The organism is Limnohabitans sp. (genome assembly GCF_044361985.1).
In the GTDB taxonomy this organism is placed as follows: Bacteria; Pseudomonadota; Gammaproteobacteria; order Burkholderiales; family Burkholderiaceae_C; genus Limnohabitans_A.
This window is the reverse complement of record NZ_JBIKHV010000013.1, coordinates 1-55,144: the sequence shown is the minus strand read 5'-3', so window position 1 is coordinate 55,144 and position 55,144 is coordinate 1. Positions and strand designations below refer to the sequence as shown.

The following is a 55,144-nucleotide window of genomic DNA, read 5'->3' as shown; positions in this document are numbered from 1 at the left end:
CGGCGGTGATCGACAAGCGCTGGACCATTGCCAGCTTTTCGCGTCTGGCGCGTGATCTGTCTGCACAGCCTGTGCTGCAAGCGGCCCTGCAAATGGCCCCGCCCCGCCCAGCGGATGACGAACCGCTCGATGAAGGTGTGGACTTGGCCATGTTTTCTGCTGCTGCTGCCGCTCCGCGTGCAACAGCGGCCGTGTCGCCTTGGCATGGTTTTGCCCGTGGCCCCAGCGCGGGCAACTTTTTACATGACCAGTTGGAGTGGCTGGCCGCTGATGGCTTTGCCTTGCAGCCAGGAACGCCCACGGCCGAACGCCTGCTCAAGCGCTGTGATCGTGCGGGCTACAAGAGCCAGTCCGATGTCGTCGTGAATTGGTTGTCTCGTGTGGTGGCGCAGCCGCTGCGCGGGCCGGATGTGCCGCTCAATGCGCTGCTCACGGTGTTGCCCGAGATGGAGTTCTGGCTACCTGCAGACCGCCTGCACGCCCAGGAAATCGATGCCTTGTGCCGGCAGCATTTGCTTTGTGGCGTGAGTCGCCCCAAATTGCCCGAGGCGCAACTGCACGGCATGTTGATGGGTTTTGCCGATCTGGTGTTCGAGCATGCTGGGCGTTATTGGGTGCTCGATTACAAGTCCAACCACTTGGGCGCAGACGATGCGGCCTACAGCGCTGAGGCTTTGGACCAGGCCATGGCCCACCACCGCTACGAGGTGCAGGCAGCCCTTTACATGTTGGCTTTGCACCGCTTGCTGCGGGCGCGTCTGGGCGGGGCTTACGATCCGGCGCAGCATCTGGGCGGTGCGGTGTATTTGTTCATGCGCGGCATCGACGGGCCTGCCGGGGGCTGCTGCACGTTGCCCGCGCCGCTGGCCTTGATGGACGGACTGGACGCGATGCTGGGGCGCCCAACGGATGCTGTGGCCCAGCCAGGGGAGGGGACATGAACGTTCGCAAAACCAAGCACGCAGCATGGTCGGCACAGGCGGCGCAAATGGACTGGCTTCGTGATTTTCCCGAGCAGGGCCTGAGTGCCGAAAACACTTTGCAATGGCTGCATGCCTGGGCCGAGCTGGGCTGGTTGCGCCGCCTGGACAGTGCCTTGGCCACGCAACTTCACCGGCTGGATGCAAAAGCGCCCCCAGCCCTGCTGGTGGCCGCTGCCGTGCTGGCCCAAATGGAGGGGCGTGGACACACCTGTTTGTCGGTGAACGCTTTGGCCACGCCCCCAGTGGAACTGCTGGGCTGGCCTGCCGATGCGGTGCAGGCCCCGCAGGGTTTGTTGGCGCTGTGGGCGCACTTGCCCGGCGATGTGACCGCCTGGACAGCGGCCTTGCAGATGGGTGATCCGGCTTGCCTGCGCCGCGCAGATTCGCCTGACTTGGGCCAGCCTTTGGTATTGGGCGGATCGGCGGATGCGCCTTTGCTGTACTTGCGCCGCTACCGCGCTTATGAAGAGCGTGTGGGTAAAAACCTGTTGCTGCGTGCACAAAGCGCGCTGCCAGTGCCCGAGGCCTTGGCGCGTGATTGGCTGGACCGGTTTTTTGGCCAGCAGCCTCATGCGGTTGCAACGAGCGAGGACCAAACCGACTGGCAAAAGCTCGCTTGCGCGGTGGCCTTGCGGGCGCATTTGTCGGTCATTACCGGTGGCCCCGGCACAGGCAAGACTTATACCGCTGCGCGTTTGCTGGCCTTGCTGCTGGCACTGCACGAGGGCGCTAGCCCCTTGCGCGTGGCCTTGGCCGCGCCCACTGGCAAGGCCGCGGCCAGGCTCAAGCAATCGATTGACGGTTCGCTGAGGGCACTGCAACAACAAGCCGGTGCATCGCTCGAGCTGGACACGCTGATACAGCGCATCGGTCCGGCCCGCACTTTGCACGCGCTGTTGGGCGCCAGGCCCGATACCCGCATGTTCAGGCACCACGCGGCCAACCCGCTGGATGTGGATGTGTTGATCGTGGACGAAGCCTCGATGGTGCACCTCGAAATGATGGACGCCTTGCTGCAGGCCTTGCCGCCTACAGCGCGTTTGGTGCTGCTGGGTGACAAAGACCAGTTGGCCTCGGTCGAGGCCGGCGCGGTGTTGGGCGATGTGTGCCGAGATGCGGCCAAAGGGGGCTATCAGGCAGAGACGTTGCGTTTTGTGCAGAACGTGGCGGGGCAGTCTTTGGCGCCTCGGTTTCAGGCTTCGGCTGCACAGCCGGTGTCGGCCCTGGCGCAGCAAACCGTGATGCTGCGTCAAAGTCGACGCTTTGACGGCCCGATTGGCCAACTGGCCTTGGCCGTGAATGCGGGCGCTGCCGGCCAGGTGGCCAAGGCCTTTGCCTTGCCGGAAGGCAAAAATGGCAAAGCCTTGCGCAGCTTGCAACCCCACTCGCCTCAAGCGGTGTGCGAACTGGCTCTGGGGCGTTTCGCAGACGGCGGCGCCGCACCGATGGCCTCTTACCTGGACTACCTGCAAAAAGTGCGCGATCTGCCGGTCACTGAAGACGCCGATGTGCATGCCGCCGCGGTGGTGCAGGCGCTGCAAAGCTTCGATCGTTTTCGCATCCTGTGCGCGGTGCACCAGGGCGACTGGGGAACCACCGCGCTCAATGCGGCGGTGCAAAAAGCACTGGCCGAAGAAGGCTGGCTCAAGCCCCAGGGGGCGTGGTTTGCCGGACGTCCGGTCATGGTCACGCGCAACGACACCCAATTGGGTGTGTTCAATGGCGATGTCGGCGTGGTCTTGCCCATGGCGGGCAAAGCGGGCGTGCTGAAAGCCTGGTTTCTGGACGGCGAACAACTGCGCTCGGTCAGCGTATCGCGACTGGCCCATGCCGAAACCGCTTTTGTGATGACGGTGCACAAAAGCCAGGGCTCGGAGTTTGCACACACCGCGCTGGTTTTGCCCCCCGGCGCAGCCGAAGTGCTTTCACGGGAATTGGTCTACACCGGCATCACCCGCGCCCGCGATCAGTTCACGCTGATCGAAGCCCAGGCCGGCTTGCTCGATGCGGCCATCGCCCGTCCTGGCGTGCGCGCCAGCGGTTTGCAGCAGTGGTGGGGCGCTTAACTGGCGTAACCCTCGCAAGCCCCCGCGTTGGCCTTGCCTTTGCATTCGCGCAAAAGGCGTTTGTCGCGCTCGGCCTTTTTTTCGCCCGTGCCTTGGTCAACGGGCGATTTAGGGGGTTTGGCTGACTTGGGTTTTTTGCCCTTGGCCCCTTGTTCTGCTCCTGTGGTGGCGACAAAGTTGTCTGCCGCTCGGCTTGCCGGTGCAATAGCTGCCAGGCAAAGCCCGCATGCCAAGCCGGCCAGCGCCGTTGAAAAATGCCGTGTGACCATGACCTTCTCCCTGAATGTTGTTGTGTCGACCATGATAGGCAAGCGCGGCGTGGCTGCAAGTGGGGGACATCCGCATACCGAAGCAGCCGTTACGATGACAGCATGAACACCATTCAACCCCCATTCATGCGCCAGGCCGTCATGGACCTGGACGAGTCGCGTATTCGTGAAGTGGCCAATGCGGGCATGGGTCGCCCCGATGTGCTGGCTTTCTGGTTTGGCGAGTCCGACGAAGTCACCCCCGCCGTGGTGCGCGAGGCGGCCATTGATTCCTTGCAAAAGGGCGAGACCTTTTATGCGCACAACCTGGGGCTGCCCGAGCTGCGTCAGGCGGTGTCGGATTACATGTCGGCCTTGCATGGCCCGATCGGGGTGGACCGTCTGGCCATCACTTCGGGGGGCGTGAACGCGCTGATGTTGGCTGCCCAGGCCTTGGTCGATGCCGGTGACGAAGTGGTGGCCGTGACACCCGTCTGGCCCAATCTGACGGCACAGGCGCTGGTCATGGGGGCCCATTTGAAGTGCGTGTCGCTGCGTCCGGTCGCGGGGCAATGGCAGCTCGACATGGCCGCACTCAAGGCCGCCATCACGCCGGCCACGCGCATGCTGATCGTCAATTCACCCAACAACCCGACCGGATGGACGCTCAGCCGAGCGGAGCAGGCCGAGATCCTGGCGCATTGCCGCCAGACGGGCACTTGGGTGCTGGCCGATGAGGTGTATGAGCGCCTTTATTACGAGACCGACACGCTCAACGGCTGTGCCCCGTCTTTCCTGGATGTGGCCGAGCCTGATGACCGTCTGGTGGTGGTGCACAGCTTTTCCAAGAGCTTTTTGATGACCGGATGGCGGCTGGGCTGGCTGGTGATGCCACCCGCCATGACGCCACACATGGGCAAATTGATCGAATTCAACACCTCGTGCGCACCGGTCTTCACCCAGCGGGCAGGCGTGGTGGCTTTGCAAAATACGGCGGACATCACGCCCCGCGTGGTCAAGCACCTCAAAGCCTGTCGAGACACCCTGGTGCCCCTGCTACAGGCCGTGCAAGGCGTGCAGCTCGCCCCAGCCAAAGGCGGCATGTATGCCTTTTTCAGGTTGGAGGGGCACCCCGATGCAGTGGCCACAGCCAAGCGCTTGGTGGCCGAAGCAGGCTTGGGGCTGGCCCCGGGCGAGGCTTTCGCCCGGGAAGCTGCGGGCTGGCTGCGCTGGTGTTTTGCGTCTGAAGACTTGTCCCGGCTGGAGCAGGGGGTTGCCCGCTTGGCATTGTGGTTGAGCCGAAATAAGTCGTCATCCGGCTGATCGGCCGTGGTCACAGGGTGAGCCGTTCACCGGGGTCAGCGCTCATTGGGGTCAGCGCCCGATTGATTTAATTGGGATCTGACCCCGATTAATGATGCCGATGAATGGCCCTGATAAAGACCCGTCATCGGGGGGCTGTTGGCTCATGGGCTGCCAATGCACCGTGGAAGGTCCGATTGCGGGCTATAATCCGCCTGTTTTGCAATTTGCCAAACGCACGCCCACCGCTTTTCCGGCAGTAGGCGCAAGTCATTAACACGCTGAAATTCATTTCTGAACCCCAGCGAAACAACAAGGAAATACCATGATTGCTTCTTCAATCAAGGCCGAGGTCGTCAAAGCCAACGCACGCGCAGCCAACGACACAGGGTCCCCAGAGGTCCAAGTGGCTTTGCTCACAGCCCGTATCAACGAGCTGACACCTCACTTCAAAACACACGCTAAAGACCATCACGGTCGCCGCGGTCTGCTGCGCATGGTGAGCCGTCGCCGCAAACTGCTGGACTACCTCAAGTCCCGTGATGCTGACCGTTACGTCGCGCTGATCGCCAAACTTGGCCTGCGCAAGTAATCGTCTGTCCAGATGAAAAGCGCCTGAGTTAGGACACTAGCTCAGGCGCTTTATTCTTTTTTCAGTCGGAATCTGTCAAGACGAACCCGCGCTGTGTCATTCCACAAGGCTTTAAGCCAGATGTTTTGTGGAATGGCATCGAGTTCAGAAAGTCATCTTCCGGGCCTTCGGTGCAGCCTCATGCGCTTTTGTTTTCAGGAGTACTGAACATGTCTATTTTTAACAAAGTTACCAAAACATTCCAGTGGGGCCAGCACACGGTCAAGATGGAAACTGGCGAAGTCGCTCGCCAAGCCGGCGGCGCCGTGCTGCTCGACATGGAAGGCACCGTGGTGCTCGCCACTGTGGTGGGTTCCAAGATCGCCAAAGCCGGGCAGGATTTTTTCCCGCTCACCGTGGATTACATTGAAAAAACGTATGCCGCGGGCAAGATCCCTGGCAGCTTTTTCAAGCGCGAAGCCAAGCCCAGCGAGCACGAGACCCTGACCAGCCGTCTGATCGACCGCCCAATCCGTCCTTTGTTCCCTGAAGGTTTTTACAACGACGTGCACGTGGTCATCCACACCGTTTCGCTCAATCCTGAAGTCGATGCTGACATCGCTGCGATGATCGCCGTGTCTGCTGCCTTGTCCATCTCGGGTATCCCGTTCAATGGTCCTATTGGCGCGGCTCGCGTGGGTTACATCAACGGCGAATACGTGCTCAACCCCGGCCAGACCCAGCGCAAAGACAGCGTGATGGACCTGGTGGTGGCCGGTACCGAAGCCGCCGTGCTGATGGTGGAGTCGGAAGCGCAGCAATTGTCCGAAGAAATCATGTTGGGTGGTGTGGTTTACGGCCACGAGCAATCGGCCATTGCCATCCAAGCGATCCATGAGTTGGTGCGTGAAGCCGGCAAGCCGGTCTGGGACTGGCAAGCGCCTGCCCGCGATTTGGCTTTCGAAGCCAAACTGGCTACTCTGGCCGAACAAAAGCTGCGCGCTGCTTACCAGATCCGCAACAAACAAGCCCGTACGCACGCTTGCCGTGAAGCTTATGCTTCGGTCAAAGTGGCGCTGGCTGAAGAGGGCGTTGTGTTTGACGGCGTCAAGCTGGATGGCCTGATGTTCGAAATCGAAGCCCGAATCGTGCGCAGCCAGATTTTGGCCGGTGAGCCCCGTATCGACGGCCGTGACACCCGCACTGTGCGCCCCATCGAGATTCGCAACAGTGTGTTGCCCCGCACCCACGGCTCGGCTTTGTTCACACGCGGTGAAACCCAGGCCTTGGTGATCACCACTTTGGGCACTGAGCGCGATGCTCAGCGCATTGACGCTTTGGCTGGCGAGTTCGAAGACCGCTTCATGTTCCACTACAACATGCCTCCCTTTGCCACTGGCGAAGTGGGCCGCATGGGCAGCACCAAGCGCCGCGAAATCGGCCACGGCCGTTTGGCCAAGCGTGCTTTGGCCGCTGTCTTGCCTACCAAAGAAGAATTTCCTTACACCATGCGTGTGGTGTCCGAAATCACCGAATCGAACGGTTCATCGTCCATGGCTTCGGTCTGCGGCGGTTGCTTGTCGATGATGGACGCCGGTGTGCCGATGAAAGCCCACGTGGCCGGTATTGCCATGGGCCTGATCAAGGAAGAGAACCGCTTTGCGGTGCTGACCGACATCCTGGGTGATGAAGACCACCTGGGTGACATGGACTTCAAAGTGGCCGGTACCACCAACGGCATCACCGCTTTGCAGATGGACATCAAGATCCAGGGCATCACCAAAGAGATCATGCAAGTGGCTTTGGCTCAGGCCAAAGAAGCCCGCATGCACATTCTGGGCAAGATGCAAGAAGCGATGAGCGAAGCCAACACAGAAGTGTCCGATTTCGCACCCAAGCTCTTCACCATGAAGATCAACCCCGAGAAAATCCGTGACGTGATCGGCAAGGGTGGTGCCACCATCCGTGCTTTGACCGAAGAAACCGGCTGCCAGATCAACATCTCCGAAGACGGCACGATCACGATCGCCGCCACCGACGGTGACAAGGCCGAGATCGCCAAGCGCCGCATCGAGCAGATCACCGCCGAAGTTGAAATCGGCAAGGTCTACGAAGGCCCAGTGACCAAGATCCTAGACTTCGGTGCTTTGATCAACTTGTTGCCAGGCAAGGACGGTCTGTTGCACATCAGCCAGATCGCTCATGAGCGCGTCGAAAAAGTGACCGACTACCTGAGCGAAGGCCAGATCGTCAAGGTCAAGGTCATGGAAACCGACGAAAAAGGCCGTATCAAACTGTCGATGAAGGCCTTGTTGGACCGTCCTGCACAGGGTCCTCAATAATCTTCTGAGGTGTTCCGGGTGGCCAAACGCCACTCGGCCTGACCTGTACTAGGCTGCCCCATGAACGTGATTGAAATTCAAAGCTACGGCGCCCCCGAGGTGCTGGTGCCTGGCACCCGTCCTGATCCTGTGGCTGGGGCAGGGGAGTTGCTCATTCGCGTATCGGCCAGCGGCATCAACCGCCCCGACGTGCTGCAACGCACCGGCAACTACCCCGTGCCACCGGGCGCCTCAGACATTCCTGGCCTTGAAGTGGCCGGTGTGGTGGTGTCGGGTGACGTGCAGGCGATGGCTCAAGCCGGCCTGGCTTTGGGTGACCGTGTGTGCGCTCTGGTGGCTGGCGGCGGCTATGCGCAACTGTGCGTGGCGCCCATAGAACAATGTTTGCCTGTGCCCCGCGGCCTGAGTGACCTCGAGGCCGCTTCGCTGCCCGAGACATTTTTCACCGTGTGGAGCAATGTGTTCGACCGTGGGCGTTTGCAAGCGGGCGAGACCTTGCTGATCCAGGGCGGTACCAGTGGCATTGGGGTCACGGCCATTCAGATGGCCAAGGCCGCAGGTGCGACCGTGATCGCCACGGCAGGCTCTGATGAGAAATGCCAGGCTTGCCTGGCCTTGGGTGCTGACCACGCCATCAACTACAAAACCACCGATTTCGTGGCCGAAGCCAAGCGCCTGACCCAGGGTGCGGGTGTGAATGTGATTCTGGACATGGTCGCTGGCGACTATGTGGCGCGCGAAGTCGAGGCTTTGGCCGAAGATGGCCGGCTGGTCATCATTGCGGTGCAAGGGGGTGTCAAGAGCGAGTTCAATGCGGGCATCGTTTTGCGTCGCCGCTTGACGATCACTGGCTCCACGCTGCGTCCGCGCCCAGTGGCTTTCAAAGCCGCGATTGCCAAGTCTTTGCGTGAGACTGTTTGGCCCTGGATTGAGTCGGGCCGCATCAAGCCGGTCATTCACAGTGTCTTTGCTGCTGCGCAGGCAGGGGGCGGCTTGCCATCGGGTGCGGCGCAAGCACATGCCCTGATGGAGACGAACCAGCATGTGGGCAAGTTGGTGGTCACTTGGGGATGACGATGCGCAGCAAGTTGATGCTCGGTAACTGGAAGATGAATGGCAGCCTGGCTGACAACGCATCTTTGGTGTCTGAGCTTTTGGCTGGCATGGCGGGTGTGCATTGCCACGCTGCGGTTTGTGTGCCGACGGCCTATCTGGCTCAGTTGCAGAACTTGCTGGCTGGCTCGGCCCTTGAATTGGGGGCGCAAGACGTGTCTGCCCATGAATCAGGCCCCTTTACCGGCGAGGTTTCGGCCAAAATGCTGCAGGATTTTGCGGTGCGCTACTGCATCGTGGGTCATTCTGAGCGCCGCCGTTACCATGCCGAATCGGATGCGCTGGTGGCGACCAAGGCACAACGCGCCCTGGCTGCCGGCATCACGCCTGTCGTGTGCGTGGGCGAAAGCCTGGCGGAGCGCGAAGCGGGTCAAACCGAGCGGGTGGTCAAGCGCCAGCTGGCCGCTGTGATTCATGCCAATGGCCATTGCATCAGTGAAATCGTGGTGGCCTATGAGCCTGTCTGGGCCATTGGCACCGGACTGACCGCTACGCCCGAGCAAGCGCAACAAGTGCACGCCGTGCTGCGAGCGCAGTTGCAAGCGGCCACGGCGCACGCGGACCGAGTGTCTATTTTGTACGGCGGAAGCATGAGTGCCGCCACCTCTGCTGATTTGCTGGCCCAGCCCGATGTGGATGGTGGCCTGATTGGTGCGGCAGCACTCAAGGCGTCTGACTTTTTAGCCCTGCTGGAAACAGCTTCACGCTGAGTCTTTTGACAAGCTTTTATTGATTTTTGGAGATACAGATGAGCATGGTGTTGACTTTGATTTTGGTGGTTCAGATGTTGTCGGCGCTGGTCATGATCGGTTTGATTTTGATTCAGCATGGCAAAGGCGCTGACATGGGCGCGGCTTTTGGCAGCGGTGGTTCGGGCAGCCTTTTTGGGGCCACCGGTGGCGCCAATTTCCTGTCGCGCACCACAGCCGTTCTGGCAGCGGTGTTTTTCGCGTGTACTTTGTTGTTGGCTTATTTCAGCAACGTCCGACCCGCAGCCCCGTCAGGCAGCGTGCTCGAGGGAACCACTTTGACAGCGCCTGCTGCACCCAACACGCCCGTTGACAGCAGCCCCGCTGCTCAAATTCCTGGCAATACGCCTGCGGCAAAGCCCGACAACAGCGTGCCACCTGCACCTGCCAAGTAAGCTGCTGTTCAGCTTTGCTGCCCTGCACAAATTTCCCGGTTTTTGCAAGGAAGAAGCAGGGTTTTCAGAGTAAACTACGGGATTGTCCGGAGAGCTAAACGCGCCATTTGGCCCACCTCATGCAACTCGGGCAAAAGTATCCTGCCGTCGTGGTGAAATTGGTAGACACGCTATCTTGAGGGGGTAGTGGCGAAAGCTGTGCGAGTTCGAGTCTCGCCGACGGCACCAGACAAACAGAAAAGCCCGGGCCTGCAGGCCTGGGCTATTCATTCGGTGATACCGTCAGTTTCAAAATGAACCTCGATCAATATCTTCCCATTCTCTTGTTCATTTTGGTCGGCATTGCAGTCGGCGTGATTCCCCAGGTTTTGGGCTACATTCTTGGCCCCAACAAACCTGACGCAGAGAAAAATTCCCCTTACGAGTGCGGTTTCGAAGCCTTCGAAGACGCCCGCATGAAGTTTGATGTGCGCTATTACCTGGTGGCCATCTTGTTCATTTTGTTCGATCTGGAAATCGCATTCCTGTTTCCCTGGGCGGTTGCCCTCAAGGAAGTGGGTATGGCCGGTTTTGTGGCCGTGGTGATATTTCTGACCATTCTGGTCGTGGGCTTTGTCTACGAGTGGAAAAAAGGCGCCCTGGACTGGGAATGATCGTTCGCACTGACAACAGCATGCAGTCTGCTTGAGGATTAAAAAATGATTGAAGGCGTGATGAAAGAAGGCTTCATCACCACGAGCTACGACTCGGTGGTGAATTGGGCCAAAACCGGTTCGCTGTGGCCCATGACTTTTGGTCTGGCCTGCTGCGCAGTCGAGATGATGCATTCGGCGGCTGCACGTTATGACCTGGGGCGTTTTGGTGCCGAGGTGTTTCGTGCCAGTCCCCGCCAGGCAGACCTGATGATCGTGGCAGGTACTTTGTGCAACAAGATGGCGCCGGCCCTGCGCAAGGTCTATGACCAGATGTCCGAGCCGCGCTGGGTGATCTCCATGGGCTCTTGTGCCAATGGTGGGGGTTATTACCACTACAGCTATTCCGTGGTGCGCGGTTGCGACCGCATTGTGCCGGTCGATGTGTATGTGCCAGGCTGCCCACCCACAGCAGAGGCGTTGATTTACGGAATCATCCAGTTGCAACAAAAGATTCGCCGTACCCACACGATTGCGCGTGCGTGAAGGGACAAAGATGACTGATTTCGCCATTCGTCCCGAAGACCTGCAAGACACTCTGGCTGCGGCTTTGGGTGATCGGGTCCAACGCATCAGCATCGCATTGGGGGAGGTCACAGTTCACGTGAACGCGGCCAACTACCTGGGCGTGATGCAAACTTTGCTGGCGGCGCCGGGTTGCCAATTCGAACAACTGATCGATCTGGCGGGTGTGGACTATTCCACTTACCGTGACATCGGTGCGGAGGGCCCCCGTTTTGGCGTCACTGTGCATTTGTTGTCGGTCAGTCTGAACCAGCGCGTGCGCGTCAAGGTGCTTTGCCCTGAGGACGACTTGCCTTTGGTGGATTCGGTCAATGACATCTGGAACGCAGCCAACTGGTACGAGCGCGAAGCCTTTGATTTGTACGGCATCGTGTTCGAAGGTCACAACGACCTGCGCCGCATTCTGACCGACTACGGTTTCATCGGTCACCCTTTCCGCAAGGACTTCCCGCTGTCGGGGCACGTCGAGATGCGGTATGACGCCGAGCGCAAGCGCGTGATTTACGAGCCTGTGAGCATTGAGCCGCGTGAAATCACACCGCGAATCATTCGCGAAGACAACTATGGAGGCCTGAACTGACATGGCCGAAATCAAGAACTACACGTTGAACTTCGGTCCCCAGCACCCCGCTGCGCACGGCGTGCTGCGTCTGGTGCTGGAGTTGGATGGCGAAGTCGTGCAACGCGCCGATCCACACATTGGGCTGCTGCACCGTGCCACCGAAAAACTGGCTGAGAGCAAAACCTATATCCAGTCATTGCCCTACATGGACCGGCTCGACTATGTGTCGATGATGTGCAATGAGCACGCGTACTGCCTGGCCATCGAAAAAATGCTGGGCCTTGAAGTGCCGATGCGCGCCCAGTTCATCCGCGTGATGTTTTCCGAAATCACCCGGGTGTTGAACCACCTCATGTGGCTGGGCTCACATGGCAACGATTGCGGCAGTTCCACCGTCCTGATCTATACCTTCCGTGAACGCGAAGACTTGTTTGACATGTACGAGGCCGTGTCTGGCGCGCGCATGCACGCGGCTTATTTCCGTCCAGGCGGCGTCTACCGCGACCTGCCTGACAGCATGCCGCAATACAAGGTCAGCAAGCTCAAGAATGCCAAGGCCATTGCGCAACTCAACAAGAACCGCAGCGGTTCCTTGCTGGACTTCATCGACGACTTCACCCAGCGCTTTCCCAAGTGCGTGGATGAATACGAAACCCTGCTGACCGACAACCGCATCTGGAAACAACGCACGGTCGGCATTGGCGTGGTGCCGCCCGAGCGCGCCCTGAATCTGGGCATGACCGGTCCCATGCTGCGCGGCTCTGGCTTTGCCTGGGACTTGCGCAAAAAGCAACCTTACGATGCGTACGCTCAGGTTGAGTTTGACGTTCCTGTGGGCAAAACCGGTGACAGCTATGACCGTTACCTTGTGCGTGTGCAAGAGATGCGCGAGTCGAACCGCATCATCCAGCAGTGCGTGAAATGGTTGCGTGCCAACCCTGGTCCGGTCATCACCGACAACCACAAGGTGGCGCCGCCTGCGCGTGAAGGCATGAAGTCCAACATGGAAGACTTGATCCACCACTTCAAGCTTTTCACGGAAGGTTTTCACGTGCCCGAAGGCGAGGCTTACGCCGCGGTCGAGCATCCCAAAGGGGAGTTTGGCATCTACATCGTCAGCGATGGGGCCAACAAGCCTTACCGCCTGAAAATTCGTGCCCCGGGCTTTGCCCACCTCGCCACCCTCGATGAAATGGCCCGTGGCCACATGCTGGCCGATGCGGTCGCGATCATCGGGACCATGGACATTGTTTTTGGAGAGATTGACAGATGATCTCTGAGTCAACAAAAGCACGCTTTGCGCGTGAAGTTGCCAAGTTTCCTGCAGACCAAAAGCAGTCGGCTGTGATGGCCTGCCTGTCGATCGTGCAGCAAGAACTGAGCTGGGTCAGCCCCGACAGCGAAAAGGTCGTCGCCGAGTTTTTGGGCATGCCCGTGATGGCTGTGCACGAAGTCACCACCTTCTACAACATGTACAACCAAAAGCCGGTGGGCAAGTTCAAGCTGAACGTTTGCACCAACCTGCCTTGTCAGTTGCGTGGTGGCGCCCAGGCTTTGGCGCATCTGGAGCACAAGCTCGGCGTGTCGGTCGGTGAAACCACGGCCGATGGCCTGTTCACCCTGCAGCCCAGCGAATGCCAGGGCGCCTGTGCAGATGCCCCCGTGTTGCTGGTCAACGACCGCCATATGTGCAGCTTCATGAGCCACGAAAAGCTCGACCAGCTCGTCGACAGCCTGAAGAAAGCCGAGGCCGCTTGATGAAAGTCGAACAAATCCTGAGCCAGTTCCAGGCCACCGGCGTGGAATCCTGCTTCCACGATCGCCACATCAATCCGCAGATTTATGCGGGCCTGAATGGCAGCAACTGGGGCATCAAAGACTACGAAGCGCGCGGCGGCTATGCGGCCTTGCGCAAGATGCTGGGCAAAGATGGCGGTGAAGGTCTGACGCAAGACCAGGTGATCGCCACCGTCAAGGAATCCGGGCTGCGCGGGCGTGGCGGTGCCGGCTTTCCTACGGGCCTGAAGTGGAGCTTCATGCCCCGCCAGTTCCCGGGCCAAAAGTATTTGGTGTGCAACTCGGACGAAGGCGAGCCGGGCACATGCAAAGACCGCGACATCATGGAGTACAACCCGCACACGGTGATCGAAGGCATGGTCATTGCCGCTTACGCCATGGGAATCAGCGTGGGTTACAACTACATCCACGGCGAAATTTTCCACACCTATGACCGCTTTGAAGCCGCTCTGGAAGAGGCACGCGCTGCCGGCTACCTGGGTGACAACATTCTGGGCAGCAGCTTCAGCTTCCAGCTGCACGCTTCGCATGGTTTTGGTGCTTACATCTGTGGCGAAGAAACGGCTTTGCTCGAATCACTCGAAGGCAAAAAAGGCCAGCCACGCTTCAAGCCACCTTTTCCGGCCAGCTTTGGTCTGTATGGCAAGCCCACCACCATCAACAACACCGAAACATTCGCGGCCGTGCCCTGGATCATCCGCAATGGCGGTCAGGCCTACCTCGAATGCGGCAAGCCCAACAACGGCGGCACCAAGATCTATTCGGTCAGCGGTGACGTGGAGCACCCTGGCAACTACGAAGTCCCCATGGGCACGCCGTTTGCCAAACTGCTCGAATTGGCCGGTGGTGTTCGCGGTGGCCGCAAGCTCAAGGCCGTGATTCCTGGTGGTTCGTCTTCTCCTGTGGTTCCGGCTGATTTGATGATGAAGCTGACCATGGACTACGACAGCATCGCCAAAGAAGGCGGCTCGATGCTGGGTTCGGGTGCCGTGATCGTGATGGACGACACGCGTTGCATGGTCAAGGCCCTGGCCCGACTGTCTTACTTTTACTCGCATGAGTCCTGTGGCCAATGCACCCCTTGCCGCGAAGGCACGGGCTGGCTCTGGCGCATGGTGGACCGCATCGAAAACGGCCATGGCCGCCCCAGTGACATCGACATGCTGGACAGCGTGGCGGGCAACATCATGGGCCGCACGATTTGCGCCTTGGGCGATGCAGCGGCCATGCCCGTTCGCGGCATGCTCAAACATTTCCGTCACGAATTTGTACACCTTATTGAGCACAAGACCTCCATGGTCGGTGCCGATACAACAGCGGTGAAGACCCATGGTTGAAATAGAACTCGACGGTCAGAAAGTGGAAGTTGCCGAAGGCAGCATGGTGATGCATGCCGCTGAAAAAGCTGGCACCTACATCCCGCATTTCTGTTATCACAAAAAACTCTCCATCGCGGCCAACTGCCGCATGTGCCTGGTCGAGGTCGAAAAGGCCCCCAAGCCCATGCCCGCCTGCGCCACACCGGTGACGCAAGGCATGATCGTGCGCACCAAGAGCGACAAGGCGATTGCCGCCCAAAAGTCGGTCATGGAGTTTTTGCTGATCAACCACCCACTCGATTGCCCGATCTGCGACCAGGGCGGTGAATGCCAGTTGCAAGACCTGGCTGTCGGATACGGCGGCACCACATCACGCTACGAAGAAGAAAAGCGCATGGTCTTCCACAAGGAAGTCGGGCCGCTGATTTCTATGGAAGAGATGAGCCGCTGCATCCACTGCACACGCTGCGTGCGCTTTGGTCAGGAAGTCGCTGGCGCCATGGAATTGGGCATGTCGCACCGTGGCGAGCATGCCGAGATCGAGACCTTTCTGGGCCAGACGATCGACTCCGAACTGTCGGGCAACATGATCGATATCTGCCCGGTGGGCGCCTTGACCAGCAAACCCTTCCGCTACCATGCCCGAACCTGGGAGTTGTCGCGCCGCAAGTCGGTGGCTGCCCACGACTCGTCGGGTGCCAATCTGATCGTGCAGGTCAAGAACAACCAGGTCATGCGCGTCGTGCCCCTGGAAAACGAAGAAGTCAACGAGTGCTGGATTGCCGACCGTGAGCGTTTCTCTTACGAAGCCCTGAACGGCCCTGACCGCCTGACCCGACCCATGATCAAGCAGGGTGGTGAGTGGAAAGAAGTCGACTGGCAGACCGCTTTGGAATACGTGGCCAACGGCCTGAAAAGCATCCAGCGTGACCATGGTGCCAACAGCATTGGCGCTCTGGTCAGTCCGCACAGCACTCTGGAAGAGTTGTCCTTGGCTGGCGCCTTGATGCGCGGTTTGGGTTCTGACAACATCGACCACCGCCTGCGCCATGCAGAGTTTGCTGCTGCCGAAGGTGTTCGCACCTTGGGCACCTCGATCGCCTCGCTCTCCACTTTGCAGCGCGTGTTGGTCGTGGGCGCCAACCTGCGCAAAGACCACCCGCTGTTTGCCCTTCGCGTGCGCCACGCCGTGCGCCATGGCGCTCAGCTGAACGTGATCACTTCGCCTGCAGCTTTTAGCCACGGCGATGCCTGGGCCATGCCTGTGGCGCACACCCTGCTGGGTGAGGCCTCGGCTTGGGCGCAAAGCCTGGCCGATGTGGCCGCCGCCATGGCTGCGGTCAAGGGCGTTGCAGCGCCGTGCGCAGGAACCGCCAGCCCGCAAGCCCAAGCCATCGCCAAGTCCTTGTTGGGTGGTGAGCGCAAAGCGGTGTTGCTGGGCAATGCCGCAGCACACGCAGCGAACGCATCGAGCCTGTTGGCACTGGCCAACTGGATTGCTGAGCAATCCGGCGCGAGCGTCGGTTACCTGACCGAAGCGGCCAACACCGTGGGCGCCCAGTGGGTGGGTGCACAGCCTCAGACAGGTGGCAAGAACGCCGCCCAGATGCTGGCCGGCGGTTTGAAAGCGGCGATCTTGCTCAACACCGAACCCGAATTTGACAGCGCTGCGGGTGCTGCCGCGGCCCAGACCCTGGCTCAGGCCGAGATGGTTGTTACGCTCAGCCCCTTCAAGGCCAACATGGCCTTCAGTGATGTGCTGCTGCCGATTGCACCTTTTACTGAGACCTCGGGCTCCTTCGTGAATGCCGAAGGCCGGCTGCAAAGCTTCCACGCGGTGGTCAAGCCACTGGCTGAAACTCGGCCAGCCTGGAAAGTGCTGCGCGTTTTGGCCAACCTGCTGGACATTCCAGGTGTGTCTTTTGAGACTTCGCAAGAAGTGCTGGCCCACGCAACGGCCAAGCCACTCCATGCGTCCAACCACACCACCGCCAAAATTGACTTGTCCGCTTCGATAGCTGCGCCTGCAGTCGCTTCAATTTACCAACTTGACAGCATGGTTCGCCGCGCGCCGTCCCTGCAGTTGACGGCTGACGCACGTCAGGAGGTGGCAGCATGATTGATGCTCTGTACAACGGCGGCCTGAACCTGGTCGCCGCCTCATGGTGGGCTGCGATGGTCTGGCCTGTGCTGTGGATTCTCATCAAGATCGTGGCTATTTTGGCGCCACTGATGGGTGCTGTGGCTTACCTGACTTTGTGGGAGCGCAAGTTGCTGGGCTTCATGCAGGTGCGCCATGGTCCTAACCGCGTGGGCCCCATGGGGCTGTTGCAGCCGATCGCCGATGCGCTCAAGTTGCTCACCAAGGAGTTGATCAACCCGACGGCCGCCAGCATGGGCTTGTTTCGCTTGGGCCCGATCATGGCCATCATGCCCGCACTCGCGGCGTGGGTGGCGATTCCCTTTGGTCCGGAAGTGGCGCTGACCAACATCAACGCGGGCCTGCTGCTGGTGATGGCCATCACCTCCATTGAGGTCTATGGCGTGATCATCGCGGGCTGGGCATCCAACTCCAAGTACGCCTTTTTGGGTGCCTTGCGTGCCTCGGCCCAAATGGTCAGTTACGAAATTGCCATGGGCTTTTGCTTCCTCGTCGTTCTGATGGTTTCGGGCAGCATGAATCTGACGGCGATTGTGCTGGAACAAGGTAAGGGTGCTGCCGCCGATATGGGGCTGGGCCTCTTTTCGTGGAATTGGTTGCCACTGTTTCCGATCTTCATTGTTTACCTGATTTCCGGCGTGGCCGAGACCAACCGTCACCCGTTTGACGTGGTTGAAGGCGAAGCCGAAATCGTCGCAGGTCACATGGTCGAATACTCGGGCATGGGCTTTGCCATCTTCTTCTTGGCCGAATACGCCAGCATGTGGCTGGTGTCCATTTTGGCCGTGATCATGTTTCTGGGCGGCTGGTTGTCACCCATCGACAGTGCGTTGTTCAACATGGTGCCTGGCTGGATCTGGTTGGGCCTGAAAACGTTCATGGTTGTTTCCATGTTCATCTGGATTCGTGCCACTTTCCCACGTTTCCGTTACGACCAGATCATGCGTCTGGGCTGGAAAATTTTCATTCCTGTCACTTTGGTGTGGCTGCTGATCGTCGGCGCGTGGTTGAACTCGCCGTGGAACATCTGGCTTTAAGCGGTTAAGACCATGACAACAATGACTGCTTCTTCTTTCTCGATCAAGGACTTCCTCAAGAGCTTCATGCTTGTGGAGTTGCTCAAGGGCATGGCCCTGACCGGACGCTACGCTTTCGCCCGCAAGGTGACGGTTCAGTTTCCTGAAGAAAAAACCCCGCTCTCGCCCCGTTTCCGTGGGCTCCATGCCCTGCGCCGTTACGAGAACGGCGAAGAGCGCTGCATCGCTTGCAAACTCTGTGAAGCGGTTTGCCCCGCGATGGCCATCACCATCGAGGCCGGCCAGCGTGAAGACGGCTCACGCCGCACCACCCGTTACGACATCGACTTGACCAAGTGCATCTTCTGCGGCTTCTGCGAAGAAAGCTGCCCGGTGGACTCGATTGTCGAGACGCATATTTTTGAATACCACGGTGAAAAACGCGGTGACCTTTATTTCACCAAAGACATGCTGCTGGCCGTAGGCGACCGTTACGAAAAAGAGATCGCTGCCGCCAGGGCCGCTGACGCTCCTTACCGTTGAACGCAGCCAAGTCCTGAACATTTAAAAAGACAGACCTATGGACGTCAAGACCGGTTTCTTCTACCTCTTCTCGGTGGTGCTGCTGTTTTCAGCCTTCCGGGTTGTCACTGCGCGCAACCCTGTGCATGCGGTGCTTTTTCTCATGCTCACCTTCTCGCAAGCCTCGGCCATCTGGCTGCTGCTGAACGCTGAATTTCTGGCCATCGTGCTGGTGCTGGTCTACCTGGGTGCGGTGATGGTGCTTTTCCTTTTTGTGGTCATGATGCTGGACATCAACATCGACACCATGCGCAAGGGTTTCTGGAAAAACTTCCCGCTGGCCGCAACGCTGGGGGCGGTCGTAGCGCTTGAAATGGCCGCCGTACTGTTGTCAGGTTTTCGCCTGGCCAAGGCGCCTGTCATGGCTGCCGGTGCTTTGCCCGTCGACAACAGCAAAGCCTTGGGCATCCTGCTGTACACCGAGTACCTGATGCCCATTCAGATCGCGGCAGCCATTTTGCTGGTGGCCATGATCGCGGCGATTGCCCTGACCTTGCGCGAGCGCAAGGACAGCAAGGCCATTGACCCGTCCCTTCAGGTTCGAGTGCGTGCATCCGACCGCATGCAGCTGGTCAAGATGGCCCCCACCCAAGAGGCTCCTGCGCCTGTCGCAACGGCTGCGGAGGAAAGCAAATGATGACATTGACCCTGGGACACTTCCTGGCACTTGGCGCGATGCTTTTTGCATTGGCCGTGATCGGCATCTTTTTGAACCGCAAGAACCTGATCATCTTGCTCATGGCCATTGAGTTGATGCTGCTGGCCGTGAACATGAATTTTGTGGCCTTTTCGCACTACCTGGGTGACATGCACGGACAAGTGTTCGTGTTCTTCATCCTCACGGTGGCCGCGGCCGAGTCGGCCATTGGTCTGGCGATTCTTGTGCTGTTGTTCCGCAACAAGAACAACATCAACGTCGACGAACTCAATTCGCTCAAGGGTTAACAAGAATATGAGTCAAACCCTTAACGCAAGCACACTGCTGGCCGTGCCACTCGCACCTCTGGCAGGCGCACTATTAGCGGGTGTTTTTGGCACCCAATTTGGTGGCAACTGGATCGGTCGCCGCCTGTCACATACCCTGACCATTCTGGGTGTGCTGGTGGCGTTCATCCTGTCGGCCATGACGCTCAAAAGTGTCATCGACGGTGCCCGCTTCAACGAGACCCTCTACACCTGGATGGTGGTGGGTGGTCTCAAAATGGAAGTGGGCTTTTTGATCGACGGCATCACCGCCATGATGATGTGCGTGGTGACCTTTGTCTCCTTGATGGTGCACATCTACACGATTGGCTACATGGATGAGGACGAAGGCTACAACCGCTTTTTTGCCTACATCTCGCTGTTCACCTTCTCCATGCTGATGCTGGTGATGAGCAACAACTTGCTGCAGCTGTTCTTCGGTTGGGAAGCTGTGGGCTTGGTGTCTTACCTGCTGATTGGTTTTTGGTACAACAAGCCGACCGCCATCTTCGCCAACATGAAGGCCTTTCTGGTCAACCGTGTCGGTGACTTTGGTTTCATCCTGGGCATTGGCCTGATCGTGGCGTACACCGGCACGCTCAACTACACCGAGCTGTTTTCCAAGGCCAACGAGCTGGCCACTATCAACTTCCCCTGGTACGTGTTCGGCTTGGACAGCATGCTGATCACCGTGATCTGCATTTGCCTGTTCATCGGCGCGATGGGCAAGTCGGCCCAGTTTCCGTTGCATGTTTGGTTGCCGGATTCGATGGAAGGTCCCACGCCAATCTCGGCCCTGATCCACGCTGCCACCATGGTGACGGCCGGTATCTTCATGGTGGCCCGCATGTCCCCCTTGTTCGAATTGTCTGAAGCAGCTTTGAACTTCATCATGGTGATCGGTGCCATCACGGCGCTGTTCATGGGGTTTCTGGGCATCATCCAGAACGACATCAAGCGCGTGGTGGCTTATTCCACTTTGTCGCAGCTTGGTTACATGACTGTGGCCTTGGGCGCATCGGCCTACTCGGTCGCGGTGTTTCACTTGATGACCCATGCCTTCTTCAAGGCCTTGCTGTTTCTGGGTGCGGGTTCGGTCATCATGGGCCTCCACCACAACCAGGACATCCGCTGGATGGGTGGCGTGCGCAAGTACATGCCCATCACCTGGATCACTTCGCTTTTGGGCTCACTGGCCTTGATCGGCACGCCTTTGTTCTCGGGGTTTTACTCCAAAGACAGCATCATCGAAGCCGTGCACCTGAGCCACTTGCCTGCCGCTGGCTTTGCCAACTTCGCCGTGTTAGCGGGTGTCTTTGTGACGGCCTTCTACTCGTTCCGCATGTATTTCCTGGTTTTCCACGGCAAAGAGCGTTACGACCAAAATCCGGACGCACACCACGACGAACACCATGGCCACGATGAGCATGGTCACGACAGCAAGCCTCACGAGTCACCCTGGGTGGTGACGGTGCCGCTCGTGCTGCTGGCGATCCCGTCTGTGGTGATCGGTTTCATGGCCATTCAGCCCATGCTGTATGGCGAGTTCTTCAAGGACTCGATCTTCATTGACGCGGTCAAGCACCCCGCGATGAAAGAACTGGGCGAAGCCTTCCACGGCCCGGTGGCCATGGCTTTGCATGGCCTGAGCACTGCGCCGTTCTGGCTGGCCCTGGCGGGTGTGGTGACGGCTTGGTACATGTACCTGATCAATCCCAAGGTTCCTGCCTTCTTTGCCCGCGCCTTGCGCCCGCTGATCGTGGTCATGGAGAACAAATACTACATGGACTGGATCAACGAAAACATCTTGGCCAAAGGGGCCCGTGGTTTGGGTCTGGGTCTGTGGAAAGTGGGTGACCGCGCCATCATCGACGGCTTGCTGGTCAATGGCTCGTGGAAACTTGTGGGCAAGGTGTCCGGCGTAGTGCGCTGGTTCCAGTCCGGTTTCCTGTACCACTATGCCCTGGTCATGATCCTGGGTGTGTTCGTGCTGATGACGTACTTCGTCTGGCTCGCTTAACGGTTTTGAGGATAAGAAAAAAATGGGATTGTTAAGCCTTGCCATCTGGACGCCGATTGCTTTCGGCGTTGTCTTGCTGGCCCTCGGTCATGACAGCCAAGCCCGCGCCGTGCGTTGGTTTGCGCTCGTCGGCTCGATCGCCAGTTTCCTGGTCACGCTGCCGCTGTATGCGGGCTTTGAGCTCGGCACTTCGGCCATGCAGTTTGTCGAAAAAGCTTCCTGGATTGAGCGCTTCAATGTGCACTACCACCTGGGGCTGGACGGCATTTCGCTGTGGCTTGTGCTGCTGACCGCGTTCATCAACGTGATCGTGGTCATTGCGGGCTGGGAAGTCATCACCCGCAAAGTGAACCAGTACATGGCCGCTTTCCTGATTCTGTCGGGTCTGATGATTGGCGTGTTCAGTGCTCTGGACGGTATTTTGTTTTACGTCTTCTTTGAGGCCACCCTGATCCCGATGTACCTGATCATCGGCATCTGGGGCGGCCCGAACAAGATCTACGCCGCGTTCAAGTTTTTCCTGTACACCTTGCTCGGCTCCTTGCTGATGCTGGTCGCGCTGATTTACTTGTACACCGTATCCAACGGCAGCTTTGACATCCTGGCCTGGCACCAACTGCCTTTGTCCGGCTCGGTCCAGACCTTGCTGTTCTTTGCTTTCTTTGCAGCCTTTGCCGTGAAGGTGCCGATGTGGCCAGTCCACACCTGGTTGCCCGATGTGCACGTGGAAGCGCCCACAGGCGGCTCGGCCGTGTTGGCGGCGATCATGCTGAAGCTGGGCGCTTATGGCTTCTTGCGTTTCTCGATGCCCATCGCACCCGATGCGGCCCGTGAGTGGGGCATGTTCATCATCGTTTTATCGTTGGTGGCTGTGGTCTATGTAGGGCTGGTGGCCATGGTTCAACAAGACATGAAAAAGCTGGTGGCTTACTCATCGGTCGCGCACATGGGTTTTGTGACCCTGGGTTTCTTCATCTTCAATCCGCTGGGCGTATCCGGTGGCATTGTGCAAATGATCGCCCACGGTTTTGTGTCTGCTGCGATGTTCCTGTCGATTGGGGTGCTCTACGACCGCGTGCATTCGCGAGAGATCTCCAGCTATGGTGGCGTGGTCAACACCATGCCCAAGTTTGCGGCGTTTGCGCTGTTCTTTGCCATGGCCAACTGCGGTCTGCCAGGCACAGCCGGTTTTGTGGGTGAGTGGATGGTCATCCTGGGCGCTGTCAAGTTCAATTTCTGGATTGGCGTGCTGTCGGCTTCAGCCTTGATTTTTGGTGCCGCCTACACCTTGTGGATGTACAAGCGCGTTTACCTTGGCCCAGTGGCCAATGAAGACGTCAAGGCCTTGGTCGACATCAACAGCCGTGAGTTCCTGATGCTGGCCTTGCTGGCTGCAGCGGTGCTCTACATGGGCGTGTACCCCAAACCCTTCACCGATGTGATGGACACCTCGGTCGCCGACTTGCTCAAGCATGTGGCCCTGTCCAAGCTGCCTTGAGCAGCAGGCACGGAACGTTTAGCCTGATTTGAAGAATTGAGAGAACACACATGATTGACAACTCCAGCTGGATGACGGTTTATCCGGAGATCGTGTTGATGGTCATGGCCTGCGTGATTGCGCTGGTTGACCTCTTCGTGAAAAGCCCCAAGCGCACGGCCACCTATGTCATGACCTTGTTGTCCTTGGGTAGTGTGGCCTGGTTGCACGCCATGTACGCCGATGCCGGCCAGACGCTTTATGGTTTCGGTCGTTTGGTGGTCAGTGATCCGATGGGCCACTGGCTCAAGTGCTTTGCCACCATTGCCGTGATGGTGACCTTGGTGTATTCGCGCCCTTATGCGGCTGACCGCGACATGCTGCGTGGTGGAGAGCTTTTCAGCCTGAGCATGTTTGCCTTGCTGGGCATGAGCTTCATGATCTCGGGTCAGAACTTCATTGTGATTTATCTGGGCCTTGAGCTGCTGACTTTGTCCAGCTATGCCCTGGTCGCGCTGCGCCGCGACCACACCCAGGCCACCGAAGCCGCCATGAAGTACTTTGTGCTCGGGGCCATGGCTTCGGGCTTCTTGCTGTATGGCATGTCCATGATGTACGGTGCCACCGGTAGCCTCGAGTTGTCAGCAGTCTTCAAGGCCATTCAGACGGGGCAGGTCAACCACCAGGTGTTGGTGTTCGGTCTGGTGTTCATCGTGTCCGGACTGGCCTTCAAAATAGGGGCTGTGCCTTTCCACATGTGGATTCCCGACGTCTACCAAGGTGCACCCACTGCTGCAACCCTCATGATCGGTGGCGCTCCCAAGCTGGCTGCCTTTGCCATCATGGTGCGTTTGCTGGTCGAGGGCTTGTTGCCGCTGGCGTTTGACTGGCAGCAAATGTTGGCATTCCTGGCCATTGCTTCTCTGGCTGTCGGCAACCTGGCCGCCATTGCACAGACCAACCTCAAGCGCATGCTGGCTTACTCGACCATCGCGCAAATGGGTTTCGTGCTGCTGGGCTTTGTGGCCGGTGTCATCAACGGTCAAACCACCTTGGCCGCCAACGCCTACAGCTCGGCCATGTTCTACATGGTCTCTTACGTGCTGACCACCTTGGCCAGTTTCGGCGTGATCATGTTGCTGGCTCGTCAGGGCTTTGAAAGCGAAGAAATCACTGACCTGGCAGGTCTCAACCAGCGCAGCCCGTTGTATGCCGGCGTGATGGCGATTTGCCTGTTCTCCATGGCGGGCATTCCGCCGATGGTGGGCTTTTATGCCAAGCTGTCCGTGCTGCAGTCGCTGATCGTCTCGGGTCAGGGCTTTTATCTGGGTCTGGCAATCTACGCCGTGCTGATGTCCCTGATCGGTGCTTTCTATTACCTGCGTGTGGTCAAGGTCATGTACTTTGACGAGCCCGTGACCGCCACCACCGTTTCCGCCACCCTGGATGTGCGTGCGGTCTTGTCTGTGAACGGCTTGCTGGTGCTGGTGTTGGGCATCGTGCCAGGCGCCCTCATGGCGCTGTGCGCAGACGCCATCGCCCGCATGCTGGCCATCTGATCGGCGTGACCAGGCCATGTCCACTTCTGCGCAAATCGGCTTTTTAGTATTGCTGGCATTGCTGGCAGCCAACTTGCCGTTTGCCAATCAACGCATTTTCTTGGTGGGGCCTCAGCGCATCTCCAAACCCTTGATTTGGCGACTCGTTGAACTGGTGGCGCTGTATTTTGTGGTGGGCGGTGTGGGCCTTTCGCTTGAAAGCCATGGCGGCCAGATCGCGCCCCAAGGCTGGGAGTTTTATGCGGTCACAGGCACCATGTTTGTGACGCTGGCCTTTCCCGGTTTTGTTTACCGTTACCTCATGCACCGCAAGCATTGACTGCTTTCTGGTTCAGCACCCATTGCCATGTCTGACGAGCACCTGATCGAGCACACGGTCAGTCAAGAAGAATTGCTGCAGGGCAACTTCTTGCACGCCTTTCGCGACACCGTTCGCTTGCCAGACCAAAGCCTGGCCACCCGTGAGTATGTGGTTCATCCGGGCGCGGTGATGGTCATTGCGATGCTGCACACGCCCCATGGTTTGCGCCTGGTCCTTGAGCGCCAATACCGCTATCCCGTGGCGCAAGTGATGATCGAATTTCCGGCTGGCAAGCTTAATCCGGGCGAGGACCCCTTGCTGTGTGCGCAGCGTGAGTTGATGGAAGAAACCGGCTACACCGCCAGGCAGTGGGCACGGGCCGGAATTTTGCATCCGGTGATCTCGTACTCCACCGAAGTGATCGAGATCTGGTTTGCAAAAGAGTTGACTTTGGGCCAGCGGCAACTGGACGCCGGAGAATTTCTGGACGTTTTCACCGCCACGCCGGAACAACTGATGGCCTGGTGCCGGGACGGGCAAGTCACCGATGGCAAAACCCTCACCGGCGCACTTTGGTTGCAAAATATGCTGGAAGGCCATTGGCCTGTAAGCTGGCAAACCCTGTCCTGAAACACAAGCCCATGAAAGTCCTGGACCTTCAATGTACGCAGGGACACAGCTTTGAAGGCTGGTTCGGCTCGCAAGACGATTACGACGCACAGCGTGAGCGGGGTTTGGTCACGTGCCCGGTGTGCAACGACAGTGACATTGTCAAGATGCTGTCGGCGCCCCGATTGAACCTCGGGCACGGCACAGCCCCGGTTGTACCGACAGGCCAGACCGAAGGCTCGTTCGCCGCGCCAGGACCCCAACCGACGGGTGATGCACAAGCCCCTTCAGACCGGACGACCGCGCTGAGCAGCTCCGATTCGTCTTTGAATCCCGGCCGATTGGCGCAAATGCAAGCGGCCATGCTGAACATGGTGCGCCATGTCATGGCCAACACCGAAGATGTCGGGCCACAGTTTGCCGAAGAAGCCCGCAAGATCCATTACGGCGAGCGCGAAGATCGCAACATCCGAGGCCAGGCTACGCGCGAAGAAACCGAGGCGCTGATCGAAGAAGGCATTGAGGTCATGCCCTTGCCCATCCCAGAAAACCTCAAGGGTCCGCTGCAATAAGGGCAGAGCGCTGCCGCTTGGGCTGCTGTGCTGAGCTAGCTAAAGCAAACGCCAAGCCAGAATTTGGCTCGTTAATGAGGCTTTATGATCTTATTGGTTTATTAATGAATCAAATTGAGGTTGACTTTCAAGCATTCGCTTGCAACAATGAACGGGTTCCGCCTCGCGGACCATTCCATTCACCCACGACACATCAGCATGGCCAAGCCGGTTGCCCGCCCTTGTTCTCAGTACAGCCTGGACGCCTTGCTGTTGCTGGGGCAACTCGTGCGCGAAGCCCGCTTGGCCCGGGCACTGACCACCACCGATTTGGCGGCCCGTGCAGGCATCTCTCGCAGCTTGCTGCAGCGCATCGAACGGGGTGACCCTGGCTGCTCGATCGGTGCCGTGTTTGAGGTGGCGGCCATCTGCGGCGTCCCCCTGTTTGAATCAGATGCCCGTTTGTTGTCCCAGCAACTCGGACGTCAGATGGAAAAAATGGCCTTGTTGCCCAAGGCCATCCGGTCCAGCCCGGAGGTGAACGATGACTTCTGAGCCCACCATCCCCGCAGAAGCCTTCGTCTGGGTCTGGTTACCGCAGGCCTGCGATCCTGTGGTGGCAGGCGTTTTGACCCGGCAAGGCACCCGGCTTGTCTTCAATTACGGCCGCAGTTATCTGGATCGGCCTGAGGCCATTCCCTTGTATGCGCCCGAATTGCCCTTGCGCTCAGGGCCCATCGCGGTGTTGCCAGGTCTTGCCATGCCCGCTTGCATTCGCGATGCCTCGCCCGATGCCTGGGGCCGCCGTGTGTTGATTAACCAGCAGCTGGGTGTCAAGGGGCAGGGCGCGGACGGCTTTGAGCTGGAAGAGCTGACGTATTTGCTGGCATCCGGTTCGGACAGGGTGGGCGCACTTGATTTTCAGGCCTCGCCCCTTGCTTATGTCGCGCGACATGCCCAAGAAGTCTCTTTGGAAGCCTTGCAAACGGCGGCAGAAAAAGTCGACCGGGGCCTGCCGCTGGCGCCCGGCTTGGACCAAGCCTTGCTGCATGGCAGCTCATTGGGGGGCGCTCGGCCCAAGGTGCTGATCGACGACGGTGAGCGCAAATTCATCGCCAAGTTTTCCGCCAGCAATGACCTCTACAGCGTGGTCAAGGCCGAGTTCATCGCTATGCGGCTGGCCCACAAGGTGGGTTTGAGCGTGGCCCCGGTGCAACTGAGCCAGGCCTTGGGCAAAGACGTGCTCATGATCGAGCGTTTTGACCGCGTTCGACACCAGGGCCAATGGCACCGCCGTGCCATGGTGTCTGCGCTCACCCTGTTTGAGCTGGATGAAATGATGGCCGCTTATGCGAGCTACGAAAAACTGGCCGAGATCATCCGACACAGGTTTGTGCACGCCAAGGCGACCTTGCGCGAACTGTTCTCGCGCATTGTCTTCAATGTGTTGTGTGGCAACACAGACGACCATGCCCGCAACCACGCGGCCTTTTGGGATGGGAAGCAATTGGCCTTGACGCCTGCCTATGACATCTGCCCCCAATCGCGCTCGGGCCAGCAAGCATCACAGGCCATGTTGATCCAGGGTGCGAACCGTGCCAGCCAGCTGGCCAGTTGCATTTCGGCGGCCCCAGTTTTCTTGCTGGGTTGCGAAGACGCGATCGCCATCGTCAACCATCAGGTGGCGGTGATCGAGCGCGAATGGCAATCCACTTGCGACGAGGCTGGCTTGAGCGAGGTAGATCGCCAGCTGTTTTGGCGTCGGCAATTCCTCAACCCCTTTGCCTTTCAGCAGGCCCCCGAAGGGGTGCGCGTGCCATGAAACACGCGCTGCACATTGACGACAGTGAAGTAGAGCTGAGCGCCATCCGGGCGCAAGGCCCGGGGGGGCAAAACGTCAACAAGGTCTCCAGTGCCATCCAGTTGCGCTTTGACGTGGCAGGCTCGTCTTTGCCAGACGACGTCAAGCAACGCTGGCTGCAATCGGGCGACAGCCGCCTGTCGCAAGAGGGCGTTTTCATCCTCAAGGCCCAGCGCCACCGTACGCAGGAAGCCAACCGGGTCGATGCCTGGGCGCGGCTCTATGAAACGCTGGACCTGTACGCCAAAGCGCCCAAACCCCGCAAAGCCACCAAGCCTACTTATGGCTCGGTGCAAAGGCGGCTGGAGGGCAAGGCGATACAGTCGCGCCTGAAAGCCAAGCGGCGAAACGATACCGACATTTGAGCTGGCTTGAAGCCAAGTTCAACAGGCCGCTTCACCGCGTTTTGATCGGCACCATGCTCGCCAGATTCCGTGCGCTTTGCGTGTAGCCCTCGGGCGTCAGGTGCAGCAGGTCGGCTTGCATCCAGTCTTTGGCCAACCAGCGCTGCGCTGAACCCGGGCCACCCATGGCTTTTTGCCAATGCCAGTGGGTGCAGCCCTTGGCGCTGGCCAAGCGGTATTGGCTGTCGTTGATCAGGCGCAGGGTGTTCGATGAACGTTTGGCATCTGGCGGGCCGATCAGGATACAGCGGGCCCGAGGGTAGGCGGTTTTCAGCCGGGTGAGGCTGGCATTGAGTTGCGACTCATAAAGCCCGACCTTGAAGTCCGGGTCGAGCGATTCGTTGGTGCCTGACTGCAAGATCACCACGTCGTAGCCGCCGCCCAGCGGGTCTTGCTGGCGCAGATGGGCCGTGTCCACCACGCGCCAGCCCTTGGCGGTGGCGCCCGGGATGCTGAACACATCCATGATGATTTGGGGTTTGCGGGCGTACACCGGTGCGATGCCGTCGATGCGGATTTGTCCCGCAATGAGCCGCAGCCGCAGCGTGGCAAATGCTTGTTCGGACTGCACTCTCAGGCGTCGACTGGGGGATGGCCCCAGATTGACGATGGCTTCAGGGCCGTCATCGAGCGTGATGCCGAGCACCAAGCTGCGCTCGGCTTGGTCCTTGGAAAAGTGGATGTCAGCCCATTTCACACGGGTCTGCGCTTCGGGGTAGCGGAAGTCCAGCCACATGAATCCCCCTGCAGCCTCGGTGCGGATGTTGGCCAGGGACTTGGCATAAGTTTCCGGGCCTTCGCTGGGGCTGCGGTAGGCCAGCGCCAGTTGCCAGTCATCGCTCAGACAAGCCCGACGCAAGGGGTGTCGAATCCCCTTCAGGGTGAAAGTTGGCGCAATGAAGCTGGGGTGGGTTTGGGCACGCGGCAAGCGCAGCGCTTCCAGCAAGCTGTCTGTAAAGGTGCCTGACGCGGTGTGGCTGTCGCCCCACAGGCCGATTTTCAGGACGTGCCGGTTGTTGGCCTTGTCCTCTGAAGTTGGCCGTGGGGTCAATGGCGAGGGGGCATCAGCGATTTCTGTCAGTTCGCCGGAACGGGGCGTTTGTGCCGTCGCCCGTGTTCGCTGATTCGGGCAGTTGAACTCGGCCGGGTTGCGCTGTCCGATCACCTGAACCAAGGCGATATCGGGCGCCGCCAGGGTGCTGACCGACAGGCAGAGGGCGGTCCATGTGACGGCAAATCGAAAAAGAACCCGTGTCAAGAAAGTCGTCCGTGAAAAAATCCAGAAGGTATTTTGACCACTTAGGTAGTGGAAATCGTGTTTTTAAGCTGCTTCAAGTCGGGCGTAAAAATTGCTAACTAAGCTTTGACTGTGGAATAACCGTCACCCTGCTGGGACCTGTGTGCCCGCCAGAGAGACAACCCATGATGCCATGACCCTTCACGCTGTAACGACTTTGCCTCCAAAGGCGTCCGAATCATCGGACCGCCCTGCGGGTGCGTCTGCGCGTCAAAGCTCACAAGTCCCGGCATTTTCACAAACCTTGTCCAAGCTCGCCCCAGCGGGGGCGCAGGTCACGGTCAAGCCGGGCGATACGCTCAGCGGCTTGATCCAAAAGCGCATGCAAGAGGCCCAGTCGCCATTCCAATTGACGGGGCAGCAGTTGTACCGCGTGGCCCTCAAGGTGGCTGCAGACAATGGCATTCGCGATGCCAATCTGATTTACCCTGAACAGCGCATTGACTTGTCTTCGGTCGAACCGACGGCCATGGCCGAAGCTTTGCAGCCAGGCAAGTTGGGCGAGGGTGCGCCTGTGGCCTGGGTCAAACCTTTGCCCTTGAACTCTGCCAGTCGCGTGGCCAAATCACCCGATGCTCAGGCCTTGACAGGCCCTCAGGCTTTTTTGGCCCGGCATGCCCAAGCGGCACGCCAAGCCCAGGCGACCAGCGGCATTCCGGCGACCTTCATGGTGGCTCAAGCGGCCCTCGAAACCGGCTGGGGCAAACAAGAAATTCGCTTGCCCGATGGCCAGACCTCGCACAATTTGTTTGGCATCCGCGCCAGCGCCAACTGGAAAGGGCCAGTGGCCGAGATCTGGACCACCGAATTTATCAATGGCGCCCCCCAGAAGGTGCGCGGGCAATTTCGGGCCTATGGCAGCTATGAAGAGTCTTTCAATGACTATGCCCGCCTGATCAGCCAAAACCCTCGCTACGCCAGTGCCATGCGCAATCTGGGCGACCCCCAGGCGTTTGCGACCTCCTTGCAACAAGCGGGTTATGCCACCGCCCCCAACTACGCCAATGTGCTGGCCTCGGTCATACAAACCACCCAGCGCTTGCAAGACAGCGTGCCGGCGATGGCCGGCTCGACCCTGCCCACGACCGCCCAGATGCTGAACATGCGCAACGGTGGCCTGCCTTCTGCGGCCGCCCCATTGAGTGCACTCAATAACTTGCCTGGCGGAGCGGGTGCGCCCCTGGTCGGTCAGCGGCAATGGCGCCAATCACCCTACGCCTACTTGGATAGCCCCAAAACGCTGCCTTGATCTGGCGTAGCCTTAATCACGTGCAGGCGTGGACACAGCGCTGCTGCGCGGCAGCTGGCTGATGGCGGGTGCATCGCTGGAGGGCGTTGGCGCTGGCGTTGAAGCCGGCGCTGACAAGCCCTCGTGTGGGGTCTCGGCTTGGGGTCTTTGGGGCCGTTTCAAGGGCTTTCGCGTTGGGCCGCCGAGTGTGACTTCAGGCAGGCCCAAAGCCAGACGAATCTGGTTGTAATACGCATGGATGCCCGTGCTGGACAGGTGGATGCCATCTTGCACAAAAAAGTCTGGGTTGGCTTGTCCGATGGCATGCCAGTCCACCAGTCGCACATTGTCAAAGTCTTGGGTGACCCTGGCGATCGTCTCGTTGTTCGAGCCGATCCAGCGCCGTGCGCCGTACACATTGACCACCACCACGGTCTTGCGATCACCCAGTTGTTCCAGCAAGACCCGAAATTGCCTTTCGGCCAGATAGCCGTTGGTGCCCAGATGGATCACGGCCGCGTCGCCGAGTTGATGTTGCTCGCGCAGGCTCTGCACGAGTTTGATGCCCTCACTGCCTTGTCGGCCCACTTTGGCTTCAACGGATGCAAATGGCAGTCGGCGCTGCAGGTACGGGCTTGCACCCAGCAAAACCGAGTCACCCAAGAGCGTGACCCGATGGTAGGTGGCTTCTCCCATCTGTGCCCGGTTCCCGTGCAAAGGGGTTGAAGACGTGGCTTGGGGCTTGTTTGCCAAAGCCGAGGATGCGGGGGGGAGGGTGCTGGGGGAGGGCTTGTCTTGGGCCAAGGGCGCCACCATGTCCTGGTGTTGTGCCGTGGTGTTCGGCATGAAGCCCAAGACCCCGGCATTGACCATCACCAGCGCTGCAGCCCCCAAGGCCGACCCACGCCGCCAGGGCATGGCTGCGAAGCCGTTGACCCAGCGCGTTTCGACCCACCTGTAGGAGGCTTCGGCGCAGGCCAGCGTGAGCAAGAGCCGCATGGCGGTGACCCATGTCAGTTCCAGCACATCGGCCTGTGCAGAGGGACGCAACCAGACCACCACGGGCCAGTGCCACAGGTACAGCGAATAAGACCGGGCGCCAAGCCAGCGCATGGGCCGTGCAGAGAGCAGCGACGCCACCCAGGTGCCTTCGCGAGTGGCAGTGCTGATCACGACACAACTGAGCAAGGCCACCAGTAAAAAGCCACCCTGGTAAAGCCAGGGCATGCCCTCGTGCACGGTGGCCATGCCCCCCACCAGCGCAGCCAGTGCGGCAATGCCTGCCAGGTTGAGCAGGCCGTCACTGGCGCGCGAAGCCATGCGCGCTTTCCAGGGGTTCCACCAGGCTGCCAGGGCAGAGCCAGACAGCAGCCCCATCAAATGGGTGTCGGTGCCCAGGTAAACACGGCTGGGGTCACCGCCATCGATCTGCGTGACATAAAGCCAGGCCATCCAGCCTGTGCTGGCGATGGCGATCAGGCCCGCTGCCACGCCCAGACCTTGCCGGCTTGCCTGGTTCAAAAGCCACAGCACGGCCAGCGGCCACAACACGTAATACTGCTCCTCGATGGCCAGAGACCACAGGTGTTGCAACAGCCGCGGGTGTTCAATGGCCTCGAAATACGACTGCTGGGCCACGATCTGCCACCAGTTGGACGCATACAGGAAAGCTGCAGGCAGGTCTTCGCGCAGGCGCGGCAGAGCGGTGGGCAGCAGCAGGGGCGACAGCGCCACCAACACCAGCAGCATGGCCCCTGCCGCCGGAAAGAGGCGGCGTGCTCGGCGCACGTAAAACGCCGTGAAATCAATGCGCCCGGTCTGGGCATGCTCTTGCAACAAAAGCGCCGTGATGATGAAACCCGACACGGTGAAGAAAATGTCCACCCCCAGAAAACCGGCCGGTAAAAAGTGCCCCAGGTTCAGGTGGTAGCCGATCACGGCCAGCACAGCCACACCGCGCAGCCCGTCCAGACCCGGCAAGCGTGCAAGTGCGCTCATGGGGGATTCAGGCCAAAGTCGGCCAGAAAGATGTTGGCCAATTCGCGGTAACCAGCCGGCGTGAAATGGAGCAGGTCAGGGGCCATCAGCGGTGGATTTTTACGGGCCCAGGGGTAAGCGCTGCCCACACCGCCCATGGCCGTTTGCATGCTCCAGGCCGAGCAAGCGTGCAAAGCGGCCACCTCGGCTTGAATCTGCCCGATTTGCGCATGGATGTGTGCGTATTTCAGCAGCTTGGCCGAAGAGGCTGCCTTGGCAGACCGCTTGCTCTGAGGGGACTGTTTTTTGCTGGTTTTGGCCGCCTTGGACTTGACCACGCGAACCCCCCGATCGCCCGGGCCGATCAGCACACACTGTGTTTGCGGAAAGACCTGCCTGAACTGGCTCAAAGCCCGCGTGAGCGTGTCTCGGTAAGCGGTTTCATTGAAGCGCGGGTCATTGCCCTCGTTGGTGCCAAAGGCGATCAGCGCCAAGTCATAGCTTTGGTCGGTGAACCATGAGGCCAGGTAGTTCAGATCGCTGCGCACCCATCCCGCGGCCGTGGCGCCCGGGTAGGCGAACAGGTCCATGTGCAGTGCGGCAGGCGCTGGGGTTTCGCTGAGTTTGATGCCCTGGAAACGGAAGGCCCCCTCCACCACACGAATTTTCAAGGTGGACAGGGGGGCAGTGGTTTGCAGTGCCAAGGCGCCTGGCCCGGCTTGTGGGTCCAGACTGACCAGCGTCTCTGCTTCGCCATCCACGCTGACCGCCAACTGCGTGTAGCCCCCACCTTCGCCGTGGTAGAGCAGTTGCATGCGGGTGTGGCGGGCTTGGCCCTGGGAATCTCGCAGGTCCAGCGCCAGCGTGGCCCCGGGCCGCTTGGCCACCAGGCTGGTCATGCCCGGGCCGGGGGCACTGGCCGCATCGGCATGGGCATAAGCCATCTCGCGGGCCCATTCACCCGACAGGCAGGTCTTGCGCACCAGCCCGCGCACGCCACCATGGCCCACCCCGGCATGGACAAAGCGGCTGCTCACGGGCGCATCGGCAGGCGCCAGCTTGCGCTGCAGTTGGTCGCTGAAAAAGGCCGCCGCCATGTGGCTGTCACCCCAGACCGCAATGCGCCAACCGCGTGCTGGGTTGGACGGCCATGCGGGGGCAGGGCGTGTCGGCTGTAAGCCGATCGCGACAGGCGCATCTTGCAGAGCAGACGCCACCTCGTCTTCGTCAGGGATTTGGGTCGGCTCGGGCGGTGGGGCCAAGGGGCGGACGCTGCTCGGGCCTTTGCGTGGGCAAACCAATGCCACGTCGGGCGCACCGGCGTTGCGTATCTGAAGGGGCTGGGGCTCAAGCCGCAAGGGTGTGAAGGGCTCTGCGGACCAGGCCAGCAGGCTCCACCCCCATAAAACAAGAAATAAAAAACGCATGTCTAGACTTTAAAGCTCACCCATTCTGCAGCCAGCGCCGTGACGCGCGCGGATGGATCCTGCGGGCCATCGGCTTGCACCACCACCCGCGAGGGCATGCTGCGCAGCCAGGTGATTTGTCGTTTGGCCAGTTGCCGGGTGGCGAAAATGCCACGTTCTCGGATCTCGGCTTGCGACCAGCCTTCGTCGAGCCCTTGCCAGGCTTGCCGATAACCCACGCAGCGCATCGAGGGCAGATCGGGGTTCAGGTCGCCCCGTGCGCGCAGGCGCCGCACTTCATCCATCAAGCCTGCAGCCAGCATGTGGTCAAAGCGTTGGGCGATGCGTTGGTGCAACCAGGCGCGGTGGTCAGGCTCCAGGCTGATCACCGGGATGTGCCAGTCGGGGCTCGATGCTTTGGCACTTTGGTGGAAAGACGTCAAGGTCTGCCCAGTGGCCGTCCACACTTCCAGCGCACGGCCAATGCGCTGGCTGTCGGCCGGGGCCAGGCGGGCGGCGGCGCTGGGATCCACTTGCGCCAACAAGGCGTGCATCGCAGGCCAGCCGAGGCTGGCAGCTTGCTGCTGAATCTCGGCACGCACTTGCGGGTTGGCGGCTGGGATGTCATTCAGCCCCTCCAGCAGGGCTTTGAGGTAGAGCATCGTGCCACCCACCAGCAAGGGCATCTTGCCCCGTGCTTGTATGTCTTTGATCCGTTGCGTGGCATCGCGGGCGAATTCGGCCGCACTGTAGCTTTGCGAGGGGTCAAGGGTGCTGATCAGGTGGTGTGGCACAGCGGCCAGTTCTTCGCGACTTGGTTTGGCGGTGCCGATGTCCATGCCTTGGTAAATGAGGGCCGAATCGAGGCTGATGATTTCTGCCCCCATGTGCGCTTGTCCGGGGGCTTGCAGGGCTTCAGCCAGCGCCATGGCGGCTGCGGTTTTGCCGCTGGCCGTCGGACCGACGATGGCGATGGCGTCTATGGCAAAGGTGGCGGACGAGGCGCTTGGCATGTCAGGCTGTGGCCGCGATGATTTGTGGGCGGCCGTGGCGCTGCACCAGCGTCCAGGCCAAGACCGTGATGCACAGCGCCCACAGCAACAAGCCGTGGGCCAGGGCAAATACGGGCTGGTCCATGCGGCCGCCCAGCCAAGTTCCCATGAAAAAAGCCCCCAGCATCATCAAAAATCCGTTCAATGCCGAGGCCGTGCCAGCCCGGTGCGGGAAGGGCGCGACCGCGCCGCTCTGGCCGCAAGGCTGGTGCACCCCATGCCCGAGCATGAAGATGTACATCGGGCCCATCACGGCCCAGGCGCCGTACCAGTCTTGGCCTTGACCGGCATAAGCCAGCCCGGCCATGCTGACGCCGCCCGTCAGCGTCAAGATGGCCGCGACGCCCACGGTCCGGTGCACACTGGTGCGACGCAGCATCCAGCGGCACCAGAAGGTGCCCACGATGTAGGACAAGGACATGCTGAGCATGAGAAAGCCATAGGCCGTTTTGCTGTAGCCCATGAAGCTGACGAAAACAAACGATGAGCTGGCCAAAAAAGTGAACAAGCCCAGGTAAGAGCTCGAAGACAAGGCGCACCAGGTGAGGAACACTGGGTTGCGCAGGATCTCGATGTTGGCGCGCAAAAGTGGTCCAGCCTTCAAGGCATTGGGGTCGGGCCGTGCCAGGGTTTCTTCAAAGCGCCAGGCCAGCAAGGCGAGAGTGCCCGCACCAAACAAGGCCAGCATGAGGACTGCAATGCGCCAGCCCAGCCAGTCGGTCAACACCCCACCCAGGGGCGCGCAGGTGCAAGCGATGATGCCCAGACCAGTCAGCCCTTGCGACATCACGTTGGCCCCTTGCGCGGGCGCGTACAGGTCACGCACCACGGCGCGTGCGGCCATAACGCCCGCACCCATGGCGATGCCTTGCACGGTGCGACCCACAATCAGCCAGGCCATGTCGGGAGCAAAGGCGCTGGCCACTGAGGCGAGGGTATAGGCCGCCATGCCCCACAACAAAATGGGCCGGCGGCCAAACCGGTCAGACAAGGGGCCCCACACCAGTTGCGACAGGCCAAACGCCAGCAGCAAGGCCGTCAAGGTGAGCTGGGCCTGGCCCATGCTGGCCCCAAAGCCTTCGGTGATGGCGGGCAGGGCAGGCAGGTACAGGTCGGTGGTGACCGGTTGCAGGCCGAGCAGCAGGGCCAGGATGAGAACGATCAGTTTGGGCGACATACCTGTCATCACCGGCCCCGCAAAAACAGCGCATCCAGATCCCGCATGCTCATCTGCCGCCAGGTGGGGCGGCCGTGGTTGCATTGGTCTGAGCGTTCGGTTTCTTCCATCTGGCGCAGCAAGGCGTTCATCTCGTCGAGCGTCAGGCGGCGGTTGGCCCGCACCGCGCCATGACAAGCCATGGTCGCCAAAATGGTGTTTTGCGCGCGCTGAACCACCGTGCTGGCGTCGTGCTGGGCCAGTTCGGCCAGCACGCTGCGGGCCAACTCGACAGCATCGCCTTGCGCCAGGCTGGTGGGCACGGCGCGAACGGCCAGGGTTTTGGCCGACAGGGGAGAGATTTCCAGGCCCAGTTGTTCCAGCGCTTCGGCGCAGGCTTCGGCAGTGGCCGCTTCGGTGGGGTTGGCGGCAAAGGTGGCTGGAATCAACAGCGGCTGGCTGCTGATGCGGGGGCCTTCGCCATTGGCATTGTTGAGCTGGTTTTTCAGGCGCTCGTACACGATGCGCTCGTGAGCGGCGTGCATGTCCACCACCACCAGACCTTGTTTGTTTTCGGCCAGGATGTAGACGCCGTGCAACTGAGCAATGGCGCGGCCCAGCGGCCAGGGGTTTTCTGCGGCGTGCCGGTCAGAGGCCACTTCCACGGGGGCTATGAGGCCGGGCACTGCGCCTGCGAGGGCGGAGCGGGCGTGGTCTCCGGCCGCGAGCGGGGACGGCCACTCGGCAGGGCGTGCTTCTTGGGCGCTGAGACCCTCGCTGCGCTCGGTCGGGTTCCACAGCGCCTTCAGGTCGGCCATGGCGCGCTCGCCATCGACACGCGGTGGCACAAAATCGGCCGGTTTGTAGCTCGGGGCGTTGAAGCTGGAAGGACTGGCGCGCTCGAAGGCCATGCCGCCTTGTGTCCAAGCCGCCGATTCGGGCATGGCCTTGGGTGTGGGGCCTGTTTTCAGTTCAAAGTCGCTGCCTGTATCGGGGGAGGCGTTGGGCAGGTTCTGCGAGCGCGGCACAGCCAGGGCGTTTTCCAGCGCGTGTTTCACGGCTTGGTGCACTGCTCGGCTGTCGCGAAACCGCACTTCGATCTTGGTGGGGTGCACGTTCACATCGACCAGGGTGGGGTCGATTTGCATGAACAGCGCATAAGCCGGTTGCTTTTGGCCATGCAGCACGTCTTCGTAGGCGCTGCGTGCGCCGTGCATGACGACTTTGTCTCGCACAAAGCGGCCGTTCACGTAGGCAAACTGGTGATCGGGGCGCGAGCGGGCGGCATCAGGCAGCCCTGCGCGGCCGATCACTTTGAGCGGGCCGGCCTGGTATTCGATCGGGATGGACTGGGCCACGAACTCTTCGCCCAACACATCGGCCAGGCGCTGCGCCAGCCCGGCGCTGCCGGGGTGCACGCGCCACTGCTCGACCAGCTTGCCTTCATGCCAGATGGCAAAACCCACATCGGGACGCGCCAGCGCGTGTCGGCGCACGGCCTCGATGCAATGCGCCAGCTCGGTGCCGTCGCTTTTTAAAAACTTGCGGCGGGCGGGCGTGGAGAAAAACAGTTCTTTGACTTCGACCGTGGTGCCCACAGAGCGGGCCGCTGGGCTGATTTCGCCCGTGCGGCCATCCAGCGCGAAGGCGGTGGCTTGACCGTCCATGCGCGACAGCAGGACCAGTTCGGACACCGAATTGATGGCGGCCAGCGCTTCACCCCGAAACCCCATGGTCATTACCGATTCGAGCTCGTCCAAGTTGCCGATCTTGCTGGTGGCGTGGCGTTTCAGGGCCACGGACAGCTCGTCTGGGGCGATGCCGCTGCCGTCGTCTTCTACCGAAATCAGCCGGGTGCCGCCACCCATTAGGCGCAGGGTGATGCTCTGCGCGCCCGCGTCCATGGCGTTGTCCACCAGTTCGCGCACCACCGATGCCGGCCGTTCGACCACCTCGCCAGCAGCGATCTGGCTGATCAGTTCATCGGGAAGTTCGCGAATGGGGCGGCGCGCGATCGCCGGGGTCTGTTGAGAAGTCACCGCCTGATTTTAGGGCTTGTGCAGGGCAAATACTGGCGTGAGCTTGCGCAAGGGCCGATGTGCCACCGCCCTTCCTGATCGCCAGTCGGTCATGGGGATAATCGGCGCATGGACATTCTTTTGCAACTCCTTGACTTCATCCTCCATGTCGACCGTTATCTGGAGGCTTTTGTGGCGCAACACGGCGCCTGGGTCTATGCCTTGCTGTTCCTCATCATCTTTGTAGAAACCGGGCTGGTGGTCATGCCGTTTTTGCCCGGTGATTCGCTGCTGTTCATCGTGGGTGCCATGTGCGGGGCCGACCTGCTGAGCTTGCCCCTGGTGATGGGCTTGCTGCTGGTGGCCGCTATTTTGGGCGACCAGACCAATTACACGATTGGCCGTTACTTTGGCCCCAAGGTCTTCCAGTGGGAGGACTCCCGGTTTTTCAACCGGCAAGCCTTTTTGCAGGCCAATGCCTTTTACGAAAAATATGGCGGCATCACCATCATCCTGGCCCGCTTCATGCCTTTTGTCCGGACTTTTGTGCCCTTTGTGGCCGGTGTGGCCGAGATGACGCGCAGCAAATTCACCTTTTTTAACGTGGTGGGCGGTTTCATTTGGGTGGTCGGGCTGACGCTGGCGGGCTACCTGTTTGGCAACTTGCCTTTTGTGCAGACGCATTTGAGCAAGATCATCTGGGCACTGATTTTGGTGCCGGGTCTGATCGCCCTGTTCGGTGCCTGGAAAGCTCGTCAGGCCAGCTGACTCAGCCCTTGCCCGCGGCTGTGTGTTGAGGGATAAGGCACATGACGGCCCCGGTACACATTGGGCCGCAGGGGCGACTTCCTACCGGGCCGCCGCCTTTTGGCCAACGGGCGTTCCAGTTGAGGGAACAGCACCGCTAAAACGACAGAACTTCGGCCCGCGTCGGCGGCTGGCAACCTGAGCGGGTGCAGTTGATGGCGGCGGCTTTCATGGCGTGGTCCAGTGTCGTGGCCACGCGCTCGGCGGCCGCATCGGGCAGCATGGCCCAGTCGGCCAGGGCGTTGCCCCAGAAAGTGTCGCCTGCGCCCACAGTGTCGGCCACGTTGATGTGCGGCACGGGCAGGCTGTGGGTCTGGCCTTCGATGTCCAGATAAGCGCCGTCGCCGCCAAAGGTCAGGGCCACTCGGCTCAAGGCATTCGGTGCCACACCCGTACCCAAATCACGCAACTCAAGCAACTCGCGCAAGGCATGCACCAAGCGGGCTGATTCGCTGATCGCGACGCCCGCAAAACCCATGGTTTCCAGGTCTTCGTCGCTGGCTTTCAGCCAGTCGGTCAGGGCGATCACCTCGCGCAGGGCTTGCACATACTGCGCCAAGTCAGGCGCTGCTTTGGGCCGCAGATTGATGTCCACGCTGATGGTCCAGCCCATCTCGCGGGCCGCTTTCAGAATGGCCACCACTTTGCTGTGCTCAGGCGGAATCAGCAGCAAGGAGCCCGTGTGCAAAATGCCCAGCGTTTTTTGCTGGCGCAGCAAACCGACGATGCCGTCCACGGAGTAGTCGCGGTCGGCAATGCCTTCACGGTAAAAACCGTAGCTCGGTTGGCCGTTCGTGACTTGCACCACGGCCAGTGAGGTGGGCAAACGACTGGTGCCGCCAGGCAGCTGCACGCCGTCTTTTTGCAGCAACTGCGCCATGCCCTGGCCGAACAGGTCATTGGACAAGGGGTTGAGGTAAGCCACGTTGGCCCCACGCAGTGCAGCGGCGCGGGCCAAGTTGAAGGGGCTGCCACCCATGCACGGCAAGAGCCGCCCATCGGGCTGGGCGATGCAGTCCATCAGGGCTTCGCCGAGCACAAAAATTGGCATGGTCATGGGCGTTGGTGGGGGCAGTGGTGCGGCCTGAAGGGTCAGGCCACAGGTTGAAAGATGACGGGAAAACCCAATGAAGACACGTTGGCGGCTTATTTTTTGAGCAGGTGCTTGCGGCGCACCACGTCGATCCACACGGCCACGATCACCACCGCGCCAATCGCCATCATTTGTTTGAACTGCGAGACTTCCATCAGGTTCATGCCGTTGCGGATCATGGTGATGAGCACCGCGCCCAGCAAACTGCCCCAGATGCTGCCGCGCCCACCAAAGAGAGACGTGCCGCCCAAAATCACGGCGGCTATCGCATCGAGCTCAAACATTTGCGCCATCTTGCCGCTCGACGAATCCATGCGGGCCATGAGCACGATGGCCGCCAGTGCGCAGCACAGGCCCGAGATGACATACACGCCCAGCTTGTACCAACGGATGTTGATGCCGACTTGGCGGGCCCCCATTTCGTTGGAGCCCATGGCGTAAACGTAGCGGCCAATTTTGGTGCTCGACAAAATGAAGGCCATCACGACAAAAAAGACGCCCGTGATCAGCGTGGGCATGGGCACACCCAGCACATCGCCATAGCCGATGAAGGGCAGGGGATCGGGCAAGCCCGCGTTGTCAAAACCGCCGGTCAGGTCAAACGCCAGACCGCGCCACAGCGTCAGGCCACCGAGCGTGACGATGAACGCCGGGATGCCAACAAAGGCCACCAGGTAACCGTTGAACACGCCCACCGCCGCGCCAATGGCCAGGGCCACGAGCATGGCCCAATAAGGGTTGATGCCCATCTTGATCATCATGTGACCGGCCACGGCACCCGCCAACGCGGTCAGCGCGCCTACGGCCAGATCGACGCCGCCGGTCAGGATCACAAAGGTCTGTCCCCCCGCGAGCAAGGCGATCACCGAGGCCTGAACCAGAATGTTGGACAGATTGCCGGTGGTCAAAAAGTAAGGCGAGGCCACGCTGAGCAAAACGCCCAGCACGAGCACCGCTACCAAAGCGCCGTACCACTCTTGTCGGGTGATGGATTTCATAAATTTCTCGATGTTTCAAAAATAAACCCGGACCCGCAGGTCCGGGTGGGCCATATCGAGGCCTTGACTTATTTGGCCTTGACTTTCATGAACTGGCCCACGCCGGAGTCGGCAGCGAACTTGTCCACGTTTTCTGGCAGCACCAGGAAGGAGCCGGTGTCGATGCGGGCTTCAACTTTCCCACCTTTGGCGGCGGCAATAGCGGTTTCCACACCCACTTGACCAATCTTGGCCAGCATTTGCGCAGCGTTGGCTTGTTGCCAGCCGTCCTTCATCATGTCCAGGCCACCAGGCGAGCCGTCAAAGCCAGCAATCATCACGTTGCCGGGTTTCTTGCCAGCGGCCATCAGTGCGGCCTTGGCACCCAGAGCGCCGCCGTCCCATGCACAGGCGATCACCTTGGCTTTGGGGTTGGCGCGCAGTGCGGCTTCCACACCGTTTTGGGCCATGGTCTGGTCCCAAGTGGTGGCCACTTCGACAATTTTCACGTTCTTACGGCCTTCATTCAAGGCATCCACGAAGCCTTTCTTGCGCTCCTGGCCAGTCGATTGACCCAGGTCACCCGTGACATAAATCACCGTGTCGCCGTCCTTGATTTGTTCCGCAGCCCATTTGCCTTGCACATTGGCGGCCTTGATGTTGTCGGTGGCGACGTAAGACGTGATGTTGGCACCGGTGATGCCAGTGTCCACTGCGATCACGGGAATGCCTGCAGCCAATGCTTTGTTCACAGCAGGGGCAATACCGGCAGAGTCCACTGGGGCGATGGCGATCGCGCCGACCTTGCGGGTGATCATGTCCTCCACGATGGCCAGCTGTTTGGACAACTCACCTTTTTCTGCGGCCAATTCGATGAATTTGACGCCTGGCACGGAGCCGGCCTTTTTGGCGCCGCCATTGATCAAGGTCCAGCCTTCGTTGGTATTGCCGTTGGTGATGTAAGCAATCGTCAATTCGGTTGCGGCAGGTGCGGTGGCTGGTTTGGCTTCTTCCTTTTTGCCACAGGCAATCAGTGTGGCTGCGACGGTGGCGGCCAAGGCCAAGCGGCCGAATGTGCGTTTCGTGATCATGGGTGTATCTCCTTTGTTGGGGGTAGGTCCGGCCAGAAAGCGCTTTTTCTTGACCGCGAACGGATTGGAAACGAAAAACCAGACTAAGTAAACCTAGTAGTTTTACTAATGCGGTAAATCTTAAAATGCGCGATGCTTGCGCCCATTCACAGTGAAAGTCGCCGCCATGTCCTCCTCCACACCTGTCCTAGAAATCCAGCAACTGACCAAGCATTACGGCGGGGTCAAAGCCCTGACCGATGCGCAGTTCCGCCTCTTGCCCGGCGAGCACGCCGCTATCGTGGGCGACAACGGGGCGGGCAAAAGCACCTTTGTGCGACTGATCACCGGGGCCGAACAGCCCAATTCGGGCGACATCTTGCTGGACGGCCGAAAGGTCCATTTCGAGTCGCCGCTGAACGCGCGGGAGCAGGGCATCGAAACTGTTTACCAGACGCTGGCGCTGGCTGAAGACCTGGATGTGCCTGCCAACATCTTTTTGGGCCGCGAAATCACGCGCCTGAACCTGGGGCCGTTGTCCATCCTCAACCACAAGGCCATGCGCGACAAGTCGGCGAGCATGCTGGCCACCACCGGCGTGAAGATCCAGGACATGTCCGAGAGCCTGCGTGGCATGTCGGGCGGTCAACGCCAGTGCGTGGCCATTGCTCGCGCTGCCGGGTTTGCCAAAAAACTCATCATCCTGGACGAACCCACCGCCGCTTTGGGCGTGCAGGAGACGGCTCGCGTGGAAGAAATCATCAAGGGTTTGAAGAAGCAGGGCATTCCGCTCATCATCATCAGTCACAACCTGCGCCAGGTGTTTGACCTGGTGGACCGCATCTGGGTGTTCCGCCAGGGCCGAATCATCTGCAGCCGCTTGACCCGCGAAACCAGCCCTGAGCAAATCGTGGGCCTGATCACCGGCGCGATCGACCCGGCGAGCCTGCGTTCCAATTCAGACCAAGATGCAGCCCAAGAGGCCGCCACATGCTGAAAGGGATTGACCCGCTGCTCACGCCTGAGCTGTTGATGCACCTGTGCGCCATGGGCCATGGCGAATGGGTGGCGGTGGTGGATGCCAACTTCACGGCCGACTTTTTGCGCCACGGCAAGCCCGTGGTGCGCCTGCCCGGCAACAGCCTGGAGCGGGTCAGCCGCGCGGTGTTGTCGGTGTTTCCGCTGGCCACCGACGTGGAGCAGCCCGCGGCCTTCATGCACGCCAGCCACAGCGCCCCGGATTTTCGGACCCCCGCCCAACAGGCGGTGGTCGATTTGGTGGTGGCCGAGGGCTTTCAGGCCGAACAGGTCGAGCCAGTGGAGCGCTACGCTTTTTACGAGAAAATCAAAGGGGCCAGCCTGATCGTGCAAAGCGGCGAGGGCTCGGGTTACGGCAACGCCGCATTCTGTAAGGGCGTGATCTTTTTCTGAATTTGGACCACATCACCCATGAACTCCGCAACCCCCATTTCCGCCATGCGTGGTTCCAACCACGTCGGAATGCGCCAGTTCAACGAACGCACCGTGCTGCAGGCCATCCGTCACCATGGGGCTATTCCCAAGGCCGACTTGGCTCGGCTGACCCAGTTGTCCACCCAGACGGTGGCCATCATCGTGGGCCGTTTGCTCGACGATGGTTTGCTGGTCAAGCAAGACCGGGTGCGCGGCAAGATCGGCCAGCCCTCGGTGCCGCTGTCGCTCAACCCGCAAGGCGCGTTCAGTGTGGGCATTCAGGTGGGGCGGCGCAATCTGGAGTTGCTGGTGGCCAACTTCACGGGGCAGCCCGTGGAGCGGGTGGAGGTGCTGTACGACTACCCCGATCCGGATGTGCTGTTCCAGTCGATGGCGCAAGGGCTGCAAACCCTGAAAGAACGCATGGGCGATTTGTGGCCCCGCACCGTGGGCGTGGGCCTGACGGCGCCTTTGTCGCTGCACAAATGGGCTGACCTGATGGGTGGCCCAGCCGTCCAGGCGCTGGCCCGCTGGGAACACATCGACTTGCAGGCCGAGGTGCAGCGCCTGACCCATTTGCCCGTGGTGTTTGCCAAAGACACCACCGCCGCCTGCGTGGCCGAGTTGCTGCAAGGCCATGGCCGCAGTGTGCGCAGTTTTTTATACGTGTTTGTAGGCACCTTCATCGGCGGTGGTCTGGTGCTGTCGGGCCACATCATGAACGGCGAGCGCGGCAACGCCGGGGCCATTGGCTCGCTGCCGGTGGGCTTGGCCACGTCCGAGTCCAGGGGCTTGGGCATGCCGCCGCAGTTGCTGCAAAAAGCCTCTGGCTGGCAGCTTGAGCAAGCCTTGCTCGCCGCAGGGCACGACCCCTTGTTGATCCACCAAGACAGCATCATGGACACGGCCTATGCCGACTTCACAGCACCCTGGATCGCGCAAGCCAGCCAGGCGCTGGCCATGACCGTGGCGAGTTCTGCCGCCTTGCTGGACCTGGATGCGGTGGTGATGGACGGCTCACTCGGTGCGCCGCTCATGACCGCCCTGATGGCTGCCACGCAAGACGCGCTGGCCCAGTACCGTTTTGACGGCATGCACCAGCCGCAACTGCTGGCGGGCCAAGTGGGGGCGCATGCCCGCGCTTTGGGCGGGGCCTTGTTACCGCTGCACAGCCAGTTTTTCCCGGACAAAGATATTTTTCTGAAACAAGACGCAGCATGAAGTTTTACCTCGACTGTGCCGATGCCCACCAATGGACCTTGCCCGCAGGCTGCCCGCCCGTGCAGGGCGTGACCACCAACCCCACGCTGGTGATGCAAGCGGGTCTGCCGGTCAGCCTACCCGGCTATTTGCAACTGGTGGCGCAGGCGGGAGAAGCCAATATTTCTGAGTTGATGCTGCAACTGCCCCGCGCCGAAGTGGGCGAAGCTGCGCAATGGCTCGAGGGGCTGCTGCCTGCCGCCGTGCAGGCCCGTGTGCGCTTGACCGTCAAGCTGCCATGCCACCCAGACTGGCAGCCCGTGCTGCGCGAAGTGCAAGCTTGGGGCGTACCCACGCTGCTGACGGGTTTGTCCAACCCGATGCAATTGCTGTGGGCGCGGGCGCAAGGGGCCCACTTTGTTGCGCCCTATGTGGGGCGTCTGCAGGCCGAGGGGCGCGATGTCTGGTCGCTGATTGAGGCCTGCGTGGCCGTGCAGGCCGATGGGCTGCAACTGCTGGCCGCCAGCATCAAGTCGGCCGATGTGCTCTCGCGCCTGATCGCCTGCGGCGCCCATGCCGTCACCGTGCGGCCAGAGTTTGCTGCCGAACTGGCCACTGACCCTTTGACGCTTGCGGCGATGGCGCAGTTTGACCGGGATGTGGTGACGAGCCAGTCGGCTGTGTTGTAGCTCGGCGCTTCAGCGTCGACCTGGCGTTGTTCAAATGCTGCGGTTCCTTGCCAGCGGTGGGTTTCGTGCAAAGTACTGCTGGATACCCCGCAGCAAGGCCTCGGTGAGTTGCTTTTGGTAGTCCTCGCTGCGCAGCTTTTCTTCTTCTTGCGGGTTGCTGATGAAGGCGGTCTCCACCAGCACACTGGGGATGTCCGGCGCTTTGAGGACGGCAAAGCCGGCTTGCTCGACCCGGGGCTTGTGCAATCGGCCCACGCCCCCGATCTCTCGCAACAGGCTGTCGCCTAATTTCAAGCTGTCCTTGATTTGCGCGGCGGTGCTCATGTCGAGCATCGTGCGTTGCACCTGCGCGTCCTGGCTGCCCAGATTGATGCCGCCGATCAGGTCGGCCGTGTTTTCTTTTTGCGCCATCCAGCGGGCAGCACTGCTGGAGGCGGCCCCCTGGCTGAGTGCAAATACGCTGGCCCCGCTGGCCTGCGGTGTGAAAAATGCATCGGCATGGATGCTGACGAACAGGTCAGCTTGCACACGGCGGGCTTTTTGCACGCGGACATGCAGCGGCACAAAAAAGTCGGCATCGCGTGTGAGGAAGGCGCGCATCGGGTTGCCGTTGGCGCTGCTTGTGTTGATGCGGTCACGCAGCATTTTGGCGATTTTGAGCACCACGTCTTTTTCTCTCGTGCCGCCGGGACCGATGGCCCCAGGGTCTTCACCGCCGTGGCCTGGGTCCAGTGCGATCACGATCAGCCGCTCGGTCATGTCTGGGACTTTGTCGAGCCGTGGCGGGTGGTCAGGCCGGTCCATGGACACGGCAGGCGGGGGCAGCAGGTCTTGTCGGCGGGTGGACGGCAAGGGCGAGGTCTGCCGGGCAATCAGCTCACCCAAGGGGTCATTCACTGCGGCCGAGGGCGACGGCAGTCCACTGAGCAGCGGGGGCGCTTTGGCAGTCACCCGCTCCTGAATCAGTTGTTCCAGCAGGTCAATGGGCTCGCTGGGGTAGAGGTCGAGCACCAGCCGGTGGGCATAGGCCGCGACCGGTGGCAAGGTGAAGACCTGTGGCGCGATGGGGCGCTTCAGGTCGATCACCAGGCGCACCACGTTGGCATTGAATTGGCCCACACGGATGCCCGCGATATTGGGGTCGGATGTCTGGACCTTGCCCACCAGTTCGCGCAAAGCCGCGTTCAGTTGCAGGCCCTCAATGTCCACGGCCAGCCGGGGTGGGGAGGCGATGAAGGTCTGTGTGGTTTTGAGTGGGGTGTCCGACTCGAGGGTGACTCGGCTGTAATCGGGGGCAGGCCAGATGCGCACAGCCAGCATGCTGGCGCCGCGCGCCAGATGACTGGCCCCCAGACTGAGTGCCAGCATTCCAGCCTTCAATAATCGGCGGCGGTCAGCCCGCATCTGCTGCACCTTGTTGCCACGACTGCAGCCAGCCTTGGCCCCTGGGTGTGCCGGCGCTGATGCGCACGCGGCGTTGATGCTCGTCGATGGCCTCCAGCGCAATGGCCCAATCGGGCGGTGGCAACTGCCCCGCCACTTTCTCGGGCCATTCCATCAATTTGAGCCCTGGCCCGGCAAAGATGTCTCGAAAACCGGCGTCTTCCCACTCTTGCGGGTCATTGAAACGGTAAAAGTCAAAATGCCAGATGGGCCAAGCGGCCTCGCCTGAGCCCGCTTGGTGGGGCTCGACCACGGCATACGTGGGGCTTTTGATGCGACCTTGCACCCCGGCGGCACGCAGCAAGTGGCGCACCAAGGTGGTTTTGCCTGTCCCCAGATTGCCGCGCAATTCGATGCAGCCATCTCGCCCGCCAGGCCAGGTTTGCAAGGCCTGCGCCAGCTGGGTGGCAAAGGCTTGGGTGGCGGATTCGTCAGGCCAAAGTGCCTCCCAAACCGGGCTGGGGGCCGGGGACATTGTGGTGGCTATAGCCGGGCTTCCTACAATCGGCGGGTGACTGCTCAACGTACTCAAATCGACCTTCTTGAACTGTGGCCCCAAATTCAAATCTGGGCGCGTGAGGTGGGATTGTCCCAAATTGGCGTCAGTGGCATCGATTTGACCTCGGCAGAGCCCGGATTACAGGCCTGGCTGGCCGCTGGTTTTCACGGCAGCATGGGGTACATGGCTGCGCATGGCCTCAAGCGAGCCCGTCCAGCCGAACTGGTGCCAGGCACGGTGAGTGTGATCACCGCACGCATGGATTACCTACCGCACGGCACGCCGCCCGATTGGCTGGCCCGCGAAACCGCCCGCAGTTTGCAGCCCGGGCAAGCGGTGGTGTCGGTCTATGCCCGGGGACGGGACTACCACAAGGTTTTGCGCAGCCGCCTGCAAAAACTGCAAGCACTGATCGCGCACGCTATCGGCCCGTTTGGTCACCGCGTGTTCACCGACTCGGCACCGGTGCTGGAGGCCGAGCTGGCCACCCGCAGTGGCCTGGGCTGGCGTGGCAAACACACGCTGGTGCTCAGCCGCGAGGCGGGGTCGATGTTTTTTTTGGGCGAGTTGTTTGTTGACTTTGCCTTGCCCGAAACGCCTGCGGCCTCAGCGCATTGCGGCCAGTGCACCGCTTGCATCGACGTGTGCCCCACCCAGGCCATCGTGGGGCCGCACCAGCTGGATGCCCGGCGCTGCATTTCTTACCTGACGATCGAGCATGCAGGCCCGATCGATGAAGCACTTCGCCCGCTGATTGGCAACCGCATTTACGGCTGTGACGACTGCCAGCTGGTTTGCCCTTGGAACAAGTTTGCACAAGTCAGTGCATTGCCCGACTGGCAAGCGCGCGAAGGTTTGGGCGATGCCGGCATCGCGGCATTGATGGCCTGGAACGAGGCCGAATTTTTGCACCGCACCGAAGGCAGTGCCATCCGGCGCATCGGCCACGCCCGCTGGCTGCGCAACCTGGCACTGGCCGCAGGCAATGCGCTGGCCTCTGGCTTGCTTGATGTCAAAGAGCGCAAAGAACTGCAAGAGGCCTTGTTGGCACACGCATGGCACCCCGACCCTGTGGTTCAGGAGCAGGTGGCCTGGTCATTGGCCAGGGCTTGAAGCTCAGCGCAGCACGCTCAGCGCAGTACGCCCAGCGCAAAGGGCAAACTCAACATGCCCGCCAGGGTGGACAGCGTGACCAGCCCTGCCACATAGGGGCCGTTGTAGCCCATGCGTGCGGCCAGCACGTAGCAGGTCGATGCCGTGGGCAAGGCCGAAAACGCCAGCAAGACCGTGGTTTGCATGGGGTTGAGCCGAAAAAGATGGGCCATGCCCGCTGCAATAAGGGGCAGCAGCAGGTGCTTGACCAGCAACACGCCGGTGCCCAGCAACTTGCCCTGGCGCAAGGTGCCCAATTTCATGCCAGCGCCCGCAGCCATCAAGCCCAAGGCCAAAGAGGCTGCTCCGATGCGGCTGACACTGGGGTCCAGCCATGGGGGAATCTGAAACTCCAGCAAGTTGGCCATCAGGCCCGAGCACGTGGCGATGATCAGCGGGTTGCGCACGAGTTCACGCAAAAAACCGGTTTTGGCGTGCCTGGCCATCGGCCACACCGCACCGATGTTGAACAGTGGCACACACACCCCGATCAGCACCGAAATCATGAGCAGGCCTTCGGGGCCAGCCAGGCGTTCGGCCAGTGCCAGGGCAATGAAGGAGTTGAAGCGAAAGCCCACCTGGGCGCTGGCGGCGTGCTCACGCCGGTCAATCCTTTTGCCCAAAATGGGCCAGTAGGGCAGGCTGTAAGACAAGGCAATGGCGCACGCGCCCAGGCTCAGGCCAGCACCGATGAGGCTAGAAGCTGCGTTCAGGTCAAGCGGGCTTTTCACAATCGAGTGAAACAGCAGCACCGGAAAGAGGAAAAAATAGACCAGACTTTCGACCTGTTGCCACACAGGACGGTTCAGTGCGGTGTAGCGGCAAATCAGGTAGCCGCACAAGATCAGCGAAAAATCGGGAAAGAGCAGTTGGGCAAAGTTCACGGCCTGAGGATAACTGAGCGCGATGGTGGCCTGGGCGCTGACCTGTCACCTTCGGGTGATGAGGGGCTTTGGGCTGTTTTTATGGGTTTCCCCCCTCACGCTGGCGGGTATTTTTTGCATATCATGTTGATTCTTTAAAGGAGGTTCTGAATGAAGCGTCGTGATTTGGTTTCTGTGGCCGGTTTGGCTGCAACAGTGATGGTCAGTGGTTCGGTTTGGGCGCAAGCTTACCCCTCCAAGCCCATCAAGCTGCAAGTTCCTTTTGCCCCGGGTGGCACCACCGACATCGTGGCGCGGGTTATCTCGGAGCCTTTGGGTAAGGCGCTGGGTCAGAGCGTGATCGTCGAAAACAAGGCGGGCGGGGGCGGTGTGGTTGGCGCGAGCGAAACCGTGCGCGCCGTGCCGGATGGTTACAACCTGGGCATGGCCACGGTGTCGACCACCGCCGCCAACCCAGCAATCAACCCCAAGATTCCGTACAACCCCACCACCGACTTCACGCCCATCATCAACATTGCGGCCACCCCCAATGTGATCGCGGTGCACCCGAGCTTTCCGGCCAAGGACTATCAGGGCTTTTTGGCTGAGCTGAAGAAAAACCCTGGCAAGTATTCTTATGCTTCGTCGGGCACAGGTGGCATTGGCCACTTGCAGACCGAGCTCTGGAAGAGCTTGGCGGGCGTCTTCATCACCCACATCCCATACCGTGGTGCAGGCCCGGCTCTGAACGACACAGTGGCTGGACAGGTGCCGATCATTTTTGACAACCTGCCTTCGGCTTTGCCCTTTATTCAGGCCGGCAAACTGGTGCCGATTGTGGTGGCAGCGCCCCAGCGCCTGCCCCAGTTGCCCAATGTGCCGACCTTCAAGGAGATCGGTCTGGAGCCTGTCAACCGCATGGCCTATTACGGCATTCTGGGCCCCAAAAACCTGCCCAAAGACGTGATCGACAAGATCAGCAACGGTGTGAAAAAAGCCCTGCAAGACCCGGCTGTGAGCAAGCGCATCCAGGACACGGGTTCTTTGGTGGTGGCCAACTCGCCCGAGGAGTTCGCAGCCCAGATCAAGGCCGAGTTCGAGGTTTACAAGAAAGTGGTCGAAGCGCAAAAACTCAAGCTGGACTGAGTTCAGCGCATGCACGAGGCCAGCCAGAACGCCATCGACCGCTTTGCCGAGGCGCTTTGGCTGGAGGACGGGCTGGCCGCCAACACCTTGGCGGCCTACCGCCGCGATCTGGTGTTGTTCGCCAACTGGCTGTTTTTGAACCAAGGGCTGGCGCTGGACGCCACCCAAGAGCACCACCTGCAAGCGTATTTTGCCGAACGCCATGGCCAAACCAAGGCCACCTCGGCCAATCGTCGGCTCACGGTCTTCAAGCGCTATTTCCGTTGGGCGCTGCGCGAGAGCCTGGTTCAAGCCGATCCCACGCTGCGCATGTTGGCGGCCAAACAAGCCTTGCGTGTGCCCAAGACCCTGGGCGAAGCCCAGGTCGATGCACTGCTGTGCGCGCCCGATGCGGCCACCCACCTCGGGCTGCGTGACCGCGCCATGCTGGAGCTGTTGTACGCCAGCGGTCTGCGCGTGAGCGAGTTGGTGCAACTCAAGACCCTGCATGTCTCCATGAACGAAGGCGTTTTGCGCATCATGGGCAAGGGCAGCAAAGAGCGTCTGGTGCCTTTTGGTGAAGAGGCCCGTGAATGGCTGCAGCGCTATCTCAGCTTGGCGCGACCGGCATTGCTGGGGCAGCGCCAAACCCAAGATCTGTTTGTCACCACCAGTGGCCCAAAGCCGGGAACCGGCATGTCGCGTGTCATGTTCTGGAGTCTCGTCAAACGTTATGCCATCGAGGCGGGCATCACTGCGCCGCTGTCACCGCACACGCTGCGCCATGCCTTTGCCACACATTTGCTCAACCACGGTGCCGATTTGCGGGCGGTGCAAATGCTGCTGGGGCATGCCGACATTTCGACCACCACCATTTACACCCACGTGGCGCGTGAGCGGCTCAAGACTTTGCATGCGGCGCACCACCCGCGGGGCTAGCGCAGGGCGTCCAATTCCGCCTCTTCAAAACCTGCCAGACGCCGTGCCGCCATGTTGAAGGGTGGGCGCAGTTTGGGGGCGTCGTAGCGGACGATCAATTCAGCGTAGCTGCTCAGCGGGTCCAGTCCACGTTGCGCGCACAAGTAGCGGTACCAGCGGTTGCCCGCGGCCACATGGCCGATTTCGTCATGCAAGATGATGTCCAGAATTTCGCCGGCACGGTGGTCGCCGCCACTGACCAATTTGTTTTTCACGCCGGGTGAGGCATCCAGCCCCCGGGCCTCCATGGTGCGCGGCACGATGCCGATGCGGGCCAGCACATCGCCCTGGGTGCGCTCGGCCATGTCCCACAGGGCGTTGTGCGCGGGAAAGCTGCCGTAGTCAAAGCCCATGCCCACCAGGTGGTTGCGCAACAGCATGAAATGCTTGGCTTCTTCTTGCGCAATGCGCACCCAGTCTTTGTAGAAAGCCTCGGGCAGGCCCGCAAAGCGCCAGACCACGTCCAGCGCCAGATCAATGGCGTTGAGCTCGATGTGTGCGATCGAATGCACCAAGATGGCACGCCCTTCGGCGGTGGTCATCGACTTGGCTTTCAGTTGTGTATGGGGTACCAGGGCGGGGCGGGTTGCACGGCCAGGACCCGAACTCGGTGCGCTCAACAGGTCGTCAGCGCCCACGGGCAGATGCAGTTCCAGTGCCAAGGTGGCCTGGGCCTTCAATACCGGGTCGGTTTGTGCCCAGGGGCCCAGGCTTGCGGTTCGCAAAGAATGCATGGTGATGAAAAATCAGGGGGTCACGGTGTGCCGCGAGGATCCCTACAATTGTAGGTTTTCAGAAGTCCGCAGCGACAGGAGACTCCGCATGGCCCTTTATCAACTCGATTCACACATCCCCGAAGTGGCCGACAGCGCCTGGGTGGCCGATAGCGCGCAGGTCATGGGCGCGGTCAAGATTGCGGCCGATGCCAGTGTGTGGTTTGGCGTGACTGTTCGCGGCGACACCGAAACCATCGAGATCGGCGAGGGCAGCAACATCCAGGATGGCAGTGTGATGCATGCTGACCATGGCAAACCCATCACGGTCGGTAAAAATGTGACCGTGGGCCACATGGTCATGTTGCACGGTTGCACCATCGGCGATGGTTCGCTGGTGGGTATTGGCGCGGTGGTGCTGAACGGCGCCAAGATTGGTAAAAACTGCCTGGTGGGGGCAGGCTCTTTGGTGACTGAGGGCAAGGAATTTCCCGATGGCTCGATGATCATGGGCACGCCTGCCAAGGTGGTGCGTGAATTGAGTGCCGAGCAGATCGAAGGCCTTCACCAAAGCGCTCGCCACTATGTGGAAAATGCTCGCCGATTCAAGGCCGGGCTGAAGAAAATCGGCTGAGATTTTCTGTCTTTCCTCGTCGTTTTCTCGGCCTTTTCATGCTCACACCCTATTTTTAAGGATCAGCCCCAAGGGGTTGTTGATTGAACTTTGTCTGAACTCCATAAATTCATTTTTGAAGGCCTCCCTGTTCGCGGCATGCTGGTCCGACTGACCGATGCCTGGCAAGACATTTTGGCCCGTCGCGCCGCCAACTCCGAGACGGGGGCTTACCCGGCGCCTGTGCGCCAACTGCTGGGTGAGATGGCCGCTGCGGGTGTGCTGATGCAGGGCAACATCAAATTCAATGGCGCTTTGGTGCTGCAGATTTTTGGCGATGGCCCAGTCAAGCTGGGCGTGGTCGAGGTGCAACCTGACCTGAGCCTGCGCGCCACCTGCACCCAGGTGGGCGAGGTGGCGGACAACGCCAGCTTGAGCCAGATGGTGAATGTGAACAACGAAGGCCGCTGCGCGATCACCCTTGACCCGCTAGACCGATTGCCTGGTCAGCAACCCTACCAGGGTGTGGTGCCCTTGTTTGGCGACCAGGGCGAGAAACTTGAAAACATCAGCGAGGTGCTGGAGCACTACATGTTGCAGTCAGAGCAGCTTGACACCGTGCTGGTGTTGGCAGCCGACGACAAGGTCGCCGCGGGTTTGTTGATCCAACGACTGCCCATTGAGGGGGAGGGTAATTTGGCGGGCCAGGTCGATTCGCTCATGCGTGAATCGGTGCTGGGACAAAGCGAAGACTTCAGCCGCATCGCTATTTTGAGCAAAAGCCTCAAGCGCGAAGAATTGCTCACGCTGGACGCCGAAACCATTTTGCACCGCTTGTATTGGGAAGAGCCACTGGCCCGTTTTGAGCCCTTCATCGGTGAGAGCGGCCCCCGCTTTGCTTGCCGCTGCAACCGCGAACGCGTGGGCAACATGATCCGCAGCCTGGGCGCCGAAGAGGTCGAAGGCATCATCGCGGAGCAAGGGCAAGTCGAAGTGGGTTGTGATTTTTGCGGTGCGCAATACCGCTTCGACCCGGTCGATGCGGCTGGCCTGTTCACGGGTCTGCCCGCCGATCTGTCGGGGGGCTCGGTTCACTGACACGGGTGTTCAATCCAAACGCTGGGACAGCAATCGGGTGAATAATTTGTGTTCGCATTCGGGGTCGCTGCACTCGTTGCATTGCCAGACGGTGCGGCCCTGGTTGATGGCGAATTGCGCCCGCTCGCGCACCAGGCGAGCAGCAGGGTCTTCACCGGGCAGACCCAAGGCCAAAAGCGCATTGTTCAGCCGTTGGTGGCCTTGGCCGTAGACCACCCGGTAGGCGATGCCAGCGCGCTCCAGTGCCTGCCGCAGCAAGCTGTCGACAAGGCTGCGCTCGTGAGGGAAATCGCTTTTCAGTCCAGCACCGACTTCTGGCAAATCGAGACCCGTGACCAAGGTGGTGTCGACCAAAGCCTGCTGCGCCAAAGCCATGGGGTAAAGGCTTTCGTCGGCAAACATCAGGTGCTTGAAGACCGCTGTCAAGAGGGGCGATGTGTCCGAGATCAGCCAGCCTTGCGTGCTTCGCTGTGAAGTCAAGGCTTGTACCAACCAAGACTTGCCGGTGTTTTGCGCCCCCAAAATGGCGATGCGTTTCACCTGGCGCATGCCGCCCGGCTGGCATCGATCCCGGATGGCGGCGTCATTTGGCGATCTGTACAAAGATTTCGTTGGGTTTGACCATGCCCAACTCCTGGCGCGCGCGCTCTTCCACCATGTTCAGCCCTTCCTTGAGGTCATTGACCTCGGCGCTGAGCTGTTCAATTTGGCGGCGGGCTGTTTCGTTGGCCACTTTTTGTTGCTGCAACTCACGCTCGAGCTCAGCCACGTTGGGCACCCCACCTCGGCCAAACCACAGCTGGGCCTGCACGATCGCCAGCAAGGCGATCAGCACAACGGGAACGATACGGTTGCCCATGGCAGGTGTTTAACGCAGGTTGTAAAACGCTGAACGGCCGGGGTACACCGCCACTTCGCCCAAGTCTTCTTCGATGCGCAGCAGCTGGTTGTATTTGGCCATGCGGTCTGAGCGGCTCATGGAGCCGGTTTTGATCTGCCCGGCATTCAGGCCCACGGCGATGTCAGCGATGGTGGAGTCTTCGGTCTCACCCGAGCGGTGGCTGATCACG

General features: G+C 60.4%; 55 protein-coding genes, 1 tRNA gene and 1 pseudogene. 40 read left to right on the top strand and 17 right to left on the bottom strand.

What is annotated here, in order from left to right; all coding sequences use genetic code 11:
- Together ACIQ3A_RS04720 and recD are read left to right on the top strand one after the other, a co-directional pair.
- The coding region (locus ACIQ3A_RS04720; protein ID WP_396430605.1) for a PD-(D/E)XK nuclease family protein at positions 1-941 on the top strand (941 nt) is incomplete at its 5' end.
- Positions 938-3,049, top strand: coding sequence for an exodeoxyribonuclease V subunit alpha (gene recD, locus ACIQ3A_RS04715; protein WP_396430604.1), 2,112 nt, complete (start codon positions 938-940; stop codon positions 3,047-3,049). The genes ACIQ3A_RS04720 and recD, both read left to right, overlap by 4 nt.
- Here recD and ACIQ3A_RS04710 read toward each other — a convergent pair.
- Positions 3,046-3,318 (bottom strand): hypothetical protein, encoded by a 273-nt coding sequence (locus ACIQ3A_RS04710; RefSeq protein ID WP_396430603.1) that lies wholly within the window; start codon positions 3,316-3,318, stop codon positions 3,046-3,048. The genes recD and ACIQ3A_RS04710 overlap by 4 nt on opposite strands.
- Before the next feature lie 102 nt (positions 3,319-3,420).
- Between ACIQ3A_RS04710 and ACIQ3A_RS04705 the strand changes: the two genes are divergently transcribed.
- The 27 genes from ACIQ3A_RS04705 to arfB all read left to right on the top strand — a co-directional run bounded on the left by ACIQ3A_RS04705 (position 3,421) and on the right by arfB (position 28,129).
- The gene (locus tag ACIQ3A_RS04705; protein ID WP_396430602.1) at positions 3,421-4,620 is read left to right on the top strand and encodes a pyridoxal phosphate-dependent aminotransferase; all 1,200 of its coding nucleotides are present in this window, start codon (positions 3,421-3,423) and stop codon (positions 4,618-4,620) included.
- Between the two features lie 304 nt (positions 4,621-4,924).
- A complete protein-coding gene (rpsO, locus tag ACIQ3A_RS04700) occupies positions 4,925-5,191 on the top strand; it encodes a 30S ribosomal protein S15 (RefSeq protein WP_019428565.1) in 267 nt (88 codons plus the stop codon).
- A 209-nt stretch (positions 5,192-5,400) separates the two neighbouring features.
- Entirely contained in the window at positions 5,401-7,512 is a 2,112-nt protein-coding gene (gene pnp, locus ACIQ3A_RS04695) for a polyribonucleotide nucleotidyltransferase (protein ID WP_396430601.1), read from the top strand.
- Between the two features lie 60 nt (positions 7,513-7,572).
- Positions 7,573-8,586: an NAD(P)H-quinone oxidoreductase gene (locus tag ACIQ3A_RS04690; protein ID WP_396430600.1), complete on the top strand. Its 1,014-nt coding sequence runs from the start codon at positions 7,573-7,575 to the stop codon at positions 8,584-8,586.
- Positions 8,583-9,335: a triose-phosphate isomerase gene (gene tpiA / locus ACIQ3A_RS04685; protein ID WP_396430599.1), complete on the top strand. Its 753-nt coding sequence runs from the start codon at positions 8,583-8,585 to the stop codon at positions 9,333-9,335. The genes ACIQ3A_RS04690 and tpiA overlap by 4 nt, the downstream gene beginning before the upstream one ends.
- A gap of 38 nt (positions 9,336-9,373) precedes the next feature.
- On the top strand, positions 9,374-9,769 hold the full coding sequence (secG, locus tag ACIQ3A_RS04680; protein ID WP_396430598.1) for a preprotein translocase subunit SecG: 396 nt from the start codon (positions 9,374-9,376) through the stop codon (positions 9,767-9,769).
- A 143-nt stretch (positions 9,770-9,912) separates the two neighbouring features.
- Positions 9,913-9,997: transfer RNA gene (locus tag ACIQ3A_RS04675), tRNA-Leu, on the top strand.
- A gap of 65 nt (positions 9,998-10,062) precedes the next feature.
- On the top strand, positions 10,063-10,422 hold the full coding sequence (locus tag ACIQ3A_RS04670) for an NADH-quinone oxidoreductase subunit A (RefSeq protein WP_396430597.1): 360 nt from the start codon (positions 10,063-10,065) through the stop codon (positions 10,420-10,422).
- Positions 10,423-10,467: 45 nt separating this feature from the next.
- Positions 10,468-10,947: an NADH-quinone oxidoreductase subunit B family protein gene (locus tag ACIQ3A_RS04665; protein ID WP_108406238.1), complete on the top strand. Its 480-nt coding sequence runs from the start codon at positions 10,468-10,470 to the stop codon at positions 10,945-10,947.
- 10 nt (positions 10,948-10,957) lie between these two features.
- Positions 10,958-11,566, top strand: a complete 609-nt coding sequence (locus tag ACIQ3A_RS04660) for an NADH-quinone oxidoreductase subunit C (RefSeq protein ID WP_396430596.1) — start codon at positions 10,958-10,960, stop codon at positions 11,564-11,566.
- 1 nt (position 11,567) lies between these two features.
- The gene (locus tag ACIQ3A_RS04655; protein ID WP_396430595.1) at positions 11,568-12,821 is read left to right on the top strand and encodes an NADH-quinone oxidoreductase subunit D; all 1,254 of its coding nucleotides are present in this window, start codon (positions 11,568-11,570) and stop codon (positions 12,819-12,821) included.
- Positions 12,818-13,306, top strand: coding sequence for an NADH-quinone oxidoreductase subunit NuoE (nuoE, locus tag ACIQ3A_RS04650; protein WP_396430594.1), 489 nt, complete (start codon positions 12,818-12,820; stop codon positions 13,304-13,306). Before ACIQ3A_RS04655 ends, nuoE begins: the two co-directional genes overlap by 4 nt.
- The gene (gene nuoF / locus ACIQ3A_RS04645; protein WP_396430593.1) at positions 13,306-14,682 is read left to right on the top strand and encodes an NADH-quinone oxidoreductase subunit NuoF; all 1,377 of its coding nucleotides are present in this window, start codon (positions 13,306-13,308) and stop codon (positions 14,680-14,682) included. Before nuoE ends, nuoF begins: the two co-directional genes overlap by 1 nt.
- Positions 14,675-16,783 carry an NADH-quinone oxidoreductase subunit NuoG gene (gene nuoG / locus ACIQ3A_RS04640; protein WP_396430592.1) on the top strand — a complete coding sequence of 703 codons (2,109 nt, stop codon included), beginning with the start codon at positions 14,675-14,677 and terminating at the stop codon, positions 16,781-16,783. Before nuoF ends, nuoG begins: the two co-directional genes overlap by 8 nt.
- The gene (gene nuoH / locus ACIQ3A_RS04635; protein WP_396430591.1) at positions 16,780-17,862 is read left to right on the top strand and encodes an NADH-quinone oxidoreductase subunit NuoH; all 1,083 of its coding nucleotides are present in this window, start codon (positions 16,780-16,782) and stop codon (positions 17,860-17,862) included. The genes nuoG and nuoH overlap by 4 nt, the downstream gene beginning before the upstream one ends.
- A gap of 12 nt (positions 17,863-17,874) precedes the next feature.
- A complete protein-coding gene (nuoI, locus tag ACIQ3A_RS04630; RefSeq protein WP_396430590.1) occupies positions 17,875-18,384 on the top strand; it encodes an NADH-quinone oxidoreductase subunit NuoI in 510 nt (169 codons plus the stop codon).
- A 37-nt stretch (positions 18,385-18,421) separates the two neighbouring features.
- Positions 18,422-19,060, top strand: coding sequence for an NADH-quinone oxidoreductase subunit J (locus ACIQ3A_RS04625; RefSeq protein WP_396430589.1), 639 nt, complete (start codon positions 18,422-18,424; stop codon positions 19,058-19,060).
- The gene (nuoK, locus tag ACIQ3A_RS04620) at positions 19,060-19,368 is read left to right on the top strand and encodes an NADH-quinone oxidoreductase subunit NuoK (protein ID WP_396430588.1); all 309 of its coding nucleotides are present in this window, start codon (positions 19,060-19,062) and stop codon (positions 19,366-19,368) included. Before ACIQ3A_RS04625 ends, nuoK begins: the two co-directional genes overlap by 1 nt.
- A 7-nt stretch (positions 19,369-19,375) precedes the next feature.
- Positions 19,376-21,406: an NADH-quinone oxidoreductase subunit L gene (gene nuoL / locus ACIQ3A_RS04615; protein ID WP_396430587.1), complete on the top strand. Its 2,031-nt coding sequence runs from the start codon at positions 19,376-19,378 to the stop codon at positions 21,404-21,406.
- Between the two features lie 22 nt (positions 21,407-21,428).
- A complete protein-coding gene (locus tag ACIQ3A_RS04610) occupies positions 21,429-22,904 on the top strand; it encodes an NADH-quinone oxidoreductase subunit M (RefSeq protein WP_396430586.1) in 1,476 nt (491 codons plus the stop codon).
- A gap of 50 nt (positions 22,905-22,954) precedes the next feature.
- Positions 22,955-24,442 (top strand): NADH-quinone oxidoreductase subunit NuoN, encoded by a 1,488-nt coding sequence (gene nuoN / locus ACIQ3A_RS04605; protein ID WP_396430585.1) that lies wholly within the window; start codon positions 22,955-22,957, stop codon positions 24,440-24,442.
- Between the two features lie 16 nt (positions 24,443-24,458).
- Positions 24,459-24,761, top strand: a complete 303-nt coding sequence (locus tag ACIQ3A_RS04600; RefSeq protein ID WP_396430584.1) for a DUF2818 family protein — start codon at positions 24,459-24,461, stop codon at positions 24,759-24,761.
- Positions 24,762-24,788: 27 nt separating this feature from the next.
- Positions 24,789-25,373 (top strand): NUDIX domain-containing protein, encoded by a 585-nt coding sequence (locus tag ACIQ3A_RS04595; protein ID WP_396430583.1) that lies wholly within the window; start codon positions 24,789-24,791, stop codon positions 25,371-25,373.
- Between the two features lie 11 nt (positions 25,374-25,384).
- Complete coding sequence (locus ACIQ3A_RS04590) at positions 25,385-25,924, top strand: DUF1178 family protein (protein WP_396430582.1); 540 nt, start codon at positions 25,385-25,387, stop codon at positions 25,922-25,924.
- 198 nt (positions 25,925-26,122) lie between these two features.
- Positions 26,123-26,458 carry a helix-turn-helix transcriptional regulator gene (locus ACIQ3A_RS04585; RefSeq protein ID WP_396430581.1) on the top strand — a complete coding sequence of 112 codons (336 nt, stop codon included), beginning with the start codon at positions 26,123-26,125 and terminating at the stop codon, positions 26,456-26,458.
- Positions 26,448-27,725: a type II toxin-antitoxin system HipA family toxin gene (locus ACIQ3A_RS04580; RefSeq protein WP_396430580.1), complete on the top strand. Its 1,278-nt coding sequence runs from the start codon at positions 26,448-26,450 to the stop codon at positions 27,723-27,725. Before ACIQ3A_RS04585 ends, ACIQ3A_RS04580 begins: the two co-directional genes overlap by 11 nt.
- Positions 27,722-28,129, top strand: coding sequence for an alternative ribosome rescue aminoacyl-tRNA hydrolase ArfB (gene arfB, locus ACIQ3A_RS04575; RefSeq protein WP_396430579.1), 408 nt, complete (start codon positions 27,722-27,724; stop codon positions 28,127-28,129). Before ACIQ3A_RS04580 ends, arfB begins: the two co-directional genes overlap by 4 nt.
- 31 nt (positions 28,130-28,160) lie before the next feature.
- Here the strand turns inward: arfB and ACIQ3A_RS04570 are convergent, their stop codons facing one another.
- A complete protein-coding gene (locus ACIQ3A_RS04570) occupies positions 28,161-29,426 on the bottom strand; it encodes a GDSL-type esterase/lipase family protein (RefSeq protein ID WP_396430578.1) in 1,266 nt (421 codons plus the stop codon).
- 172 nt (positions 29,427-29,598) lie between these two features.
- On the opposite strand from ACIQ3A_RS04570, the gene flgJ reads away from it, so the two are divergent.
- Positions 29,599-30,714: a flagellar assembly peptidoglycan hydrolase FlgJ gene (gene flgJ / locus ACIQ3A_RS04565; protein WP_396430577.1), complete on the top strand. Its 1,116-nt coding sequence runs from the start codon at positions 29,599-29,601 to the stop codon at positions 30,712-30,714.
- Between the two features lie 12 nt (positions 30,715-30,726).
- On the opposite strand, the gene ACIQ3A_RS04560 is transcribed toward flgJ, so the two are convergent.
- The 5 genes from ACIQ3A_RS04560 to mutL are packed head-to-tail and all read right to left on the bottom strand — an operon-like array spanning position 30,727 to position 38,323.
- The gene (locus ACIQ3A_RS04560) at positions 30,727-32,691 is read right to left on the bottom strand and encodes an acyltransferase family protein (protein WP_396430576.1); all 1,965 of its coding nucleotides are present in this window, start codon (positions 32,689-32,691) and stop codon (positions 30,727-30,729) included.
- Positions 32,688-34,097 carry an SGNH/GDSL hydrolase family protein gene (locus tag ACIQ3A_RS04555; protein WP_396430575.1) on the bottom strand — a complete coding sequence of 470 codons (1,410 nt, stop codon included), beginning with the start codon at positions 34,095-34,097 and terminating at the stop codon, positions 32,688-32,690. Before ACIQ3A_RS04555 ends, ACIQ3A_RS04560 begins: the two co-directional genes overlap by 4 nt.
- A 2-nt stretch (positions 34,098-34,099) precedes the next feature.
- On the bottom strand, positions 34,100-35,089 hold the full coding sequence (gene miaA, locus ACIQ3A_RS04550) for a tRNA (adenosine(37)-N6)-dimethylallyltransferase MiaA (RefSeq protein WP_396430574.1): 990 nt from the start codon (positions 35,087-35,089) through the stop codon (positions 34,100-34,102).
- A 1-nt stretch (position 35,090) separates the two neighbouring features.
- Positions 35,091-36,305 (bottom strand): multidrug effflux MFS transporter, encoded by a 1,215-nt coding sequence (locus ACIQ3A_RS04545; protein WP_396430573.1) that lies wholly within the window; start codon positions 36,303-36,305, stop codon positions 35,091-35,093.
- Between the two features lie 8 nt (positions 36,306-36,313).
- Positions 36,314-38,323, bottom strand: coding sequence for a DNA mismatch repair endonuclease MutL (gene mutL, locus ACIQ3A_RS04540; protein WP_396430572.1), 2,010 nt, complete (start codon positions 38,321-38,323; stop codon positions 36,314-36,316).
- A 108-nt stretch (positions 38,324-38,431) separates the two neighbouring features.
- Between mutL and ACIQ3A_RS04535 the strand changes: the two genes are divergently transcribed.
- Entirely contained in the window at positions 38,432-39,070 is a 639-nt protein-coding gene (locus tag ACIQ3A_RS04535) for a DedA family protein (protein WP_396430571.1), read from the top strand.
- A 136-nt stretch (positions 39,071-39,206) separates the two neighbouring features.
- Here ACIQ3A_RS04535 and ACIQ3A_RS04530 read toward each other — a convergent pair whose 3' ends face one another.
- The 3 genes from ACIQ3A_RS04530 to ACIQ3A_RS04520 all read right to left on the bottom strand — a co-directional run bounded on the left by ACIQ3A_RS04530 (position 39,207) and on the right by ACIQ3A_RS04520 (position 42,270).
- Positions 39,207-40,166, bottom strand: coding sequence for a PfkB family carbohydrate kinase (locus ACIQ3A_RS04530; protein WP_396430570.1), 960 nt, complete (start codon positions 40,164-40,166; stop codon positions 39,207-39,209).
- 89 nt (positions 40,167-40,255) lie between these two features.
- Complete coding sequence (locus ACIQ3A_RS04525; protein WP_396430569.1) at positions 40,256-41,200, bottom strand: ABC transporter permease; 945 nt, start codon at positions 41,198-41,200, stop codon at positions 40,256-40,258.
- 68 nt (positions 41,201-41,268) lie between these two features.
- Entirely contained in the window at positions 41,269-42,270 is a 1,002-nt protein-coding gene (locus tag ACIQ3A_RS04520) for a sugar ABC transporter substrate-binding protein (protein ID WP_396430568.1), read from the bottom strand.
- Positions 42,271-42,436: 166 nt separating this feature from the next.
- On the opposite strand from ACIQ3A_RS04520, the gene ACIQ3A_RS04515 reads away from it, so the two are divergent.
- From ACIQ3A_RS04515 to ACIQ3A_RS04500, 4 genes are read left to right on the top strand one after another with little or no spacing between them, the layout of a single operon-like run.
- On the top strand, positions 42,437-43,246 hold the full coding sequence (locus ACIQ3A_RS04515) for an ATP-binding cassette domain-containing protein (protein ID WP_396430567.1): 810 nt from the start codon (positions 42,437-42,439) through the stop codon (positions 43,244-43,246).
- Entirely contained in the window at positions 43,240-43,680 is a 441-nt protein-coding gene (locus tag ACIQ3A_RS04510; protein ID WP_396430566.1) for an RbsD/FucU family protein, read from the top strand. The genes ACIQ3A_RS04515 and ACIQ3A_RS04510 overlap by 7 nt, the downstream gene beginning before the upstream one ends.
- Positions 43,681-43,698: 18 nt before the next feature.
- Complete coding sequence (locus ACIQ3A_RS04505; RefSeq protein ID WP_396430565.1) at positions 43,699-44,922, top strand: ROK family transcriptional regulator; 1,224 nt, start codon at positions 43,699-43,701, stop codon at positions 44,920-44,922.
- The gene (locus ACIQ3A_RS04500) at positions 44,919-45,590 is read left to right on the top strand and encodes a transaldolase family protein (protein WP_396430564.1); all 672 of its coding nucleotides are present in this window, start codon (positions 44,919-44,921) and stop codon (positions 45,588-45,590) included. Before ACIQ3A_RS04505 ends, ACIQ3A_RS04500 begins: the two co-directional genes overlap by 4 nt.
- 30 nt (positions 45,591-45,620) lie before the next feature.
- Here ACIQ3A_RS04500 and ACIQ3A_RS04495 read toward each other — a convergent pair whose 3' ends face one another.
- Positions 45,621-46,994, bottom strand: a complete 1,374-nt coding sequence (locus tag ACIQ3A_RS04495; protein WP_396430563.1) for an N-acetylmuramoyl-L-alanine amidase — start codon at positions 46,992-46,994, stop codon at positions 45,621-45,623.
- On the bottom strand, positions 46,984-47,508 hold the full coding sequence (gene tsaE / locus ACIQ3A_RS04490; RefSeq protein ID WP_396430562.1) for a tRNA (adenosine(37)-N6)-threonylcarbamoyltransferase complex ATPase subunit type 1 TsaE: 525 nt from the start codon (positions 47,506-47,508) through the stop codon (positions 46,984-46,986). The genes ACIQ3A_RS04495 and tsaE overlap by 11 nt, the downstream gene beginning before the upstream one ends.
- 57 nt (positions 47,509-47,565) lie before the next feature.
- Between tsaE and queG the strand changes: the two genes are divergently transcribed.
- A complete protein-coding gene (queG, locus tag ACIQ3A_RS04485; protein WP_396430606.1) occupies positions 47,566-48,645 on the top strand; it encodes a tRNA epoxyqueuosine(34) reductase QueG in 1,080 nt (359 codons plus the stop codon).
- A 17-nt stretch (positions 48,646-48,662) separates the two neighbouring features.
- Here queG and ACIQ3A_RS04480 read toward each other — a convergent pair whose 3' ends face one another.
- Positions 48,663-49,568 (bottom strand): AEC family transporter, encoded by a 906-nt coding sequence (locus ACIQ3A_RS04480; protein ID WP_396430561.1) that lies wholly within the window; start codon positions 49,566-49,568, stop codon positions 48,663-48,665.
- A gap of 150 nt (positions 49,569-49,718) precedes the next feature.
- On the opposite strand from ACIQ3A_RS04480, the gene ACIQ3A_RS04475 reads away from it, so the two are divergent.
- Positions 49,719-50,693: a tripartite tricarboxylate transporter substrate binding protein BugE gene (locus ACIQ3A_RS04475; protein ID WP_396430560.1), complete on the top strand. Its 975-nt coding sequence runs from the start codon at positions 49,719-49,721 to the stop codon at positions 50,691-50,693.
- Between the two features lie 9 nt (positions 50,694-50,702).
- Positions 50,703-51,611: a site-specific tyrosine recombinase XerD gene (xerD, locus tag ACIQ3A_RS04470; protein WP_396430559.1), complete on the top strand. Its 909-nt coding sequence runs from the start codon at positions 50,703-50,705 to the stop codon at positions 51,609-51,611.
- Here the strand turns inward: xerD and ACIQ3A_RS04465 are convergent.
- Positions 51,608-52,384, bottom strand: coding sequence for a ferritin-like domain-containing protein (locus tag ACIQ3A_RS04465; protein ID WP_396430558.1), 777 nt, complete (start codon positions 52,382-52,384; stop codon positions 51,608-51,610). The genes xerD and ACIQ3A_RS04465 overlap by 4 nt on opposite strands.
- A gap of 88 nt (positions 52,385-52,472) precedes the next feature.
- Here ACIQ3A_RS04465 and ACIQ3A_RS04460 point away from each other — a divergent pair, with 88 nt between their 5' ends.
- Complete coding sequence (locus tag ACIQ3A_RS04460) at positions 52,473-52,997, top strand: gamma carbonic anhydrase family protein (RefSeq protein ID WP_396430557.1); 525 nt, start codon at positions 52,473-52,475, stop codon at positions 52,995-52,997.
- A gap of 90 nt (positions 52,998-53,087) precedes the next feature.
- On the top strand, positions 53,088-54,074 hold the full coding sequence (locus ACIQ3A_RS04455; protein ID WP_396430556.1) for an Hsp33 family molecular chaperone HslO: 987 nt from the start codon (positions 53,088-53,090) through the stop codon (positions 54,072-54,074).
- Between the two features lie 9 nt (positions 54,075-54,083).
- On the opposite strand, the gene ACIQ3A_RS04450 is transcribed toward ACIQ3A_RS04455, so the two are convergent.
- The 3 genes and pseudogenes from ACIQ3A_RS04450 to eno form a co-directional block, all read right to left on the bottom strand.
- Positions 54,084-54,623: a hypothetical protein gene (locus ACIQ3A_RS04450; protein WP_396430555.1), complete on the bottom strand. Its 540-nt coding sequence runs from the start codon at positions 54,621-54,623 to the stop codon at positions 54,084-54,086.
- Between the two features lie 34 nt (positions 54,624-54,657).
- Positions 54,658-54,933: a cell division protein FtsB gene (gene ftsB / locus ACIQ3A_RS04445; RefSeq protein WP_396430554.1), complete on the bottom strand. Its 276-nt coding sequence runs from the start codon at positions 54,931-54,933 to the stop codon at positions 54,658-54,660.
- A gap of 9 nt (positions 54,934-54,942) precedes the next feature.
- Positions 54,943-55,144: pseudogene (gene eno, locus ACIQ3A_RS04440) on the bottom strand (phosphopyruvate hydratase); the annotation flags it as partial.

Excerpts from the sequence above, each read along its gene's own strand:
- recD (WP_396430604.1), top strand. The coding sequence starts at position 938 with ATGAACGTTCGCAAAACCAAGCACGCAGCATGGTCGGCACAGGCGGCG.
- ACIQ3A_RS04710 (WP_396430603.1), bottom strand. The coding sequence starts at position 3,318 with ATGGTCACACGGCATTTTTCAACGGCGCTGGCCGGCTTGGCATGCGGG.
- ACIQ3A_RS04705 (WP_396430602.1), top strand. The coding sequence starts at position 3,421 with ATGAACACCATTCAACCCCCATTCATGCGCCAGGCCGTCATGGACCTG.
- rpsO (WP_019428565.1), top strand. The coding sequence starts at position 4,925 with ATGATTGCTTCTTCAATCAAGGCCGAGGTCGTCAAAGCCAACGCACGC.
- pnp (WP_396430601.1), top strand. The coding sequence starts at position 5,401 with ATGTCTATTTTTAACAAAGTTACCAAAACATTCCAGTGGGGCCAGCAC.
- ACIQ3A_RS04690 (WP_396430600.1), top strand. The coding sequence starts at position 7,573 with ATGAACGTGATTGAAATTCAAAGCTACGGCGCCCCCGAGGTGCTGGTG.
- tpiA (WP_396430599.1), top strand. The coding sequence starts at position 8,583 with ATGACGATGCGCAGCAAGTTGATGCTCGGTAACTGGAAGATGAATGGC.
- secG (WP_396430598.1), top strand. The coding sequence starts at position 9,374 with ATGAGCATGGTGTTGACTTTGATTTTGGTGGTTCAGATGTTGTCGGCG.
- ACIQ3A_RS04670 (WP_396430597.1), top strand. The coding sequence starts at position 10,063 with ATGAACCTCGATCAATATCTTCCCATTCTCTTGTTCATTTTGGTCGGC.
- ACIQ3A_RS04665 (WP_108406238.1), top strand. The coding sequence starts at position 10,468 with ATGATTGAAGGCGTGATGAAAGAAGGCTTCATCACCACGAGCTACGAC.
- ACIQ3A_RS04660 (WP_396430596.1), top strand. The coding sequence starts at position 10,958 with ATGACTGATTTCGCCATTCGTCCCGAAGACCTGCAAGACACTCTGGCT.
- ACIQ3A_RS04655 (WP_396430595.1), top strand. The coding sequence starts at position 11,568 with ATGGCCGAAATCAAGAACTACACGTTGAACTTCGGTCCCCAGCACCCC.
- nuoE (WP_396430594.1), top strand. The coding sequence starts at position 12,818 with ATGATCTCTGAGTCAACAAAAGCACGCTTTGCGCGTGAAGTTGCCAAG.
- nuoF (WP_396430593.1), top strand. The coding sequence starts at position 13,306 with ATGAAAGTCGAACAAATCCTGAGCCAGTTCCAGGCCACCGGCGTGGAA.
- nuoG (WP_396430592.1), top strand. The coding sequence starts at position 14,675 with ATGGTTGAAATAGAACTCGACGGTCAGAAAGTGGAAGTTGCCGAAGGC.
- nuoH (WP_396430591.1), top strand. The coding sequence starts at position 16,780 with ATGATTGATGCTCTGTACAACGGCGGCCTGAACCTGGTCGCCGCCTCA.
- nuoI (WP_396430590.1), top strand. The coding sequence starts at position 17,875 with ATGACAACAATGACTGCTTCTTCTTTCTCGATCAAGGACTTCCTCAAG.
- ACIQ3A_RS04625 (WP_396430589.1), top strand. The coding sequence starts at position 18,422 with ATGGACGTCAAGACCGGTTTCTTCTACCTCTTCTCGGTGGTGCTGCTG.
- nuoK (WP_396430588.1), top strand. The coding sequence starts at position 19,060 with ATGACATTGACCCTGGGACACTTCCTGGCACTTGGCGCGATGCTTTTT.
- nuoL (WP_396430587.1), top strand. The coding sequence starts at position 19,376 with ATGAGTCAAACCCTTAACGCAAGCACACTGCTGGCCGTGCCACTCGCA.
- ACIQ3A_RS04610 (WP_396430586.1), top strand. The coding sequence starts at position 21,429 with ATGGGATTGTTAAGCCTTGCCATCTGGACGCCGATTGCTTTCGGCGTT.
- nuoN (WP_396430585.1), top strand. The coding sequence starts at position 22,955 with ATGATTGACAACTCCAGCTGGATGACGGTTTATCCGGAGATCGTGTTG.
- ACIQ3A_RS04600 (WP_396430584.1), top strand. The coding sequence starts at position 24,459 with ATGTCCACTTCTGCGCAAATCGGCTTTTTAGTATTGCTGGCATTGCTG.
- ACIQ3A_RS04595 (WP_396430583.1), top strand. The coding sequence starts at position 24,789 with ATGTCTGACGAGCACCTGATCGAGCACACGGTCAGTCAAGAAGAATTG.
- ACIQ3A_RS04590 (WP_396430582.1), top strand. The coding sequence starts at position 25,385 with ATGAAAGTCCTGGACCTTCAATGTACGCAGGGACACAGCTTTGAAGGC.
- ACIQ3A_RS04585 (WP_396430581.1), top strand. The coding sequence starts at position 26,123 with ATGGCCAAGCCGGTTGCCCGCCCTTGTTCTCAGTACAGCCTGGACGCC.
- ACIQ3A_RS04580 (WP_396430580.1), top strand. The coding sequence starts at position 26,448 with ATGACTTCTGAGCCCACCATCCCCGCAGAAGCCTTCGTCTGGGTCTGG.
- arfB (WP_396430579.1), top strand. The coding sequence starts at position 27,722 with ATGAAACACGCGCTGCACATTGACGACAGTGAAGTAGAGCTGAGCGCC.
- flgJ (WP_396430577.1), top strand. The coding sequence starts at position 29,599 with ATGACCCTTCACGCTGTAACGACTTTGCCTCCAAAGGCGTCCGAATCA.
- ACIQ3A_RS04560 (WP_396430576.1), bottom strand. The coding sequence starts at position 32,691 with ATGAGCGCACTTGCACGCTTGCCGGGTCTGGACGGGCTGCGCGGTGTG.
- ACIQ3A_RS04555 (WP_396430575.1), bottom strand. The coding sequence starts at position 34,097 with ATGCGTTTTTTATTTCTTGTTTTATGGGGGTGGAGCCTGCTGGCCTGG.
- miaA (WP_396430574.1), bottom strand. The coding sequence starts at position 35,089 with ATGCCAAGCGCCTCGTCCGCCACCTTTGCCATAGACGCCATCGCCATC.
- ACIQ3A_RS04545 (WP_396430573.1), bottom strand. The coding sequence starts at position 36,305 with ATGTCGCCCAAACTGATCGTTCTCATCCTGGCCCTGCTGCTCGGCCTG.
- ACIQ3A_RS04535 (WP_396430571.1), top strand. The coding sequence starts at position 38,432 with ATGGACATTCTTTTGCAACTCCTTGACTTCATCCTCCATGTCGACCGT.
- ACIQ3A_RS04530 (WP_396430570.1), bottom strand. The coding sequence starts at position 40,166 with ATGACCATGCCAATTTTTGTGCTCGGCGAAGCCCTGATGGACTGCATC.
- ACIQ3A_RS04525 (WP_396430569.1), bottom strand. The coding sequence starts at position 41,200 with ATGAAATCCATCACCCGACAAGAGTGGTACGGCGCTTTGGTAGCGGTG.
- ACIQ3A_RS04520 (WP_396430568.1), bottom strand. The coding sequence starts at position 42,270 with ATGATCACGAAACGCACATTCGGCCGCTTGGCCTTGGCCGCCACCGTC.
- ACIQ3A_RS04515 (WP_396430567.1), top strand. The coding sequence starts at position 42,437 with ATGTCCTCCTCCACACCTGTCCTAGAAATCCAGCAACTGACCAAGCAT.
- ACIQ3A_RS04510 (WP_396430566.1), top strand. The coding sequence starts at position 43,240 with ATGCTGAAAGGGATTGACCCGCTGCTCACGCCTGAGCTGTTGATGCAC.
- ACIQ3A_RS04505 (WP_396430565.1), top strand. The coding sequence starts at position 43,699 with ATGAACTCCGCAACCCCCATTTCCGCCATGCGTGGTTCCAACCACGTC.
- ACIQ3A_RS04500 (WP_396430564.1), top strand. The coding sequence starts at position 44,919 with ATGAAGTTTTACCTCGACTGTGCCGATGCCCACCAATGGACCTTGCCC.
- ACIQ3A_RS04495 (WP_396430563.1), bottom strand. The coding sequence starts at position 46,994 with ATGCGGGCTGACCGCCGCCGATTATTGAAGGCTGGAATGCTGGCACTC.
- tsaE (WP_396430562.1), bottom strand. The coding sequence starts at position 47,508 with ATGTCCCCGGCCCCCAGCCCGGTTTGGGAGGCACTTTGGCCTGACGAA.
- ACIQ3A_RS04475 (WP_396430560.1), top strand. The coding sequence starts at position 49,719 with ATGAAGCGTCGTGATTTGGTTTCTGTGGCCGGTTTGGCTGCAACAGTG.
- xerD (WP_396430559.1), top strand. The coding sequence starts at position 50,703 with ATGCACGAGGCCAGCCAGAACGCCATCGACCGCTTTGCCGAGGCGCTT.
- ACIQ3A_RS04465 (WP_396430558.1), bottom strand. The coding sequence starts at position 52,384 with ATGCATTCTTTGCGAACCGCAAGCCTGGGCCCCTGGGCACAAACCGAC.
- ACIQ3A_RS04460 (WP_396430557.1), top strand. The coding sequence starts at position 52,473 with ATGGCCCTTTATCAACTCGATTCACACATCCCCGAAGTGGCCGACAGC.
- ACIQ3A_RS04450 (WP_396430555.1), bottom strand. The coding sequence starts at position 54,623 with ATGCGCCAGGTGAAACGCATCGCCATTTTGGGGGCGCAAAACACCGGC.
- ftsB (WP_396430554.1), bottom strand. The coding sequence starts at position 54,933 with ATGGGCAACCGTATCGTTCCCGTTGTGCTGATCGCCTTGCTGGCGATC.